Source organism: Streptomyces sp. NPDC056580 (genome assembly GCF_042793175.1).
Taxonomy (GTDB): Bacteria; Actinomycetota; Actinomycetes; order Streptomycetales; family Streptomycetaceae; genus Streptomyces.
Genome location: NZ_JBHTVE010000014.1, coordinates 112,834 through 167,469 on the forward strand (window position 1 = coordinate 112,834; position 54,636 = coordinate 167,469).

Sequence of the window (54,636 nt, forward strand, 5' to 3'; positions counted from 1 at the left end):
GCGCGGCGCCGGCCGCCGACGCGGTCCTGGCCCGGCTGCGCTGGGAGCGGCCGCTGCGCGGTCCCCGGCCGGACGGGGAGGAGGACCTGCGCTCCCGGCTCGCCCGCTGGACCCTGGCGGAGGCGGAACTGCTCGGCGTCACCGGGCGGGGTGCGCTGTCCGCGCACGGCCGGGCGCTGCTGGGCGGGGCCGCGGCCGAACAGACGGCGGGCGGGAGGCAGTCCGCCGGTCCCGGCGACAAGCTGCCCGTGCACCACCGCCCGGCCGCACCGGCCGAGCCGCCGACCGCCGCCGAGCAGGCCGTCGCCGCCGGCGCCGCCGCCCGGCTGCTCGCGCCGCTGCTGCCCGAGCCCCTGGACCACGTACTGCTGCAGGCCGACCTGACGGCGGTGGCCCCGGGCCCGCTGCGGCGGCCGCTCGCCGAGACGCTCGGGGTCCTCGCGGACGTCGAGTCCAAGGGCGGGGCGACCGTCTACCGCTTCACGCCCGCCTCGGTGCGCCGTGCGCTGGACGCCGGGCGGACCGCGGCCGACCTGCACGCCTTCCTCACCGCGCACTCCCGTACGCCGGTCCCGCAGCCACTGGCCTACCTCATCGACGACGTGGCCCGCAGGCACGGCCACCTGCGGGTCGGCGCGGCCTCCGCGTACGTGCGCTGCGACGACGACGCCCTGCTGAACGAGATCCTCGCCGACAAGCGGTCGGCCGCGCTGCGGCTGCGCCGGCTGGCGCCGACCGTCCTCGCCACCCAGGCGGACCCGGCGGCCCTGCTGGAGGGCCTGCGCGCGATGGGCTACGCGCCGGCGGCCGAGTCCGCCGAGGGGGACGTGCTCATCGCCCGCGCCCATGCCCACCGCACTCCGCCGCGCACCGCGCCCGAGCCGGTGCCGGACGGCCCGCCGCCGCCCGACGCCACGCTGCTCTCGGCGGCGATCCGGGCCATCCGGGCCGGTGACCTGGCCGCCACCGCGCCGCGCAAGGCCACCGGCACCGCTCCGGCCCGGGGCGAGCTGCCGCGCACCGGTCCCGCCGAGACCCTGGCCACCGTGCAGGCCGCCGTGCTGACCGGCGAGGCGCTGTGGATCGGCTACGTCAACGCCGAAGGCAGCGCCAGCCAGCGGGTGATCGCCCCGATCCGGGTCGAGGGCGGCTTCGTCACGGCGTACGACCACACGGCCGACGAGGTGCGGACGTATCCGCTGCACCGCATCACGGGGGTCGCCGAGCTGGAGGAGTGACCCGGGGCACGCCCCGCAGTCCGGGGCACGCCCCGCAGTCCGGTCAGCGGTCCTGGACCGCGGGTCCACGGGCGGCCCGGCCGGGAGCGAGACCGGTGCCGACGGCGACGCGGGGCGCGCCGGTCCGCGAGCCGGCCGACGGCCCCGCGCGAGAGCGCTCGCGGGCGGACGGGCCACCGAAACGCCGGAGAGCGTCCGGTCGCCGAAACCGGCGCCTGTGCGCCTGTGCGCCTGCCGAAGCCGACGCCCGACGCGTGTCGGCCCCTGAGCCCCGGCCGGTGACCCCGCACGGAGCGCCCGCGGGCGGGACCTCGGAAACGCTGGGCGTCCGCGGGCAGCCCGGCCCGGAGTGACGCCGGGGCCCGCGCCGGCGCCCGTGTGCGGGGCCAAGCCGGTGGGCGTCGGGCCGGGAGCCGCTCAGCAGCCCCGGACCGGCGCGTTCACGGGCAGGTCGAAGTGGTCGCGGGCGGTGGCCTCAAGGGCGCCGGCCGGCATCGAGTCGCCGGGGTCCGCCCGGTGGCCGAAGTTGGCGTCCACCCACTGCCCGTACCCCGCGCCGTCCGGCGGCCGCAGTGCCGACACCACGCGGTAGCCGCCCGGCGCGCCCGTGTCCCGGCGCAGCCGCAGCACCTGCGGGCCCTGGGCGCCGCCGCACTCCAGCAGCGCGCCCGCCCGCACCCCGTACTCCAGGCACAGCGTGCTCACGCCCGCCCGCACCAGGCCGTCGTGCTCGTCGAGGTCCCGCGCCTGCGCCCGGCAGAACCACCGCGCCCGCAGACCGGGCACCGCCTCCCCGTACCCGCCGCCCCGGGAATCGGCCACCAGCCGGGCCTCGATGACCGGCCGCACCTCGCGCCACAGCCGTCCGTCGGCGCCCGTCCGCCCCTGCATGCCGTCGCCGCCCTGCCCCATCGCCCACACCCCGGTCGCCACCAGTACCCCCGTGGCCGCCAGACCGGTCCCCCACCTGCCCACCGACATAGCCCCGACCTCCCTCACCGGGCCGCGCCCCGCGCCGGACCCGCAGGTGAAGACCGGCGGCGGGCGCCGAGGGTTGCGGTGGCCACGCCGCGATCACCCGTTGGTAGGGCACACTGGACGTTTGGCCGTGCGGAAGGGAAGTGCGTAGGTGAACGGACCGCTTATCGTCCAGTCGGACAAAACCCTGCTCCTGGAAGTCGACCACGAGCGGGCCGACGACTGCCGTCGGGCCATCGCGCCCTTCGCCGAGCTGGAGCGGGCCCCCGAGCACATCCACACCTACCGGGTCACCCCGCTCGGGCTGTGGAACGCGCGCGCGGCGGGGCACGACGCCGAGCAGGTCGTGGACGCGCTGGTGCAGTACAGCCGCTACCCGGTGCCGCACGCGCTGCTCGTGGACATCGCCGAGACGATGGACCGGTACGGCCGTCTCACCCTCTCCAAGCACCCCGCGCACGGACTCGTGCTCACCACCACCGACCGCCCGGTGCTGGAGGAGGTGCTGAAGTCCAAGCGGATCATCCCGCTGGTCGGCGCCCGCATCGATCCGGACACCGTCATCGTGCACCCCTCCGAGCGCGGGCAGATCAAGCAGACGCTGCTGAAGCTGGGCTGGCCGGCCGAGGACCTCGCCGGGTACGTGGACGGCGAGGCGCACCCGATCGACCTGCTGGAGGACGGCTGGGCGCTGCGCCCGTACCAGAAGCAGGCCGTGGAGAACTTCTGGCACGGCGGCAGCGGTGTCGTCGTGCTGCCCTGCGGCGCCGGGAAGACGCTGGTCGGCGCCGGGTCGATGGCCCAGGCGAAGTCCACCACCCTGATCCTGGTGACCAACACCGTCTCCGCCCGGCAGTGGAAGCACGAGCTGGTGAAGCGGACCTCGCTGACCGAGGACGAGATCGGCGAGTACAGCGGGACCAGGAAGGAGATCCGCCCGGTCACCATCGCCACCTACCAGGTGCTGACGACCCGGCGGAAGGGCGTCTACCCGCACCTGGAGCTCTTCGACTCCCGTGACTGGGGGCTCATCGTCTACGACGAGGTGCACCTGCTGCCCGCGCCCGTCTTCAAGTTCACCGCCGATCTCCAGGCGCGGCGGCGGCTGGGGCTCACCGCCACCCTGGTGCGCGAGGACGGGCGCGAGTCGGACGTGTTCTCGCTCATCGGGCCCAAGCGGTTCGACGCGCCCTGGAAGGAGATCGAGGCGCAGGGCTACATCGCACCGGCCGACTGCGTCGAGGTCAGGGTCAACCTGACCGACTCCGAGCGGCTGGCGTACGCGACCGCCGAGACGGAGGAGAAGTACCGCTTCTGCGCCACCACCGCGACCAAGCGGAAGGTCACGGAGGCGATCGTGCGCCGGTTCGCCGGGCAGCAGATCCTCGTCATCGGCCAGTACATCGACCAGCTCGACGAGCTGGGCGAGCACCTGGGCGCCCCGGTCATCAAGGGCGAGACCTCCAACGCCCAGCGCGAGAAGCTCTTCGACGCCTTCCGCGAGGGCGAGATCAGCGTGCTGGTCGTCTCCAAGGTCGCCAACTTCTCCATCGACCTGCCCGAGGCCACGGTCGCCGTCCAGGTGTCCGGCACCTTCGGCTCCCGCCAGGAGGAGGCCCAGCGGCTCGGCCGGGTGCTGCGCCCCAAGGCCGACGGCCACCAGGCCCACTTCTACTCGGTCGTCGCCCGCGACACCATCGACCAGGACTTCTCCGCCCACCGCCAGCGGTTCCTGGCGGAACAGGGCTACTCCTACCGGATCGTGGACGCCGACGAGATCCTGGCCGAGGGCACCGGCTGAGCCACGGTGAACGCCGCGCCCGCCAGCAGCGCGAGCCCCAGCAGCGGGTAGGGCGAGGCCAGCGGCTGCTGCCACCAGGACAGGCGCAGGTCGTCGTCGCCCTGGTGGGGCACCAGCCACAGCGTGCGGGCGGTGAACACGGCCGCCGTCGCGCCCGCGATCAGGGCGTGGCCGTCGGCCAGCAGCACCGCGAGCAGCGGCACGCACCACACCCAGTGGTGGGACCAGCTGATCGGCGAGATCAGCAGGGCCGTGAGCGCGGCCAGCAGGACGCCGTGGCGGTCCTGCCGGGCGCGGGCCGCCAGGTACAGGCCGGCCGCGCCCACGGCCGCCGCCGGGAGGATCCAGCCGGGCCCCGGCGCCGGATCGTGCAGCGCGCGGGCGATCAGCCCCTGCAGGGACTGGTTGTCCACGATCCACGCCTTGCCCACCCGGCCGGTCTCGTACAGCCGCCGCGTCCAGTACTCGGCGCTCGCCGCGGGGAGCAGCAGGACGCCGAGGAGGACGGTGGCGGTGAAGGCCGCCGCCGCCGTGGCCGCCTCGCGCATGCGGCCCCTCAGCAGCAGGTAGGCGATGAAGATCGCCGGGGTGAGTTTGACGCCGGTCGCCAGACCGAGGGCCAGGCCCTTTCCCCGGGCGCCCGGGGGGCGGGTCAGGTCCCACAGGACCAGGCAGGTGACGGCGAGGTTGATCTGGCCGAAGAGGACGGTCTGGAAGACCGGTTCGAGCCAGAGGGCCAGGGCGGTGGCCGTGCAGAGGAGTGGCGGAGGCAGGGGCGGAGGGTGGGAGGCGAGTCGGGCGGAGAGAGTGACCAGCCCGGCGAGCAGGAGCGCGTTGCCCGCGAGGAACGCCGCCTTCAGGACGGGGGCCGCGATCCAGGCCGCAGGGGTGAACAGGGTCGCCGCGAAGGGCGGGTAGGTCGCCGGAAGCCGCCAGTGGGTGACCGTGAAGCCGTACAGGTCGCCGCCGTGCAGGGCCGCGGCGCCCTCGGCCCGGTAGACCAGCACATCGGCCATAGGGGCCCGCTGCAGCAGGCACAGGGCGGCGAAGGAGCAGAGGGAGACCGCCAGGAGAAGCGGCGGGAGGAGTGAGGGGATACCAGGTGGCAGGGCAAGGAGGGGCTTCACCGTCCGTTTCCGCACGGAGGTGACCCTATGCCGTCACTTGCGGCGTATGCCCGCCTCCTCGCCGTACTCGCCGAGGATCACGACTTCGAACGCGGCCTCCGCGAACACCTTCACGGCGCGCAGGACGTTGCCGAGGGGGTGGTGATGGGGGCCGTCCAAGGCCGTGGCGCCGGACGGCGGCCGGATCGGGGCTGGAGAGATGGTCGCTGCACTCATGTCTCCATGGTGGAACGCGGGGCGCGTGTCCGGAATCGGCCTCGGGGTCCAATTCCAGCAAGCCGCGCGTAGCCCTCGGGGTGGAGCGCACCCCTACAACAGGTCGATCTCTTCCCTTAAGGGACCACAGTGCGGAGAGAAAGGCCGAGGCGGGAAGGGGAGAGCATCGGACGGACCTAAATCCATTGGCTCCTGACCCCCTCCCTCACCTAAAATCTCCGCTCTTGCCCGCCTCCTCTCGGAGTGCCGCCGCCCGGCCGGAAACCGGACGGCATCGTCGCCGGCCCGAAGACCGACGGCATACGTCGTAGCCACGCAGCAGGCCCACCCGGAGGCACCCCCTTGTCCACGCCCGCCCACGAACAGCTCGACGGCCCGCTCGACGGCCGGGACGCCCCGCTCGACGACCCGCTGGCCCGGGAGCGTTCGCACCTGGCCTCGTCCCGGTCGGCCCTGCGCGCCATGCGCGAGGACGTCGAGGCGCTGGACATCAGCGACGTCACCGCGAACTGGGTCAACGCCGCGGTGCTCGCCCACCAGATCGACGAGCGCATCAAGGCGCTCGCCGACCTCAGCGACACCCCGCTGTTCTTCGGCCGGCTCGACTACCTGCACGCCCCCGGCGCGTCGCAGGCCGAGGGCGCGGAGGGCGAGCAGTTCTACATCGGGCGGCGGCACGTGCACGACGCCGACGGCGACCCGATGGTCATCGACTGGCGGGCCCCGGTCTCGCAGCCCTTCTACCGCGCGTCCAAGAAGAACCCGATGGACATCGCGCTGCGCCGCCGCTTCGGCTACACCGGCGGCGACCTCACCGCGTACGAGGACGAGCACCTGTCCGACCCGGCGGAGGCGGCCACCACCAGCAAACTGCTCCAGCAGGAGATCGAGCGGCCGCGCGTCGGCCCGATGCGCGACATCGTGGCCACCATCCAGCCCGAGCAGGACGAGATCGTCCGCAGCGGGCTCGGCGGCACCGTCTGCGTGCAGGGAGGTCCCGGCACCGGGAAGACGGCCGTCGGCCTGCACCGGGTCGCCTACCTCCTCTACGCCCACCGGGAGCGGCTCGCGCGCACCGGCACGCTGGTCATCGGCCCGAACCGGTCCTTCCTGCACTACATCGAGCAGGTCCTGCCGGCGCTGGGCGAGCTGACGGTGCAGCAGGCGACCGTGGACGACCTGGTCGCGCAGGTGGAGGTGCGCGGCGCGGACGACGCGGCCGCCGCCGTGGTCAAGGGCGACGCCCGCCTCGCGGAGGTGCTGCGCCGGGCCCTGTACTCCCACGTGAGCATGCCCACCGAGCCGGTCGTGGTGGTGCGCGGCTCGCGGCGCTGGCGCGTCCCGGCGTACGAACTGGAGGAGCTGGTACGCGAGTTGCTGGACCGCAACATCCGCTACGGCGCCGCGCGCGAGGCCCTGCCGCAGCGGATCGCGCACGCGGTGCTGGTGCAGATGGAGCGCTCCGGGGAGGCGCCGGACGACCGGGTGCAGGACGCGGTCGCGCGCAACAGCGCGGTCAAGGCGGCCGTCAAGCAGATCTGGCCGGCCGTGGACCCGGCGAAGCTGGTGCTGCGGCTGCTCACCGACGCCGGCTTCCTCGCCGAGCACGCCGAGGGGCTCCTGGACGAGGACGAGCAGAAGACCATCCTGTGGGCCAGGCCGGTGCGCAGCGTGAAGTCGGCGAAGTGGTCGGCGGCGGACGCGGTGCTGATCGACGAGGCGACCGACCTGATCCAGCGCACGCACTCGCTGGGCCACGTCGTCCTGGACGAGGCGCAGGACCTGTCCCCCATGCAGTACCGGGCCGTGGGGCGCCGCTGCACCACCGGCAGCGCGACCGTCCTCGGCGACCTGGCGCAGGGCACCACGCCGTGGGCGACCCGGAGCTGGGAGGAGGCGCTGGCCCACCTCGGCAAGCGCGAGGGGGTCGTCGAGGAGCTGACGGCCGGTTTCCGCGTCCCGACCGACGTCATCACGTACGCCTCCCGGCTGCTCCCGCACATCGCGCCGGGGCTCACCCCGGTCGCCTCGGTCCGCGAGAACCCGGGCTTCTTCGAGGTCCGCACGATCGACGGGCCGGCCGAAGTGGTCGCCGCCTGCGAGGAGTTGCTGCGCAACGAGGGGTCGACGGGCCTGATCGCCGCGGACGCCCGTGTCCCGGTGCTCGCCGAGGCGCTGGCCGCGGCCGGGATCGCCCACCTGGCCCCGGGAGAGGAGACGACCCGCGAGACCCGGCTCACCCTGGTGCCGGCCTCCCTCGCCAAGGGCCTGGAGTACGACTACGTCGTGCTGGACGAGCCGGGGGCGGTGGTGGACGGCGAGCCGGACGAACGGACCGGACTGCGCCGCCTGTACGTGGCCCTGACCCGTGCGGTGTCCGGGCTGATCGTGACGCACACGGCCCCGCTGCCGGGGCAGCTCGCCGACCAGGCGCGCTGACGTCCCGCTCCGTCCCGCCGCCCCGGATGCGACGGGCGGCGGACGGCGGACGGCGCCCGGCCGGGCACGCCACCACCGGAGCGCCCTGACCCGCGGCAGGCGGCGGAGCCGCGTCCGCCGGGGCCGCTCGGCGGAGCCGCGTCCGCCGGGGCCGGGCAAACCTCCGACTCAGGTCACTAGGACCTGGCCAGGGCCGCGTCCTCGTCGAGCACCGACCGCCACTGCTCGACCGCCGTCGCCGAGACCGGCCCGAGCCAGCCGTCGGGGCGGGCCGCACCGCCGATGTGGAACGCCTCGATCCCGGCGGCGCGCAGCCGCGGCACATGGTCGAGGCGCAGTCCCCCGCCCACCATGATCTGCTGCTCGTAGCCGGGCTCGCCGCAGAGCGCCGCTTCGGCGACCAGGGTCGGCAGGCCGTCGTCCACGCCGGTCGCGGCTCCGGCCGTCAGATACGTGTCCAGACCGGGCAGGCCGGCGATCCGGCGGCGCAGGGCGTCGCGGTCGGCGGTGCGGTCGATGGCCCGGTGGAAGGTCCAGCGGCAGCCGTCCAGCGCGGCCACCAGCCGCTCCACCGCGGCCAGGTCGACCCCGCCCACCGGGTCGAGGAACCCGAGCACGAACTGGTCGGCGCCCGCGTCCCGCATCTCCCGCGCGACTCCGACCAGCCGGTCCACGTCACCGGCCGCGAAGCCGTCCGCCAGCCGCAGCATCACGCGCAGGTCGATGTCGACGGCGGCCCGGACGCCGGCGACGGTGGCGGCCGGCGGGGTGAGTCCGTCGGCCGCCATCTCGGTGACCAGCTCGAGGCGGTCCGCGCCTCCGGCCTGGGCGGCGACCGCGTCCTCGATGTCGAGGGCGATCACCTCCAGGACTGCACGCTTGCTCATGGCACCCCATTCATCGGCGGTATTCGTCGGCGGTTCATCGACGGCTACAGGTCTAGTCCAATCCAAGACTACGCCGATACGGGGACGCCCTTCATCCGAAGATGTTCAGCTCCCCCTCCCGCGCCCCCGCCAGCTCGTACCCCGTTCCGGGCAGCGGCCGCCCGGAGTACAGCCGTACGAGGGTGGGCGCGTCGCCGATGTAGCGGGCGGGCGGGGCGTCCCCGGCCACGGCGCCCAGCCGCAACGGCTCGTCCAGGTCGTCGAGGTCGGCGTGCAGCGACAGGTGCTCCTTCGCACGCGTGACCTGGGCCAGCAGCGCCAGCGCGTCAGGCAGCGCGGCGCCGGCGTAGGCCCCGGGCTCGCCCAGGACCTCCCGCACGTCACCGGCGTGCACCCACTCGCCCAGCGCGACCATGTCCAGCACGCCGCCGGCCTTGGCGATCAACGGCCCCGCCTCGGTCATCCCGCGCTCCAGCTCGTCCAGGACCCGGGCGTTCGTCCACCGGGCGCGTTCGGCGATGTCCCGGTCGTTGGACTCGGGCGAGAACACGCCCTTCTCGAACCGGCTCTCCACCACCCGGCTCAGCGCGGCGGAGCAGTGCGCCAGCACGTCCCGCACGGTCCATCCCGGACACGCGAGGGTGGGCAGCGCGAAGTCCGCGTCCGCTCGCGCCCGCAGCAGCGGTATCAACACGTCCCGCTCGGCGGCCAGCAGCCGGCCGGGCAGCTCGGGGTCTCGTACGTCGTGCACATCCGCAGGAGTCGTCATGGATGTCACGCTAGGGGGCCGACAGGCACACGTCACGGAACAATGGGGGTATGGCCGACCTCGACGCCCTGCGTGCCCGCTTCGCCCGCGCCCTGGAAGGAGCCCGCGGCCCCGGCGGCGGCCCCGATCCCGCCCTGTACGCCGACAACCTCCTGGCCCGCTGGCAGGAGCCGCAGCGGCACTACCACACGCTGACCCACCTCACCGCGGTCCTCGACCACGTCGACACGCTGGAGAAGTACGCCGCCGACCCGGACGTGGTCCGGCTGGCCGCCTGGTTCCACGACGCGGTGTACCTGCCCGACCGCTCCGAGAACGAGGAGCGCTCCGCGGCGCTGGCCGAGCGCGCGCTGCCCGAGGCGGGCGTACCGGCGCCGAAGACGGCCGAGGCCGCCCGTCTGGTCCGCCTCACCGTCACCCACGCCCCGGCCGCCGACGACCCCGACGGGCAGGTCCTGTGCGACGCCGACCTGGCCATCCTGGCCGCACCCCCGTCGGCGTACGCCCACTACACGGCCGAGGTCCGCGAGGAGTACCACTTCATCCCCAGCGACGCCTTCCGCGAGGGCCGGGCCGCCATCCTGCGCCAACTCCTCGGCCTGCCGCGCCTGTTCCACACCCCGCACGGCCGGGAGCACTGGGAACGCACGGCTCGCTACAACCTCACGGGCGAGCTGGAACTGCTGTCGGGCTGAGGAGTCCAGCCGGACAACCGGAAATCTGTCGCCCCCCGCGGACCGCCCCCCTAGGGTTCGCCCATGCGACCTATGAACGGGGAAGACGTGACCAAGGCCGTCGACGGGTGCCTCGCGGTGCTCGGGCCGGTGGCGGGGCGGGACTGGGAGGGGGTGCGGGGCAGCGGTCTGGAGTGGAGCTGCCGGAAGACCGTGGAGCACGTCGCGGGTGCTCTGATCTCCTACGCGGGCCAGTTGGCCGGACGGCCGCAGGACGCCTACACGCCCTTCGGCATCGAGATCGACGAGGGCGCCGACAACGCCGGCCTGCTGGAGGTCGTGCGGACGACGGGTGCGCTGCTCGCCGCCGCCGTGCGCACCACCCCGCCGCACGTGCGCGCGTTCCACCCCTACCCCTTCCGCGCCGCCGACCGCGAGGGCTTCGCCGCGATGGGTGTCGCCGAGGTGGTCCTGCACACGCGTGACGTGGCCCAGGCGCTCGGCGTCGCCTACGAGCCGGCGGACGGTCTCGCCGAGGCCGTGCTCGGCTGGCTGTTCCCGCACGTGCAGCCCGGGCCCGCGGCCTGGCCGACCCTGCTGTGGGCGACCGGCCGGGGCGAACTGCCGGGGCGGGCGCCGGTCACCGAGTGGCGCTGGCGCAACAACCTCGTCCTCCCCGCCGAGCGGCTCGATCTGGTAGGACTGCGGCCGGCCGTCGCCCGCGATCTCCGGCTCGGCGGCGACGGGGGGCTGGACTGGCTCGAGGGCGGGCCGTACGAGGGCACGCGGGAGGCCGCCGGCTTCATGGTGAAGGCGTACGAAGGGGGCGTGCACCGGCCGGAGTTCGGGGTCTTCGCACTGGTGCGGAAGGAGGACGGCCGCGCGGTCGGCGGCATCGGCTTCCACGGCGTGCCGGACGAGGACGGCCGGGTGGAGATCGGCTACGACCTGGTGGAGGGCGCCCGCGGCCAGGGCTACGCCACCGAGGCCGTGCGCGCGCTGGCGGACTGGGCGCTGGCCCGGGACGACGTCGCCTCGCTGTTCGCGACCGTGGAGCGGGAGAACACCGCCTCGCAGGCCGTGCTGGGCCGGGCCGGCTTCGCACGGGTGAGCGAGGACGACGGCAGCGGCGCCGAGTTCGCCTACGAACTGCGGCGCTGAGCGAGCCCCTTGGGCCGGCGCAGCCCCGCCGCGCGCAGCAGCCGCACCACCTCGCGGCTGCTGATCTGCACGGCCCCGGCGGCCACCGCGTCCGCGTACCGGTGCGACGGAAGGTCGTAGTGGTCGCGTTCGAAGGCCCGCCGGGGCACGCCGAGCCCGGCCGCGAACACGTGCAGTTCGTCGTAGGAGGCGTCGCTCACCAGGTGCGACCACATGCGGCCGTGGCCGGGCCAGGCCGGCGGGTCGATGTAGACGGTCACGGGCGCCTCATGAGGTGCGCGTCCCGCCCGTGGCCCGGCCGAGCGACCCCACCGAGGCGACCTTGACGCCGGCCTTGTGGCACACCCAGTGCGGATCGGGGCCCAGATCCGGCTCCACGTCCAGGGCGTGCGGGTCGCCCGCGCCGCACACCGGGCACAGCGGCCAGCGGCCGTAGCGCTCCAGCAGCGCGTCCTGGACGTCCTGGGCGACCAGCCCGGGCAGGAAGGGCAGGCCGTCCGGCCACTGCTCGACCCACCAGCGCCGTTCGGCGACGGAGTCCTCCACCAGTGAGACCACGTCTGCCTCGGCGACCTGGCCCGCGACCAGGTCGGCGAGCACCAGGGCGCGGGCCGTGTGCAGCGCCTGCTCGAGCGGGGTGAATGACTCCATGGTCCCATTGTGCGCACTCTTGACCGCGGGACCGAACCGAAAATATCTTTCATCGGTGACCCAGGACGTGAAGGAAATTTTCGGCAGTCCGCTCGGCTCCCTCGCCGCGAAGGTGCGTACCCTCGCGCCGTCCATGACCCGCTCCATGCAGCGCGTCGCCGAGGCCGTCGCGGGCGATCCGGCCGGCTGCGCCGCCCTCACGGTCACCGGCCTCGCCGAACTGACCGGCACCAGCGAGGCGACGGTCGTCCGCACCGCCCGCCTGCTCGGCTATCCCGGTTACCGCGATCTGCGCCTCGCGCTCGCCGGCCTGGCCGCCCAGCAGCAGTCGGGCCGGGCGCCCGCGATCACGACGGACATCGCGGTGGACGACCCCATCGCCGACGTCGTGACCAAGCTCGCCTACGAGGAGCAGCAGACCCTGGCCGACACCGCCGCCGGGCTCGACACCGCACAGCTCGGCGCGGCCGTCACCGCGCTCGCGGGCGCCCGCCGCACCGATGTGTACGGGATCGGCGCGTCCGGTCTCGTCGCCCAGGACCTGACCCAGAAACTGCTGCGGATAGGGCTCATAGCCCACGCGCACAGCGATCCGCATCTCGCCGTGACCAACGCGGTGCAGCTCCGCTCGGGTGACGTGGCGATCGCCATCACCCACTCGGGTTCCACCGGCGACGTCATCGAGCCGCTCCGGGTCGCGTTCGACCGCGGGGCGACCACCGTCGCCATCACCGGCAGGCCCGACTCGCCGGTGACGCAGTACGCCGACCACGTGCTGACGACGTCCACGTCACGGGAGACGGAGCTGCGGCCCGCCGCGATGTCCTCCCGGACCAGTCAGCTCCTGGTGGTGGACTGCCTGTTCGTCGGGGTGGCACAGCGGACGTACGAGAGTGCGGCGCCCGCTCTGGCCGCGTCCTACGAGGCGCTGGCACACCGGCACCGCTCCACCCCCAGGTGAGTGCTAGCACGCGAATCGGAGAGAGCCACCCCCCATGACCTCCCAAGACCTGCGCAATGAGCTGGAGTCCCTCACCACGGAAGCGTTCCGGCCGGAACTCGCCGAGATCGACCGGCTGCCCACCCTCGACATCGCACGCCTCATGAACGGCGAGGACGCGGGCGTGCCCGCCGCCGTCGCCGCGCGCCTGCCGCAGATCGCGGCGGCCATCGACGCCGTGGCCGAGCGCATGGCCCGCGGCGGGCGCCTGGTCTACGCCGGCGCGGGCACCGCCGGGCGGCTCGGCGTCCTCGACGCCTCCGAGTGCCCGCCGACCTTCAACACCGAGCCCGGCCAGGTGGCCGGCCTGATCGCGGGCGGCCCCGAAGCGATGGTCACCTCGGTGGAGGGCGCCGAGGACTCCGCGGAACTGGCCCGCGAGGACCTCGACGCGCTGAAGATCGGGCCCGAGGACACGGTGGTCGGCGTCTCCGCCTCAGGCCGCACCCCGTACGCCGTAGGCGCCGTCGAACACGCCCGCGCGCTGGGCGCCCTGACCATCGGCCTGTCCTGCAACGAGCACAGCGCGCTCGCGGCCGCCGCCGAGCACGGCATCGAGGTCGTCGTCGGGCCCGAACTGCTCACCGGTTCGACCCGGCTGAAGGCCGGCACGGCACAGAAGCTGGTGCTCAACATGCTGTCGACGATCACCATGATCCGGCTGGGGAAGACGTACGGGAACCTGATGGTCGACGTCCGCGCCTCCAACGCCAAGCTGCGGGCCCGTTCCCGCCGCATCGTCTCACTGGCCACCGGGGCCCCCGACGAGGAGGTCGAGAAGGCGCTCACCGAGGCGGGCGGCGAGGTGAAGAACGCGATCCTGATCGTCCTCGCGGGTGTCGACGGCCCCACGGCCGCCCGCCGCCTGGCGGACTCCGCCGGCCATCTGCGCGCCGCGCTGGGCCCGACGGCCACCTGACCGGGCGCCGGCCGGGGCGTACGGCTGCCGCCGGGGCGTACCACCGGCCGCGGGCGCGTTACCGTCGAACTGCCGGCTCCGGCCGGCGCCATCCTGCACCCGGAGAAGCCGAAGGACTGCGCGGACCGACATGAACCACGCCCAGCTCACCGCCCTCGGACGTGCCCTCAGGCTGCTCGGGGAGCACGGGGATGCCCTGTCCGCCGACACCCCGGACGCCCGGCTGCACGAGGTCAAGGCCGATCTGCGGCGGGCCCTCGACCTGCTGGACGAGACCGTGGGGGCGGGGGCGCCCACCACCCGGTGCCCCGAGCACCCGCACGGGCCCGTCGACAAGAGCGCGCCCGACCTGTGCCTGCTGTGCGAGACCCGGCGCCGGGCCGCCCGGCGCTCGGAGTACCAGAGCGGCGGCCGGGCGCAGGCGGATGCGGCGCCCGCCGCCGGGTCCTCCCGGTACGGCGTGCGCGCCGACCGCCCCCAGCCCCAGCAGCGGTGGCTGCCGGAGGCGTGGAACGGGCGGGAGTGGCAGCTGTGCGGGACGCCCCGGCGGGACCGGCGGGAGGCCGAGGCGTACCTCGCCGCCCAGCGGCGCGGCTCCCGGCCGGCGATGGCCTACCGGCTGGTGCACGAGTTCACCGACTACGAGGTGCTGCGGGTGTGGGGGACGCCCGTCCAGGTCGACATCGAGCCGATGGGCAACCTGTAGGCGTCCCCGGGACCACGCCTCAGCTCAGGGACTGCAGCGCGGCCGCGTCGTACGGCTTCAGCTCGTCGAAGCGGTCGCCGAGCACCTTGGCCGCCCACTCGGGGTCCTGCAGCAGGGCGCGGCCGACGGCCACCATGTCGAACTCCTCGGCCTCCAGGCGGTCGAGGAGGTTGTCGATGCCCTTGACCGGGGAGCCCTCGCCCTGGAAGGCGTTGATGAAGTCGCCGTCGAGGCCGACCGAGCCGACGGTGATGACCGGCTTGCCGGTGAGCTTCTTCGTCCAGCCCGCGAGGTTCAGGTCGGAGCCCTCGAACTCGGGGAGCCAGTAGCGGCGGGTGGAGGCGTGGAAGACGTCGACGCCCGCGGCGGCCAGCGGGGCGAGGATCGCCTCCAGCTCCTCGGGGGTCTCGGCGAGGCGGGCGTCGTAGGCCTCCTGCTTCCACTGGGAGAAGCGGAAGATGACCGGGAAGTCCGGGGAGACCGCTGCGCGGACGGCCGCCACGATCTGCGCGGCGAAGGTGGTGCGGGCGACCGGGTCGCCGCCGTAGGCGTCGGTGCGGCGGTTGGTGCCCTCCCACAGGAACTGGTCGAGCAGGTAGCCGTGGGCGCCGTGGATCTCCACGCCGTCGAAGCCGATGCGCTCGGCGTCGGCCGCCGCCTGGGCGAAGGCGCCGATGACGGCGTCGATGTCGTCCTGGGTCATGGGCGTGGCGTCCTCGGTGCCGTCCACGCGCAGCCCGGAGGGGCCGTGGGAAGGGGCGTCCGGGTGGGGGTTCTGGCCCTGCTTGCGGACGGTGCCGATGTGCCAGAGCTGCGGCACGATGGTGCCGCCCGCCTGGTGCACGGCCTCGGCGACCTTCGCCCAGCCGGCGAGCTGCTCCTCGCCGTGGAACCGGGGCACCCGGCTGCTGCCGCCTGCGGACTCGTGGCCGACGTAGGTGCCCTCGGTGACGATCAGGCCGACGCCGGCGGCGGCGCGCCGGGCGTAGTAGGAGACCACGTCCTCGCCGGGGACGCCGCCGGGGGAGAACATCCGGGTCATCGGCGCCATCACGATGCGGTTGGGGACGGTCAGACCGCCCAGGGTGATGGGGCGGGAGAGGATCTGGGCCGCGCGGGAGGCGGGGGGCGGCGTGACGGTCACGTGGGGACTCCTCGGTGACGACTCGGTTGACCGATTGGTATGTGCGCACGCATTGTTGCAGCTCCTTAAGGAACCTCCCAGAGGCGGTGGCGCATTCCGCCGGCGGCCGAGCGGAGCTGTGATCCAGGACACGCCCGAGGGCGGCATCCCCTGCCTGTGGCAGGGGATGCCGCCCTCGGAAAGGACAGGCCGATCCGCGCGGGATCAGAAGTCCATGTCACCGCCCGGCATGCCGCCCGGAGCGGCCGCGGCGGCCTTCTCCGGCTTGTCGGCGATGACGGCCTCGGTGGTGAGGAACAGCGCGGCGATGGAGGCGGCGTTCTGCAGCGCGGAACGCGTCACCTTCGCCGGGTCGATGATGCCCTCGGCGATCATGTCGACGTACTCACCGGTCGCGGCGTTCAGGCCGTGGCCGACGGTCAGGTTGCGGACCTTCTCCACGACGACGCCGCCCTCGAGACCACCGTTGACGGCGATCTGCTTGAGCGGGGCCTCCAGGGCGAGCTTCACGGCGTTGGCGCCGGTCGCCTCGTCACCCTCGAGCTCCAGCTTCTCGAAGACCTGGGAGGCCTGCAGCAGGGCCACGCCACCACCGGCGACGATGCCCTCCTCGACGGCCGCCTTGGCGTTGCGCACGGCGTCCTCGATGCGGTGCTTGCGCTCCTTGAGCTCCACCTCGGTGGCGGCGCCGGCCTTGATGACCGCGACACCGCCGGCGAGCTTCGCCAGGCGCTCCTGCAGCTTCTCGCGGTCGTAGTCCGAGTCGCTGTTCTCGATCTCGGCGCGGATCTGGTTCACGCGGCCCTGCACCTGCTCCGAGGAGCCGGCACCGTCCACGATGGTGGTCTCGTCCTTGGTGACGACGACCTTGCGGGCGCGGCCCAGGAGGTCCAGGGTCGCGTTCTCCAGCTTGAGGCCGACCTCCTCGGAGATGACCTCGCCGCCCGTGAGGATGGCGATGTCGCCGAGCATGGCCTTGCGGCGGTCGCCGAAGCCCGGGGCCTTGACGGCGACGGACTTGAAGGTGCCGCGGATCTTGTTGACCACCAGGGTCGACAGGGCCTCGCCCTCGACGTCCTCGGCGATGATCAGCAGCGGCTTGCCCGACTGCATGACCTTCTCCAGGAGCGGGAGCAGGTCCTTGACCGAGGAGATCTTGGAGTTGGCGATGAGGATGTACGGGTCCTCGAGCACCGCCTCCATGCGCTCCATGTCGGTCGCGAAGTAGGCGGAGATGTAGCCCTTGTCGAAGCGCATGCCCTCGGTGAGCTCGAGCTCCAGGCCGAAGGTGTTGCTCTCCTCGACGGTGATGACGCCTTCCTTGCCGACCTTGTCCATGGCCTCGGCGATGAGCTCGCCGATCTGGGTGTCGGCGGCGGAGATGGACGCGGTGGAGGCGATCTGCTCCTTGGTCTCGACGTCCTTCGCCTGCTCCAGCAGGGCGGCGGAGACGGCCTCGACGGCCTTCTCGATACCGCGCTTCAGAGCCATCGGGTTGGCGCCGGCGGCCACGTTGCGCAGGCCCTCGCGGACCAGCGCCTGGGCGAGCACGGTCGCGGTGGTCGTACCGTCGCCGGCGACGTCGTCCGTCTTCTTGGCGACTTCCTTGACCAGCTCGGCGCCGATCTTCTCGTACGGGTCCTCGAGCTCGATCTCCTTGGCGATGGAGACACCATCGTTGGTGATCGTGGGGGCGCCCCACTTCTTCTCGAGGACGACGTTGCGGCCCTTGGGGCCGAGCGTCACCTTGACGGCGTCCGCGAGCTGGTTCATGCCGCGCTCGAGGCCGCGCCGCGCCTCCTCGTCGAACGCGATGATCTTGGCCATGTGAAGTGGTCCCTCCAGGACTGGGGGTGATTCCTTCGGACCGCGCCCGCGCCCGCGACGGACGGCTCGCCGGCCGCGTGGTTCCTTGCCCCACTTGGCCTGCGGGCCTCACCGACCCGGTCCTCACTGTCACTCTCACCTTCAGAGTGCTAACGCCAATGATTAGCACTCGGCATGGTCGAGTGCAAGCGCCTTCGGGGTTGCGGGGCACTGTCGGCCCCCGCGAACAAGGGGGCGCGCGCGGCCCGGACGCGCGGGCGCCCCCCGCCCCGGCGCGCGCGAGGGCGCGCCGGGCACGGCGAAGGGCCCGCACCCTGTGCGAGGTGCGGGCCCTTCGTGCAAGAAACGTTCAGGCGCTGAGGCGAACCATGTCGGCCTGCGGGCCCTTCTGGCCCTGCGAGATCTCGAACTCCACCCGCTGGCCCTCTTCCAGGGTGCGGTAGCCGTCCATCTGAATGGCGCTGTAGTGGACGAATACGTCCGCACCACCGTCGACCGCGATGAAGCCGTACCCCTTCTCCGCGTTGAACCACTTGACGGTGCCCTGAGCCATGCCTAACTCCCCTATTACTGGCCCTTGCACAGATCCGCACTTCGCGGACCCGGGTCAGACCTCACCCCCCATTGGCCGGGGGCGTGCGCCGGAACGCGTCGACCGCCGCTGAATGTATCTGCCCAACTGCCGTCTGCAACAGGTCAATCGGACGAGAAATATGGACGCGAACGGTCCGGAATGTAGCGTGAATTCGCCCGAATTCAGGGCAAGTCGGGCCCCATAAAATACGCAAAAGCCGCAGAGAGAGCCCGCACTTTGGCTGCTTCTTGTCGGGTGCACCGCGGCGAATCCAAGGTTCCCGGCCCACGATCCGGGGGCAGGTTCCCCAACTCTACCGTGCTCAATCACACTGAATGGCCCCCTCCGTTTCTCTCACGGTGGAGGCCATTCAATGAACGATCGGCAACTGGGGTTACCGAAGGTAATGATCGGGCATTCGGTCAGCCGCCGGCGACGGCCGGAATGATCGAGACGCCGGCGCCGTCCGGCGTGGCGGTCTGCAGGCCCTGCTCGAAACGGACATCGTCGTCGTTGACGTACACGTTGACGAAGCGGCGCAGCTTGCCCTGGTCGTCCAGCACCCGGGCGGCGATCCCGGTGTGGTTCTCCTCCAGGCTCTCGATGACCTCGGCGAGGGTCGCGCCCTCGGCCGCGACCTCGGCCTGCCCGCCGGTGTAGGTGCGCAGGATGGTGGGGATGCGAACGGTCACGCTCATGCGAGGCCAGCCTCTCGGAAGGAGTCCAGGTTCGGGCGGATGGTGGCGGTGAGGCCGGTGCCGGCCACCGCGTCCAGGGTCTTGAGGCCGTCGCCGGTGTTGAGGACGACGGTGGTCTTCGCCGGGTCCAGGAGCCCGTCCTTGAGCAGCTTGCGGGTGACGCCGACGGTCACGCCGCCCGCCGTCTCCGCGAAGATGCCCTCGGTGCGGGCCAGCAGCTTGATGGCGTCCACGACCTCCTCGTCCGTCACGTCCTCCACCGCTCCGCCGGTGCGGCGCGCGATGTCCAGGACGTACGGCCCGTCGGCCGGGTTGCCGATGGCCAGGGACTTGGCGATGGTGTTCGGCTTCTGCGGCCGCACGACGTCGTGGCCCGCCTTGTACGCGGTCGACACCGGCGAGCAGCCCTCGGCCTGGGCGCCGAAGATCTTGTACGGACGGTCCTCGACCAGGCCCAGCTCGATCAGCTCCCGCAGACCCTTGTCGATCTTGGTGAGCTGGGAGCCGGAGGCGATCGGGACCACGATCTGGTCCGGCAGCCGCCAGCCGAGCTGCTCGCAGATCTCGTACGCCAGCGTCTTGGAGCCCTCGGCGTAGTACGGCCGCAGGTTGACGTTGACGAAGCCCCAGCCCTCGCCGGCCGGGTCGCCGATCAGCTCGGAGCAGAAGCGGTTCACGTCGTCGTAGTTGCCCTCGATGCCGACGAGTTCGCCGCCGTAGACCGCGGCCATGACGACCTTGCCCTGCTCCAGGTCGTGCGGGATGAACACGCAGGAGCGGAAGCCGGCCCGGGCGGCGGCGGCGCCGACGGCGCCGGCCAGGTTGCCGGTGGAGGAGCAGGACAGGGTGGTGAAGCCGAAGGCGCGCGCGGCCTCCAGGGCCTGGGCGACGACACGGTCCTTGAAGGAGTGCGTCGGGTTGCCGGAGTCGTCCTTCACGTACAGGCCGCCGCTGACGCCCAGCTCGCGGGCCAGGTTGTCGGCCTTGACGAGCTTGGTCCAGCCCGGGTTGATGTTGGGCTTGTCGGCCACGTCGGCGGGGACGGGCAGCAGGGGCGCGTAGCGCCAGATGTTCGCGGGGCCCGCTTCGATGCGCCGGCGCAGCTCTTCGGCGTCGTAGCCGGAGAAGTCGTATGCGATCTCCAGCGGGCCGAAACACTCCTCGCACGCGAAGACAGGTCCGAGGGGTACCCGGTGGCCGCACTCGCGACAGCTCAGGGCAGCGGCGGGGCCGAGGTCGACGGCGGGATTGCTGGTGCTTGCAACTGTCTGCACAGCCATGGAGGCGAGGCCCTTTCTCCTCATCTTCCTCACGACGCATCTCGCCGTGAGACGGATTTGGCACCTTCCCTGGCCGGGAGCCTCGCGATGACGAGTGCGGCTCAGGGGGGTTGCCGGGGCTTCATCGGGCCGTGTCCCTCTGCCCCTCTGGATGAGCGGTATTCGGTTGTGAACGCCGGGCGACCCCCGACATGCGATGGTCATCGGCGTTGTTCAAGACTGTAACCGACGGCCGGGACAGTTGAGATAGTCGTCCGAACCGCGAGATGCATCACTCCCGTCAGGTGTGATCACGAAAGTGAGGAGCCGCAGACCGTGCTGGAAGAAGTCGAGCGCTGGCTGGCCACCCGCTCCTGGTCCGTGGCCGACCGTCCGCTGCACGGAGTCCTGGCCGCCAAGCAGCGCACCGGACTGTCCGTCTCCGTCGTCCTGCCCGCGCTCAACGAGGAGGAGACGGTCGGCGAGATAGTCGCCGCCGTCCGCCGGGACCTCATGCGCCGGGCCCCGCTGGTCGACGAACTGGTCGTCGTCGACTCCGGCTCCACCGACCGCACCGCCCAGGTCGCCTCCGCGGCCGGCGCCCGGGTGGTGCACCGCGACGCCCTCCTGCCGCGCATACCGGCCGTCCCCGGCAAGGGCGAGGTGCTGTGGCGCTCGCTGCTGGCGACGAGCGGGGACATCGTCTGCTTCGTCGACGCCGACCTGCGGGAGTTCTCCTCGGACTTCGTGCTCGGCATCGTCGGCCCGCTGCTCACCGACCCGGACGTCGACCTGGTCAAGGCGATGTACGACCGCCCGCTCGGGGGCGCCGCCGGGCAGGGCGGCCGGGTCACCGAGCTGATGGCCCGCCCGCTGCTGAACATGCACTGGCCGCAGCTCGCCGGTTTCGTGCAGCCGCTGGGCGGGGAGTACGCGGCCCGCCGCTCGCTGCTGGAGCAGCTTCCGTTCCCGGTGGGCTACGGGGTGGAGCTCGGCATGCTGGTGGACGCGCTGCACCTGGTGGGCCTGGACGCGCTGGCCCAGGTGGACGTGGGCGTGCGCAGGCACCGGCACCAGGACGGGCAGGCGCTCGGCCGGATGGCCGCGGCGATCTACCGCACCGCCCAGCTCCGGCTGGCCCGCGGCCACCTGGTGCGACCCTCGCTCACCCAGTTCGAGCGGGGCGAGGACGGGTTCGAGCCGCGCACCTACCCGGTGGACACCGAGGAGCGGCCGCCGATGGCGGAGATCGCGGAGTACGCGCACCGCAGGGTGGCCTGAGCGGCCGCGCGGGCGGTGCGCCGGGCGGCGCGGCGGACGCGGAAGAACGGCTGTATACAGCCCCCTTCCCGGGCGGAGCGTACGTTTGAGCGTTTCCGGGCCGGGCTAGGTTGAGAGTCATGTCTTCCACGCACGCTGCTGAGGTGCTGGTCGCGTCCAACCGCGGCCCGGTTTCGTACGAGGTGCTCGAGGACGGCTCGCTGCGCGCCAGACGGGGCGGGGGCGGGCTGGTCTCGGGGCTGTCGGCCATCGGGCCGGACACCAACGCGGTGTGGGTCTGCGCCGCGCTCGGCGACGGCGACCGGGAGGCGGTACGGCGGGCGGGCGGCGGCCTGCTGCCCGCCGAGGACACCGCCGGGCAGCGGGTGCGGATGCTGGACATCGACGCGGCCGTGCACCACGACGCCTACAACGGCATCGCCAACTCGGTCCTCTGGTTCGTCCACCACATGCTCTACCAGACCCCGCTGGAGCCGGTCCTCGACGCGGAGTTCCGCCGCCAGTGGGCCTCCTACCAGGCGTACAACCGGGCGTTCGCCGAGGCGCTGGCGCAGGAGGCGGCCGAGGGCGCCGCGGTGCTCATCCAGGACTACCACCTGGCCCTCGCCCCGCGCATGCTCCGCCAGCTCCGCCCCGATCTGCGCATCGGCCACTTCTCGCACACCCCCTGGGCCCCGCCGGACTACTTCCGGCTGCTGCCCGACGACATCGCCGCCGAGCTGCTGACCGGCATCCTCGGCGCGGACCGGGCGGCGTTCCTGACGCAGCGCTGGGCGGACGCGTTCACGGACTGCTGCCACGCGGTGCTCGGACCCGGCATCCCGTCCGGGACCAGGATCGGGGTGCACGGGCTCGGAGCGGACGCCGACTTCCTGCGCGAGCGGGCGCACCGGCCGGACGTGGACGAGCGGATGGCGGCCCTGCGCGCGGAGGTCGGCGAGGGGCGCCGGACCATCGTCCGGGTGGACCGCACCGAGCTGTCCAAGAACATCGTGCGCGGGCTGCTGGCGTACCGGCAGCTGCTGGAGGCCCGTCCCGAGTGGCGCGAGCGGGTGGTGCACATCGCGTTCGCCTATCCCTCGCGGCAGGACCTCGAGATCTACCGCGACTACACCGCCGAGGTGCGGCGGGTCGCGGAGGAGATCAACTCCCGCTACGGGACGCCCGGCTGGACGCCGGTGGTGCTGCACGTCAGGGACGACTTCGCCCGTTCCCTGGCCGCGTACCGGCTCGCGGACGTGGCGCTGGTCAACCCGATCCGGGACGGCATGAACCTGGTCGCCAAGGAGGTGCCGGTCGTCTCCGACGAGGGGTGCGCGCTGGTGCTCTCGCGGGAGGCCGGGGCGTACGAGGAGCTGGGCGAGGACGCGATCGTGGTGAACCCGTACGACGTCGTGGGGACGGCGGAGGCGCTGCACGCCGCGCTGGGCCTGTCCCCGGGCGAGCGGGCCGAGCGGTCGAAGAAGCTGGCGGCCGCGGCGACCGCGCTGCCGCCGCAGCGCTGGTTCCTTGACCAGCTCGACGCGCTGACCGGCTGAGGAGTCCGGCGGCGCGGCCGCGTCAGCCGAGCCTCGCCGCCAGTGCGCCCAGGAGCGCGACCACGCCCTGCGGGCCGTCGACCACCAGGTCGGCCCGTTCGGCCAGTTCCGTGACCTCGCTGCTGCCGCTGCAGACCAGCAGGCCGGGGACGCCCTCGGAACGCAGCTCGCTCACGGCCGCGAAGGCGGGGAGGTCGCCGAGGTCGTCGCCCGCGTAGAGGACGGACCCGGCGGCGGTGCGGCGGACGTGGTCGAGGAGGGCGACGCCCTTGTCCATGCCGGGCGGGCGCAGCTCGAGGACCAGCCGGCCGGGTTCGACGATCAGGCCGTGCCGGGCGGCCAGTTCGGCGAGGGGCGCGCGCAGCGCCTCGAAGGCGGCCTGAGGGTCGTCGGCGCGGCGGGTGTGCACGGCGACGGCCCGGCCCTTGTCCTCGATCCAGGTGCCGCGCCCGGCGCCGGACCGCTCCAGCAGCCCGGGCAGCTCGGCGCGGACCGCGGCCACACCGGGGTGCGGCGGGGGCGCGGTGACCTCGCCGGTCGCGGCGTCCCAGCGCTCGGCGCCGTAGTGGCCGAGGACGGTGAGGTGCTCCAGTCCCGGCACGTCAGCGAAGCCGCCGTAGCGCACCGCGACCTCGGCGGGCCGGCCGGTGACCACGGCGACGGAGGCCACCTCGGGGGCGAGCGCGGCGAGCGCGGGGACGGTGCCGGGGTGGGCGCGGGCCTGTTCGGGGTCGGCGACGATCGGGGCGAGCGTGCCGTCGAAGTCGAGGCCGATCACCGCCGCGCGGGGTTTGGCCAGCAGCGCGTGCAGTCCGTCGCGGCCGGCCTGGGTCGCCGGGGTCGGCAGGAGGTCCATACAGGGACCCTATCCGGCGGGGGCCCGGGTCACTCCTGGAGCTTCTCCCCCGCTCCGCGCCGGGGTGTCAGCGCTCCGCGCGGCGGGCGTCGCGCACCCGGCGCAGGCGATTGACCGTCACCGGGTCCAGGGCGAGCGCCCGTGCGTCGTCCAGGAGGGCGTTGAGGAGCTGGTAGTAGCGCACCGGGGCGAGACCCAGTTCCTCGCGGATCGCGCGCTCCTTGGCGCCGGGGCCGGAAAAGCCCCGGCGTTCCAGCGCGAGGATGGCCTGTTCGCGGCTGCCCAGTTCCTCCATGGGGGCAACCGTAGCGCCGGGCACCGACAGCCGGCTCAGTTGACGTCGGCGCTGTCCGCCGCGGAGGCCGTCGACTGCAGCCGGGCCAGGACGTCGGCGGGGCTGCCGCCGGGGGCGACCGCCTGGCCGATGTCCTTCTTCACGGCGGCGCTGACCGAGGCCCACGAGGTCTTGCCGACCGGGTAGAGCTGGGAGACCGGCAGTTCGTCGAGGAAGGGGCGCAGCACCTTGTCGGCGGCCGCGTCCGATTCGGACATGGCGCTGGACGCGGAGTCGGTGACCGGCAGCAGCCCGTACTCGCGGGAGAAGGCGAGGACGTTCTTCTTCTCGTAGACGAAGTCGAGGAAGTCGCCGATCTCGCGGGCGTGCCCGTTCTGCCTGAAGCCCATCATCCAGTCGGCGACGCCCATGGAGGCCTTGGTCCGGCCGGTGCGCCCCGGCATCGGGACGGTGCCGAACTTCACGCCCTTCCTGGCCGCCTGCTGGATCAGCGTGGGGTGGCCGTTGAGCATGCCCACCTGGCCGTCGGCGAAGGCGGCGAAGGCGTCCGCGCGGTTCAGTCTGCCGGGGGCGACGGGGCCGGTCAGGCCCTTGCCGACCAGGTCGTCCCGGAGCCAGGTGAAGGTCTCCACGTTCTTCGCGGAGTCGATGCTGTAGGCGCCGGCGTCGTCGGTGTAGCCGTCGCCGCCGCCCAGCAGCCACTGCATGGTCTCGGCCTGCGCCTCCTCCGGGCCGAGCGGCAGCGCGTAGGGGTACTTCACGCCCTTGTCCTTGAGCGCGCGGGCGTCGGCGGCCAGTTCGTCCCAGGTGGCGGGCGGGGTGATGCCGGCCTCGTCGAAGAGGGTCTTGTTGTAGAAGAGCACCCGGGTGGAGGCCGCGAACGGGATGCCGTACTGCACGTGCTTCCACTGGCCGGCGTCGGAGAGCGCGGAGGGGAAGTCGGCCTGGGTGCGGATGGAGAGCAGGTCGGAGGCCTGGTAGAGCTTGCCCGCGGCCGCGTAGTCGGCGTAGGCGCCGATCTGGGCCAGGTCGGGGGCGTGCCCGGCGTCGACCATCTCCTTGACCTTGCGGTCGACGTCGTTCCAGGAGTAGACGCTGACCTCGACCTTCACCCCGTGCGCGGCCTCGTACTCCTTGGCCAGCCCGTCCCAGTACTTCTCGGAGCCGTTCGCCGCCGAGTCGCCGTAGTCGGCCGCGACGAGTCTGAGGGTCACGTCGGAACCCGTGCTCCCGCAGCCGCCGAGGACCGCCGTCATGCCCAGTGCGGACATCACCGCGATCGTTCCTGCCGTACGCCGACGCACCCTCAAAGCCCCAACCCTGCCGTCTGACCGTTCAACATGTGGACACATAAGGTCTACACCACGTGAGTGGACTAGACCTCTTGCGGGTCAGGGGGCCACACTGTCCCCCGTGAGACATGTCATCGCCCTGGACGTGGGCGGTACCGGGATGAAGGCCGCCCTCGTCGGTGACGACGGTGCGCTGCTGCACCGCGCCCGCCGGGCGACGGGACGCGAGCGCGGGCCGGACGCGGTGGTCGGGTCGATCCTCGGCTTCGCCGCCGAGCTGCGCGCTTACGGCCTGGAGACCTACGGCGAGCCGGCCGCAGCGGCCGGCATCGCGGTCCCCGGCATCGTCGACGACGAGCACGGCGTCGCCGTTTACGCCGCCAACCTCGGCTGGCGGGACGTCCCGCTGCGCGCTCTGCTCGCCGAGCGGCTCGGCGTCCCGGTGGCGCTCGGCCACGACGTGCGCACCGGCGGCCTCGCGGAGGGCCGGATCGGCGCGGGCAAGGGCGCCGACCGGTTCCTGTTCGTGCCGCTGGGCACCGGGATCGCCGGCGCGATCGGCGTCGACGGCCGGGTGGAGGCGGGCGCGCACGGCTTCGCCGGCGAGATCGGGCACATCGTCGTACGGCCCGCCGGCGCCCCGTGCCCCTGCGGGCAGCGCGGCTGCCTGGAGCGGTACGCCTCCGCCTCCGCCGTCAGCGAGGCATGGGCGGCGGCCTGCGGGGACCCGGAGGCGGACGCGGCCGACTGCGCCAAGGCCGTCGCGTCCGGCGACCCGAACGCCGTCCGGGTGTGGCAGGAGGCGGTGGACGCGCTCGCCGACGGGCTGGTCACCGCGCTCACCCTGCTGGACCCGCGCACGTTGATCATCGGTGGCGGCCTGGCCGAGGCGGGGGAAGTGCTGTTCCAGCCGCTGCGGGACGCCGTCCGGCGCCGGGTCACCTTCCAGAAACTGCCGTCCATCGTCCCCGCCGCCCTCGGCGACACCGCCGGCTGCCTGGGCGCGGGACTTCTCGCCCGGGATCTCCTCGACTCCACCGACCCCACGACCGACCCCACGGAGGTAACCGCCTGATGGCTCCCAGCTTGGTACTCGCAGGTGCTCGGGTGGTACTGCCCACCGCAGTGGTGGACGACGGGCGCGTGGTCGTGGAGGGCACGAGGATCACCGCGGCCGGCGCGGCGGACGCCGGGAGCGCCCCGGCCCCGGCCGGCGCCGAGGTGATCGACGTGAGCGGTCACTGGCTGGTCCCGGGTTTCGTGGACATCCACAACCACGGCGGCGGCGGGGCGTCCTTCTCCGGCACGGCCGAGGAGATCCTCACCGCCGTCCGCACCCACCGGCGGCACGGCACCACCACACTGGTCGCCTCCACGGTCACCGAAGAGATGGACCTGCTGGTCCGGCAGGCCGGGCTGCTGAGCGAGCTGGCCGAGCAGGGGGACATCGCGGGCATCCACTTCGAGGGGCCGTTCATCTCGCCGTGCCGCAAGGGCGCGCACTCCGAGGAACTGCTGCGCGACCCGGACCCGGCCGAGGTGCGCAAGCTGATCGACGCCGGGCGCGGCCGGGCGCGGATGGTCACACTGGCGACCGAGCTGCCGGGCGGCATCGACTCCGTGCGGCTGCTCGCCGAGCACGGGGTGATCGCGGCGGTCGGGCACACGGACGCCACCTACGAGCAGACCGTCGCGGCCGTCGACGCGGGCGCCACGGTCGCCACCCACCTCTTCAACGCGATGCCTCCGCTGGGCCACCGCGCCCCCGGCCCGATCGCCGCCCTGCTGGAGGACGAACGGGTCACCGTCGAGCTGATCAACGACGGCACCCATCTGCACCCGGCCGCGCTGGAGCTGGCGTTCCGTCACGCGGGCGCCGGGCGGGTCGCGTTCATCACCGACGCGATGGACGCGGCCGGCATCGGCGACGGCCGCTACATGCTCGGCCCGTTGGAGGTCGAGGTCAGCGAGGGCGTGGCCCGGCTGGTGCACGGCGGCTCGATCGCCGGTTCCACGCTGACCCTGGACCGCGCGTTCAAGCGGGCGGTGACGGTCGACGGGCTGCCGGTGCGGGACGCCGTCACCGCGCTGTCCGCCAACCCGGCCCGGCTGCTGGGGATGTCCGACCGCATCGGCTCCCTGGAGCCCGGCAAGGACGCCGACCTGGTGCTGCTGGACGCGGACTTCGACCTCAAGGGCGTGCTGCGCCGGGGAGAATGGGTCGTCGCGCCCCGACTGCCCTGATCCGTCCAGGCGTCCGGAGACGGCGGCCGGCCCGCGCACTGGGCCGGCCGCCGTCTCTTTGGCATGATCAGGTCCCCGCAGACCGATGACGCGACGGACTTCGAGGGAGGTCGGACCGGGTGCTCCTCACGGTCACGCTGAACACCGCTCTCGACATCACCTACCGCGTGGGGTCGCTGCGGCCGCACGCCTCGCACCGGGTCTCCCAGGTCATCGAACGGCCCGGCGGCAAGGGCGTGAACGTGGCCCGCGTGCTGGCCGCCCTCGGCCACGAGGTGACGGCCACCGGCTTCGCCGGCGGCGCCACCGGCCGGGTGCTGCGCGAACTCCTCGCGGAGGCGACCGGGGTGACGGACGCACTGGTGCCGATCGGCGGGGCCACCCGGCGCACGGTCGCCGTGGTGGACGAGCGGACCGGCGACACCACCCAGCTCAACGAACCCGGCCCGCAGATCTCCCCGGCCGAGTGGGCCGCCTTCCAGGACCGGTACGCCGAACTGCTCGGCCGCGCCTCCGCGGTGGCGCTGTCCGGCAGCCTCCCGCCCGGCCTGCCGGTGGGCGCGTACGCGGGTCTGATACGCGCGGCCCGCGCCCGCGGTGTCCCGGTGCTGCTGGACACCAGCGGGGAGCCGCTGCGCCGCGGGGTCGCGGCCCGGCCCGACATCATCAAGCCGAACTCCGACGAGCTGGCCGAACTCACCGGCTCGCACGAGCCGTTGCGCGCCACCCAGGACGCCCGGCGGCGCGGCGCCCGCGCGGTGGTCGCCTCCCTCGGCCCGGACGGCCTGCTCGCCGCCACCCCCGAGGGCCGCTGGCGCGCCGCCCCGCCCGCCCGCGTCCACGGCAACCCGACGGGCGCCGGCGACTCCGCGGTCGCGGGTCTGCTGTCGGGACTCGTGGAACAACTCCCCTGGCCGGACCGGCTGACCCGGGCGGCGGCCCTGTCTGCGGCGACCGTACGGGCGCCCGGGGCGGGGGAGTTCGACCCCGGGACCTACGCGGAACTGCTGGGGCGGGTCGCGGTGACCGGAGTGGCCAGCGCGGCGTGAGGGCCCGCGGGCCCTCGCCCTCGGCGCCCCAAGGGCCGTCCCGTAATCCCCGGCGGGCACGCGACGACAGCTACGGCGCCTCGCCGCGTTGTCGGATCGCCCGAATACGCCCAGTATGAGGAAGACCCTCCGCCTTGCGATGCACCGCATCTGACGCCGCGCGCTGATCCACCGGGGATTACGGGACAGCCCTTAGCTCTTGACCTGGCCCTTCTTGATCCAGAGCTGGTCCAGCAGGGCGTCGCACTTGTCGCCGGGCTGGCAGGAGATGGAGACCGTGTTGTGGCCCTTCTCGAGCGTGGGCCAGACGAACGTCGTGGTCCAGCCCTTGGAGAAGTCACCGTCGTTGGTGTGGGTGTAGTTCTTCAGCGGCAGCTTGGTCGCGAACGGCTTGCCGTTGACGGTGACCGTCATCGCCTGGTCCTCGCCGACGACGCTGAAGTGCGCGAAGAGGGTGTAGGGGCCCTGCTCGGGAACGTCGTCGAACGTCCAGGTGACCGAGGACCCCACGCTGTTCAGGCCGCCCACGTAGGTGCCGCCCGCGGCCTGGGCGCCCTTGACGTCCGAGGCCTTGGCGGCGTTGCCGGCGAGCTGCAGGTCGGCGGCGTCGGCCTTCGGCAGTTCGCCGGACGGCGCGGAGGCGCTGTTCGACGGGCTGGGCTCGCTGCTCTGGGACTGGGCCGGGGAGGCGTCCGCCTGGTTGCCGGACTTGTCGTCGGTGTTGCCGTTGATCATCGCCACGCCGATGCCGATGACGACCGCGGCGACCACCGCGATCGCGCCGATCAGCAGGCCCTTGGTGTTCGGGCCGCGCCGCCCGCCGCCACCGCCCGCCGGCGCCATGGACTGCCGTCCCGCCGGGGCGCCGCCGGGCAGCGTCTCCGGGGCCTGGTAGTGGGCGTTCGGCTGGCCGTAGGCACCCTGCTGCTGCGGGACCGCGGTCTGCTGCGGGACCGCGGTCTGCTGCTGGCCGTAGCCGGCCTGCGGCTGGGCGTACTGGCGCTCGCCGACCGCACGCACTCTGCTGACCGAGTTCGGATAGCCGTAGCCACCCGTCGGCGGCTGGGCCCCTCGGGCCTGGCCGTCGGCGTACAGGTAGCCGAACGGGTCGTCGTCCTCGGGCGTGCTCGCGCCGTTGTCGCCGGGCGTCATCCCTTGGTACTCCTCAACAGGTGCGGGTGGATGCGATACGGGTGTGGAATGGCGAGCCTACCCGCTCCGACTGGGCCAAACGGGTGACTCGCATCGCATCAGCTCACTGACCTGCGATTCATCCGGCACGCCGGTGCTGTTTGGGACGAGATCGTTTCTCTATGTACATCCGCTCGTCGGCGGACTTCAGCACTTCGTCCGCGGTCATCCCGCAGTGCGCCCAGCCGATGCCGAAGCTCGCGCCCACCCGGACCGCCCGGCCCTCGGCGCGGATGGGCTGGATGATCTCGTTGCGCAGGCGCACGGCGAGGTCCTGGGCGTCGGCCTTGCCGAGACCGTCGGCGAGGATCACGAACTCGTCGCCGCCGAGCCGGGCGACCGTGTCCCCGTCGCGCACCCCGTGGGTCAGCCGCCGGGCGACCTCGATGAGCACCGCGTCGCCCGCGTTGTGGCCGAACCTGTCGTTGATCGACTTGAAGCCGTCCAGGTCGCAGAAGAGGACCGCGAGCCCCTTGGCGCCGTCGTCGTGGCCGCCCTCCGGGGCGACGGTGTGGACGTGGTGGTCGTAGCCCTCGAACGCCTCGGCGCCCTGCGCGAAGTCGAATCCGTGCCCGGGCGGGGCGTCGAAGGCGGGGTGGCCGTAGGCCGCGTCCAGGGACTCCAGCGCGCCGGCGTGGGCCGGCCGGTGACACAGGCGCGCGGAGAGCCTGGAGCGCAGCTCGGCGGAGTTCGGCAGGCCGGTCAGGGAGTCGTGGGAGGCGCGGTGGGCGAGCTGCAGCTCCCGGCGCTTGCGCTCCTCGATGTCCTCGACGTGGGTCAGCAGGAAGCGGGGCCCGTCGGCGGCGTCGGCGACGACGCTGTTGCGCAGGCTCACCCAGACGTAGCTGCCGTCGCGGCGACCCAGGCGCAGCTCGGCCCGGCCGCCCTCGGCGGACGTCCGCAGCAGGGTGCCGATGTCCTCGGGGTGGACCAGGTCGGAGAAGGAGTACCGGCGCATCGCGGAGGCGGGACGGCCGAGCAGACGGCACAGGGCGTCGTTGGTGCGCAGGATGCGGCCGTGCTGATCGCCGCCCATCTCGGCGATGGCCATGCCGGAGGGCGCGTACTCGAAGGCCTGCCGGAAGCTCTCCTCGCTGGCCCTGAGCGCCTGCTGCTCGCGCTCCAGGCGGACCAGGGCGCGCTGCATGTTGGACCGCAGGCGCGCGTTGCTGATCGCGATGGCGGCCTGGAAGGCGTACATCTGCAGGGCCTCGCGGCCCCAGGCGCCGGGGTGCCGGCCGTTGCGCGGCCGGTCGACGGATATGACGCCGAGCAGCTCGCCGGAGGAGTTGCCCTGTGCCCCGGGCGTGTACATCGGGGCGAAGAGGCGGTCGGCGGGGTGCCACTCGTCCTCGAAGCGGGGGGCGGGGCCGTCGGTGTACCACTGCGGGACGTCGTCGTCGTCCAGCACCCAGCCCTCGGTGTGGGGTATGAACACCAGGTCGCCCCACTGCTCGCCCATGGCAAGGCGCCGTTCCCAGGAGTCCCGGGAGCCGACCCGGCCGGTGATCAGGGACTCGGCGGCGGAGTTGCCGGAGAAGGCGGCGACGACGAGGTCCCCGTCGGGCCGCACCAGGTTCACGCACGCCAGCTCGTACCCGAGAGCGCCCACGGCGCCGTCGGCGACGGTCTGCAGGGTGTCCGCCAGGCTGCGCGCCGTGTTCATGTCGGCCATGACCTGGTGAAGCTGCCGCAGGGACGCAAGGCGGACATACGGCTCCGACTCGGTCTCCATGCTCGCCCTCCCCCCGAGACCTCGCAGCGCGTCAAGGGCTGTCTCTGGCGCTTCCCTACCGTGCGTCCCGTCGTCTCTCAGTGGTCTTCAGCCACTGAATCACAGCGCGCTGCCCACTCGGTACACAGGGTCAACAATATCTGCCCCATGTGACTCAAGTCACAGGGGAACGTGAACAATTGAGTGGAGTTTCTGCGTTTTCCCTGTGCGTTTCCTGAACGCAAACTTTGTCTTCGTGTGCACATGATGCACGAACCGTCACGTCGTGGTCCCCCGGTCCTAGGACCCGGCTCGGGCCAGGGCCCGATGCGGCGCGTCCGGCGCGGCGATTAGCGTGCAGGGTGTGCTGAACACCTCCTCCACCACCGCCACAGCCGCTTCCGGGCATGCTGAGGGGGTGAGCAACGACGAGTTCCGGGCCGCCATGTCCCGGCTGGCCGCGGCCGTGGTCCTGGTGACCGCACAGGAACCGCCGCTGGACCCCGACGACCCGGACGCGCCGGGCGGCGAGGACGTCGGCATGACCGCAACCGCCTTCATGTCCGTCTCGCTGGACCCGCCGCTGGTGATGGTCAGCCTGCGCGAGGGCTCGCGCATGGACGACCTGCTGGACGAACAGCCGCTGTGGGCGGTCTCGGTGCTCGCCGAGAGCCAGCGCCACATCGCGGGGCGCTTCGCAATGAAGGGCCGCATCAGCGACCGGCTGCTCTTCCAGGACCTGCCCCGGGTGCGCGGCGAGATCACCGGCGCCCCGCTGATGGGCGGCGCGCTGGCCACCCTGGAGTGCCGCACCGAGCAGCGAGTGGCGGCGGGCGACCACACCCTCGTCATCGGCCGCGTGCTGTCCGCGCGGGTGCCGGGCGCCGAGGGCGGCCCGCTGATGTACTTCCGCGGCCGCTACCGCCAGTTGGGCTGACCGGCCGCCGCGGCCGGGCTCCCGGCTAACCCCAGTCCCGCCCGGAGCGGCCGCGCTTCCTCTCCGAGCGCTGCTTCTTCTCGCGCAGCCTGCGCTCGTTGATGCCGCGGGGGACGCGGGTGGGGCGGCGGGGCCTGGGCGGGGGTGCGGTGGCCTCGGCGAGCAGGGCGGCGAGGCGCACGGCGGCGGCCTCGCGGTTGCGCCACTGGGAGCGGTGCTCGGAGGACCGGACGACGACCACCCCGTCGACCAGCCGCCCGGCCAGCCGGTGCAGCGCCCGCTCCTTCCACACCGCCGGCAGTGCCTCGGTGCGCGCGAGGTCGAAGCGCAGCTCGACCTGCGAGTCGCTGGTGTTGACGTGCTGCCCGCCCGGCCCCGAGGACCTGGAGAAACGCCACATCAGCTCGGCCTCGGGCAGCGAGACCGAACCGCGGATGACATGGGGACCGGACATGCCTCCCATGTTCCCGGCCCGGCCCGTCCCACGTCACCCGGTTTTCACCGGCTGACGGCCACATGGGTAAAAAAGGTAAAGGGATCCGGAACCACCGGGACACCCCTCGACGTTCTCCCGGGTGACGGTAGCTTCGTCGGCACAGATGCGCACGAATAACTAGGGAAGGGACTCCCAATCATGGCTGTAAGCCTGTCCAAGGGTGGCAACGTCTCGCTCACCAAGGAGGCTCCGGGCCTGACCGCCGTCACCGTGGGCCTCGGCTGGGACGTCCGCACCACCACCGGCACGGACTTCGACCTGGACGCCTCCGCCATCGCGGTCAACGCGCAGGGCAAGGTCTACTCGGACGCCCACTTCGTCTTCTTCAACAACAAGCAGACGCCGGACAGCTCGATCGTCCACACCGGTGACAACCGCACCGGCGAGGGCGAGGGCGACGACGAGGCGATCAACGTCAACCTGGCCGCCCTCCCGGCCGACGTCGACAAGATCGTCTTCCCGGTCTCCATCTACGACGCCGAGAACCGCGGCCAGAACTTCGGCCAGGTCCGCAACGCCTACATCCGCATCGTCAACCAGGCCGGCGGCGCCGAGATCGCCCGCTACGACCTCTCCGAGGACGCCGCCACCGAGACGGCCATGGTCTTCGGCGAGCTGTACCGCAACGGCGCGGAGTGGAAGTTCCGCGCGGTGGGCCAGGGTTACGCCTCGGGCCTGGTGGGCATCGCCCAGGACTTCGGTGTGAACGTCTGACGCGCACCGCGTGGAGCGGGAGCCCCCGGCCCCTCGGGGCGGGGGCCTTCCCGGGCTCCCCCGGGGGCGCGCGGAAATCCGGCCGAGGCGCCGGCACGCCGCGCGATACGTTGCCCGCGTGATCTTCGAACCTCTCGTCATCGGCGCCGACCGTGACCTCCCGGCTCCGCTGCTCACCGAACTGACGGCGCTTCACGCCTCCAACCGCGAGTTCCACGCGCTCAGCGGCGAGTTCCCCGACCCGGACGACATCCGGGCCGAGCAGGTGGCGGCGGCCCTGGCCGACGAGCTGGCCCAGCCGGGCGCCGAGGTGCTGCTGGCCCGGTCCGAGGGGCGCCTGGTCGCGGTCGTTATCACGCTGGCCCGCCATCCCGACCCGGCCGAACCCGATCCGTGGATCGGGCTGCTGATGGTGAGCGGGGCCGAGCAGGGCAAGGGGTACGGCCGCCGGGCCGTCGCGGAGGTCGAGGAGCGCTTCCGGACCGCCGGCCGCCGGGCCGTGCGCCTGGCCGTCCTGGAGGGCAACACCCGCGCGCTGGCCTTCTGGACCGCACTCGGCTACGAGATCGTCGACCACCGCACCGACCACGCCCTCAACCGCCCCTGCGCCGTACTGCGCAAGGTGCTGCGGACCCCGCGGTAGGCGCCCGGGTCGCCGTGGTGGACCCGGACGGCGCGGTGCTGCTCTTCCGGTACGACGACGTCGAGGTCGGCGTCCGCTGGGCGCCGCCCGGAGGCGGCCTGGAGCCGGGCGAGACCCCCCGCGAGGGCGCCGTGCGGGAACTGGCCGAGGAGACCGACTGGACCGACCTGTCGCCGGGCCCGCTGCTGTGCACCTGGGAACACGACTTCCCGCTCCCCCACTCTCGACTTCGCCCCAGCGGGGGGACCCCCATGGGCGTGCCCGTCCACCAGCACGAGCGCGTCTACGTCACCCACGGCCCGCACCGCGAACCGGCCGGCCCCGGCCTCGCCGCCGCGCACGCCGCCGACGGCATCCTCACCTGGCGCTGGTGGAGCCGGCGGGAACTGGCCGAGGAGCCGGAGCCGGTCCGGCCGCCCGGCCTCGCCCGGCTGCTCGACGAGTGGGAGGGCTGAGGGCGCGGCGGTCCGGACGCCCCCGGCCGCCACGGGGCTCGGCGCCGCGGCCGGCGTGGGCTCGGCACGGCTCGCCGACCGGGTCCGCCGGCGGCGCGAGGACGCCGACCGGATCCGGTGGGGGCGCCGGGAAGCCAGGTGTGACGCCGGGGGCCTCAAATCCGCTGTGCGAGTGACCAGTTGAGTACTCGGCAGATGTCCGGATAACGGTTTCCGGGGCACGGCATTCGGAAATGAACACGTAAAGTTTTGTCGGTGCTCTGTCAAACAGAGCGTTAACGGTGTCACTCTCTCCGCACCCGCCGCAGCTTGTGCATCCCCTGTGCCCCAACTGTGTCTCCGGCCCCGCCGGAGGCCAGCCAGAAGGAGATCGAGTGACACAGCACCCCCGCGCCCCCCGCAGGACCGCCGTGCGCGCCGTCGCACTGGCCGGCTCGGCGGCGATGGTCGTCCTCGCGCTGCAGAACGGCTCCGCCACCGCCGCCCCCACGCACACCCCCGGCGCCCTGGCCGTCCCGCTCAGCGCACCGGCCCGCGCCGCCGCCATCGGCACGGCCCAGCGGCACGCCGGCGCCACGGCCCGGGAACTCGGGCTGGGAGCCAAGGAGAAGCTGATCGTCCGGGACGTCGTCAAGGACGCGGACGGCACCGTCCACACCCGCTACGAGCGCACCTACGCGGGTCTTCCCGTGCTCGGCGGCGACCTGGTCACCCACGTGGCGAAGAACGGCTCCCTGAAGGGCGTCAGCAAGGCGGCGAAGGCCCGCATATCCGTGCCGACCACCACGGCCGCCGTCTCCGCCACCAGCGCGAAGAGGACCGCCCTCAAGGCCGCGGGCACCGCGAAGGCCACCGCCTCGTCCTCCCGCAAGGTGGTCTGGGCCGCCGGCGCCAAGCCGGTACTCGCCTACGAGTCCGTGGTCAAGGGCGTCCAGCACGACGGCACCCCGAGCGAGCTGCACGTCGTCACCGACGCGCGGACCGGCAAGAAGATCTACTCCTACGAGGCGATCGAGACCGGCACGGGCACCAGCCAGTACAGCGGCACGGTCACCATCGGCACCACCGCCTCCGCCTCCGGCGGCTACGACCTGATCGACGGCGGCCGCGGCGGCCACAAGACCTACGACCTGAACGGCGGCACCACCGGCACCGGCACCCTGTTCCACGACGCCGACGACGTCTGGGGCAACGGCACCGTCTCCAACCGCCAGACCGCCGCCGTGGACGCCGCCTACGGCGCCGCCGCCACGTGGGACTTCTACAAGTCCGCCTTCAACCGCAACGGCATCGCGGGCGACGGCAAGGCCGCCTACTCCCGCGTCCACTACGGCAACGCCTACGCCAACGCCTTCTGGGACGACAGCTGCTTCTGCATGACGTACGGCGACGGCTCCGGCAACGCGGACCCGCTGACCTCGCTGGACGTGGCCGGCCACGAGATGAGCCACGGGCTGACCGCGGCCACCGCGAAGCTCAACTACCGGGGCGAGTCCGGCGGTCTGAACGAGGCCACCAGCGACATCATGGGCACCGCGGTGGAGTTCTTCGCGAACAACTCCTCCGACCCCGGTGACTACCTCATCGGCGAGAAGATCGACATCAACGGCAACGGCACCCCGCTGCGCTACATGGACAAGCCCAGCAAGGACGGCGGCTCCGCCGACTACTGGTCGAAGTCCGTCGGCCGTCTGGACGTGCACTACTCGTCCGGTGTCGCCAACCACTTCTTCTACCTGCTGTCCGAGGGCAGCGGCGCGAAGACGGTCAACGGGGTGTCCTACAACTCCCCGACGTACGACGGCTCCACGGTCACCGGCATCGGCCGCGACAAGGCGATCCAGATCTGGTACAAGGCCCTGAGCACGTACTTCACCTCGACCACCAACTACGCGGGCGCCCGCACCGGCACCCTGCAGGCCGCGGCCGCCCTGTACGGCTCGGGCAGCGCGGAGTACAACGCGGTGGCGGCGGCCTGGAAGGCGGTCAACGTCAACTAGTCCCGCCGGTCCCGCTTGAGCGCGTTCCCGGCAGGCCGGGCCGTCCGTCACGGGCGGTCCGGCCTGCCGTCTCCGTAGAGCCAGTCCTTCCAGATCTCGCCGAAGTCCTTGTCCGGGGCCCTCTTCTCCACGAACGCGGTGAACTGCGCGGTGTCGGCGGTGCCGTGGCGGTGGGCGGCGGCCCAGCCCCGCAGGATGTCGTGGAAGGCGGCGTCGCCGACCTTCCGGCGGATCTTCTGCAGGACCATCGCGCCGCGCTCGTAGACCGGTCTGCCGGAGATGTGCGCGGCGTCGGCCGGCCTCGCCGGCGGGAAGGCCCACAGGGAGTCGTCGTGGCTCTCGTACAGGTCGGCGAAGGCCTGCTGGGCGCTCTTGCCGCCGTGGTCCTCCTGGTACAGCCACTCCGCGTACGTCGCGAAACCCTCGTTGAGCCACATGTCCCGCCAGCTCAGCGGGGTGACCGAGTCGCCGTACCACTGGTGGGCGAGTTCGTGGACGAGCGTGCCGGTGTCGGGGGCGCCGGGGAAGACGGGGCGGGTCTGGGTCTCCAGGGCGTACTGGACGTCCCCCGGGCGGTTGACGATCGCGCCGGCGGAGGAGAAGGGGTACGGCCCGAAGTTGGGCTCCTCCCAGCCGAGGATCTCCGGGATCTTCGCCAGGACGCCCTTGCTCGCCTTCGCCTGCTGCGGGTCGACGGCGGTGAGGACGGGCAGGCCGTGCGGCCCGGTGGTGCGGCCGATGTCGTAGCGGCCGACGGCGACGACGGCCACATAGCTCGCCATCGGCTGGGCGGTGTGCCAGGAGTACGTCGTCCGGCCGCCCTTGCCGGTCCGGCCGGCGAGCTCCCCGTTGGAGACGGCCTGCAGCCCCACGGGGACGGTGACGGCGATGTCGTAGGCCGCCTTGTCCGAGGGGTGGTGGTTGCCGGGGAACCAGGCCATCGAGCCGACCGGCTCGCCGAGGCCGAGCGCGCCCTCGGCGGTGCGCAGCCAGCCCTCCCTGGAGCCGTCGGAGTCGGTGAGGGTCCGCGGGACGCCGGAGTAGCGGACGGCGGCGGTGAAGGTCCGGCCCGCGCGGAGGTCGTCGTGGGGGCGGACGGTCAGTTCCTGGCCGGCGCGGTTCCAGCGGGCGTCCCTGCCGTCGACGGTGACCGAGCCGACGTCCAGCCCGTCGAGGTCGAGGTCGAAGGCCGTCAGGTCCTGGATGGCGCGGGCGGTGATCACGGCCGTGCCGGTGAGCCTGCGGGTGGCCGGCGCGTAGTCGAGGGTGAGGGCGTAGTGGGTGACGTCGTAACCGCCGTTGCCCGCACTCGGGAAGTACGGGTCGTGCACGCCCGAGCCGCCCGGGGCGCCGCGGACGCCCGCGTCGCAGGCGGTGCCGGTGAGGGCGAGCGCCAGAAGGGCCGCGACGGCCGGGACAAGGCGTGCGGATCTGGACATGTCAGTGATCCTATGGCGGCGGCGCGCACCGGAGCGGGGACGCGGCGGCGGGGCGTGACACCATCTCCTGCGTGCTCGACATCGGCTACGCCCTCTCCAACCGCTTCCCCGACCCGCCGCAGACCGACTACCGCCGCGCGGACGTCCGCGCGCTGCGGCACGACCTGTTCTGCGGGGACGTCTACCTGGCGGACACCAAGTCGGACCGGGAGCTGTCCACGGCCTGGGGGTGGGTGCCGGTGCTGGACTTCGCGTGGGCGCTGTGCGACATCGTGGAGCGGCTGGACCGGGACCCGATGGGCTCGCGTGCCTCCCGGCCGCAGCGGGCGGAGCTGGACTTCACCGAGTCCACCGACCGGATGCTGTTCGAGCGCCGGTTCGGCTGGGTGGACATCGACGCCGACTGGATGCCGGCCGAGGAGGCCCCGCTGTCCTTCTCCCATGCCGAACTGCGCCGGGAGTCCCGCGACTTCCTGCACGACCTGATCGCCGACCTGAGCGATCTCCACGAGGACCTGTCGGAGAACCCGGCGATCTGGACCCTGCAGGCCCGCTTCCCCCGCGTGTCCTGAGCCCTCAGTCCGCCACCCTGATGCCCAGCGCCCCGGCCAGCAGCGGGGCCAGGTCCAGCAGCTGACCGGTGCTGATCACCGCCCCCGCCAGCCGGTCCAGGCCCCGGACGACCTCCAGCGGGGCGGCCCCGCGCAGGTCGACGTCCTTCAGCGTGGCGCCGCCGAAGTCGGCCTCCTTCAGAGCGCAGCCGGTGAACTCCACCCGCTCCAGGCGGGCCCCGGCGAAGTCCGGCTCGACCAGGACGCAGTTCTCGAAGACGACGTCCCTGAGCCGGGCCTCGCGGAGGTTGAGGAAGTCGATCTTGCCGCCGCGGATCACGACCCGCTCCAGCACGGCGCCGTGCATCTGGGTGCCGCCCAGCCGGGGGTCGAGCAGCTCGACGTCCCGGAAGGTGGCCTCGGCGAGGTCCGTGCCGACGCCCCGCAGGCCGCTCAGGACCGAGTCCAGCACACGCGCGCGGCGCAGCACCGCCTCGTCCACCGCGCAGGCGGTGAGCGCGCAGTCCATGAAGCGGGCGCCCGCGCCGTCATGCCCGCTCAGGTCGGCCGCCCGGAACTCGAGGCCGTCGTAGTCGCCGTCCGGCGCCAGCGCGCCGTCGCTCCAGGGCTCCAGGGGCGGCAGCCGCACCTCCGGCCGCCGCGCGCCCTTCACCCGTGTCCCGTCCGCGCCCGTCGCTCTGCTCGCCATGCCCCCATGCTGCACCGCGCCACTGACAACCGGTCCCCGGGCGAACCGCCCCGCCGGCGCGGCTCCTGTCGCACCCGGATGCGACACCCACCGATTCATGGTGTTCTGACCAGATGGATACCCGCCGAAAGGGTGAGGGCCCGCCGGCGCCCGCCGTCGCCGGACATGCCGATCCCCACCGCTGGTGGGGCCTGGTCGTCATCGCCCTCGCCCAGCTCATGGTGGTCCTGGACGCGACGATCGTGAACATCGCACTGCCCTCGGCCCAGCGCGAACTGCACATGTCCGACGGCGACCGGCAGTGGGTGATCACCGCCTACACGCTGGCCTTCGGCGGGCTCCTGCTGCTCGGCGGCCGGATCGCCGACCTCGTGGGCCGCAAGCACACCTTCGTGATCGGGCTCGTCGGCTTCGCGGCCGCCTCGGCGCTGGGCGGCGCGGCCGACAGCTCCGGCATGCTCTTCGGCGCCCGCGCCCTGCAGGGCGTCTTCGCCGCCCTGCTCGCACCCTCCGCGCTGAGCCTGCTGACCACGACGTTCACCGACCCGCGCGAGCGCGGCAAGGCCTTCGGCATCTACGGCGCCCTGGCCGGCAGCGGCTCGGCGATCGGGTTCATCGTCGGCGGCCTGCTCACCGAGTACCTGGACTGGCGCTGGTGCCTGTACGTCAACGTGCCCATCGCCGCCGTCGCGGTGCTCGGCGCCTTCGCCCTGCTGCACGACCGCCCCGGCCGGCGCGAGGCCCGTCTCGACCTGCCCGGTGCGGTGCTCGGCTGCGGCGGGCTCGTCGCGATCGTCTACGGCTTCGCCGAGGCGGAGCCGCGCGGCTGGACCGACCCGCTGGTGCTCGCCCTGTTCGCGTCCGGCGCGGTGCTGCTCGCGGTGTTCGTCTGGTGGCAGACCCGGGCGCCGAGCCCGCTGCTCCCCCTGCACATCGTCAGGGACCGCAACCGCGCGGGCTGCTTCCTGACCATGATGCTCGCGGTCATCGGCATGTTCGGGCTGTTCCTGTTCATGACCTACTACCTGCAGGTCATCCTCGGCTACTCGCCGGTCCGGGCGGGCCTGGCCTTCCTGCCGCTGACCGCCGCGATCATCGTCGGCTCCACCCAGATATCGGCCCGGCTGCTGCAGCGGGTGGCCCCGCGCATGCTCATGGTGCCCGGCATGCTGCTGGCCGCCTCCGGACTGCTGCTGCTGACCCGGATGACCGTCGGCTCCTCCTACACCGGCGAGATCCTGCCCGCGCTGCTCCTGATGGGCCTCGGCATGGGCCTGACCTTCATGCCGGTGTTCGCCACCGCCACCGCCGGAGTGGCCCCGCGCGACGCCGGGGTCACCTCGGCGACCGTCAACACCTCCCAGCAGGTGGGCGGGTCGATCGGCACGGCCCTGCTCAACACCGTCGCCACCACCAGCAGCGCCGCCTACATCACCGCCCGTCTGCGCGGCCCGGCCACCAGGGCCGCGGTCGTCCCGGCGGGCGTGGTGCACGGCTACACGGTCGCGATCGCCTGGGCGGCGGGCGTGATGCTGCTGGCCGGCCTGGTGGCGGGCCTGATGGTGACAGCCCGGGCCCCGGGTCGCGGGGCCCGGTCCGAGACGCCGGTGCCGGAGTCAGTCGGCTGAGCGGCCCAGCTCGGCCAGCGCCCCGTCGGTGAGCCGGTACACCGTCCACTCGTCCTGCGGGCGGGCGCCCAGGGCCTCGTAGAAGCCGATCGCGGAGCTGTTCCAGTTGAGCACCGACCACTCCAGGCGCTCGTAGCCGCGCTGCACGCAGATGCGCGCCAGCTCGGTCAGCAGCGCCCGGCCGTAGCCGCCGCCCCGGGCGGACGGGCGGACGAACAGGTCCTCCAGGTAGACGCCGTGCACACCGCGCCAGGTGGAGAAGTTCAGGAACCACAGCGCGAAGCCGACGCACTCCCCGCTCCCGTCGTCCACGGCCAGGTGCGCGAACGCCGCCGGCCGCTCTCCGAAGAGCGCCTCGTGGAGCTGCTCCTCGGTCGCCCGTGCCTCCTGCGGGGCCTTCTCGTACTCGGCCAGTTCACGGATCAGGGCGTGGATGACGGGCACGTCGGCGGGGGTCGCGGTGCGAATCATGGGGCTGAGGCTAACCGGGTGCGTCCGGCCCGGTCACCCCCTCAGCTCCGCCCCGCCACCCGGTCGGCCACCCGGGCCAGCCGGGAGGAACCGGTGCCGGGGTGCAGCAGTTCGCGCCGGTCGGCGGCGCGGTAGGTGGCGTACATGCCGTGCACGCCGAGCCAGCGCAAGGGTTCCGGTTCCCACTTGCGGACCTTGTGGTTCACCCAGGGCAGCTCCGTCAGTTCGGTCCGGCCGCACTGCCCCGAGTCCTGCCGCACGAGGTCGCGCAGGGTGCGGGCGGCCAGATTGGCGGTGGCGACGCCCGAGCCGACGTACCCGCCCGCCCAGCCGAGCCCGGTGGCCCGGTCCAGGGTGACGGTGGCGCACCAGTCGCGCGGGACGCCGAGCACCCCGGACCAGGCGTGCGCGACCCGCACGCCCGCGAGGGCCGGGAAGAAGCGGGTCAGGATCTCCCGCAGGGCCTCGACCGTCGCGTCCTGGGTGCGGCCGTCGTTGTCGGTCCGCGAGCCGAAGCGGTACGGCACCCCGCGGCCGCCCAGCGCGATCCGGCCGTCGGCGGTGCGCTGGGCGTACATGTAGGCGTGCGCCATGTCGCCGAGCGTCTCCCGGCCGTCCCAGCCGATCGCCGCCCACTGCTCGTCGGTGAGCGGCTCGGTGGCGATCATCGAGGAGTTCATCGGCAGCCAGGTCCGCCGCTGGCCCTTCAGGGAGGCGGTGAAGCCCTCCGTGCAGCGCAGCACGTAGGGCGCGCGGACCGTGCCGTACGGGGTCACGGCGTGCTTCGGGCGGATCTCCGTCACCGGCGTCGACTCGTGGACGGTCACGCCCAGCGCCTCCACGGCCGCCGCGAGCCCCTTGACCAGCCTCACCGGGTGCAGCCGGGCGCCGTGCGGGGTCCAGCTCGAGCCCACCGCGCCGGCCACCCTGATCCGCTCGGCGGTCTGCCGGGCCCCGTACAGCTCGCGGTCCTTCTCGCCGTACGTCAGCTCGTGCTCGTGGAACGCCCGCAGCCGCGCCAACTGGGCCGGGGTGGTCGCCACTTCCAGCACTCCGCCCTGGTGCACGTCGGCGTCGATGCCCTCCGCCCCGGCGACGGCGACCACCTCGGCCACGGTGTCGTTCATGGCCCGCTGCAGGCGTACGGCGGCCTCGTGGCCGTGCAGCCTCGCGTACCGGTCGCGGCCCGCGATCCCGTTGTAGAGCCAGCCGCCGTTGCGGCCGGAGGCGCCGTACCCGCAGAACTTCTGCTCCAGGACGGTGATCCGCAGGAAGGGTGCGGCCTTCTTCAGGTAGTAGGCGGTCCACAGTCCCGTGAAGCCGCCGCCGACGATGACGACGTCGGCCGAGGCGTCCCCGGGCAGCGGCTCCCGCACCGCGGGGAGGCCGTCGTCCGCGTACCAGAAGGAGATCCCACCGTTGACGACACTGGTTGCCGAGCTGCTCATGGCCGGGACGTTAACCCCTCGGAGCGGCCAGTGTCTCCTTCGGATTCCGTGCTTTTCCGCGGCCCCCGACCAGCGGCCGGCACGCGAGACCGACCAGGACGGACAGGAAGTGCCCGAAGTCGGTGAAGGTGCGGCCCGCTACCAGCGGCACGCCGTAGAAGACGAGCACGCAGGCGAGATACAGGTGACGCCAGGGCGCCGCGAGCCGGTAGGTCAGCACCGCCATCACCCCGGCGAGCGCGTAACTCACCCCGATGTCCAGGGTGTTGACGGCGGAGGGCGGGGCGTGGCCGTCGTGGATAGCCCGGAGCAGGGCCAGCTCGCTGATCAGCGTGGCGAGCACGTGCGCGGCGACGCACACCGCGAGCCAGCGCAGGGTGCCGAGCCAGCGCTCGGCCTGGGCGTGGAAGACGGTGTACAGCACGGCGTACGGCAGCCAGCGTCCGCTGTCGATCCACATCGCGCTGGTGATCAGCACCCGTACGGGGTTCCGCGACAGCTCGTGGATGTTGGTCGAGCGCTGCCGCAGGAAGTCCTGCTCGAACGCCGGTGACATGTGGTGCAGGGCCACGGTGGTGAAGAACAGGATCGTCAGCCAGATGTAGGTGCCCGGGGCGCTGCGCACGTAGGCCGCGGCCGCCCGGAGCCCTCGCGGTGCGCGGATGACCCGGTTCACAACCGCCAGTATGGTCGCCGGGGCTTCCCGGGCGCCCGGCGAGTCCGGCCGACGGCACCCCGGCGGCCGGGCACGGTGCCGTACCCGTCCCGGACTGCGCCGTCCGGGTGACGGTGCGGGCGGCGCCCGGCGCGGAACGGGTCGCCGCCGGCCGCGGGCCACCGGCCGGCGCTCCAGGTTCCGGTCCGCCGGCCGTCCCTCGCCTGACACCCCTCGCCGGACACGCCGCCGGACGGCCTATTCGGCCATTAAAGGATAAACCGGCCATACCGTACCCGGTATGAAGAGATGTCACATCGCATATCTCGCGTGCACCGCCGCCCTCGTCGGCACCGCCTTCAGCGCGGCCCCCGCGGTGGCCGCCCACTCGACCCTGGTGGTCCGCCCCGGCGAGTCGATCCAGAAGGCGGTCGACGCGGCCAAGGCCGGCGACACCGTTCTCGTGCTCGCCGGCACTTACCACGAGAGCGTGACGATCCACACCCCCTACGTGACCCTGCGGGGCGTGGGTTCCGGGACGGTCGTCGAGCCCGCCGCCAAGAAGGGCGGGAAGAAGCCCGCCGGGGCGAGCACCGGGAAGGCCGCGAAGAAGACCTCGAAGACCTCGAAGAAGGCCACGGGGAAGGCCTCTGAGAAGACTTCCGGGAAGTCCGTCAAGAAGGTCGCGAAGAGCTGCGCCGAGGGCGGCAACGGCATCTGTGTCCTGGGCACCAAGACCAAGGACGTCGTGGGCGTCACGGTCGCCGACCTGAAGGTGACCAAGTTCAGCCGCACCGGGGTGTTCGGCATGGCGACCGACGGCCTGACCGTGCGCGGGGTGGACGCCGCGGACAACGGCATGTGGGGCATCGCCGAGGAACGGTCGGTGCGCAGCCTGCTGCGGGACAACTACGCGCACGGCAACGGTGACGCCGGCGTGTTCCTCGCCAACACCATCCAGGAGGAGGCCGGCGCCTACGACGCCAGGCAGACCCTGGTGGCGCACAACCGGCTGGAGGGCAACCGGATCGGCGTCACCGTGCGCCGGCTGCGGAACCTGACCGTCGGGCGCAACTACGTCTCCGGCAACTGCGCCGGGGTGTTCGTCGTCGGCGACGAGAACAAGCCCAAGGCCGGTCACCTGGACGTCACCGCCAACCGGGTCGTCGCGAACAACAGGTCCTGCGCGAAGACCGAGCGGCTGCCCGCCCTGAAGGGCTCCGGCATCGTCCTCACCGGCACCGAGCAGACCCGGGTGTCCCGCAACTGGGTCACCGGCAACTCGGGCAAGTCCTCGATGTCCGGCGGCATCGTGCTGTTCAAGAGCTTGGTGGGCGTCGCCGGCACCGGCAACCGCGTCGACGGCAACGTGCTCTCGGACAACTCCCCCGCCGACCTGGTGAACACCGAGACCGGCAGGACCAACGCCTTCGAGCGCAACTCCTGCCGGGCCTCGAAGCCCGCGGGCCTGTGCTGACCGCACGGGCGCTGCCACTGCTGGACCGACGAAGGCCAAGGAAAGAGAGAGGGCGGCAGATGACGTCCGCTGAAACAGCACCACCGCCTCCCATGCGGCTGCGCGAGCTCGTGTTCGGCGCGGCCTGTGCCGCCGCCGTCCGGGCCGCCGCCCGGCTGGGTGTCGCCGACGCCCTCGACGACACCCCGATGACCGCCGAGGAGCTAGCCGCCGCGGTCAAGACCGAACCCAAGCCCCTGCGCCGGCTGCTGCGGGCGCTGTCCTGCTACGGCGTCTTCGACGAGCGGCCGGACGGCGCCTTCGCGCACACCGACATGTCCCGGCTGCTGCGCGAGGACGACCCCAACAGCCTGCGCGCCATCGCCCTGTGGTGCACCGAACCCTGGACCTGGGACGCCTGGCCCAGGCTGGACGAGGCCGTGCGCACCGGCGACAACGTCGTGGAGGGCCTGTACGGCAAGGAGTTCTTCACCTACCTCAACGAGGACGCCCCGGAGTCCGCGGACGTCTTCAACCGCGCCATGACCCGCTCCAGCGAGCAGTCCGCGCGCGAGGTCGCGGCCCTGCTGGACCTGTCCGGGGCCAAGTCGGTCGCGGACGTCGGCGGCGGCCAGGGACACGTGGTGGCCTGCCTGCTGGACAAGTACCCGGCGATGCGCGGCACCCTGCTCGACCTGCCCCGGGTGGTCGAGAACGCCCTGCCCCGGCTGCGCGAGGGCGGCGACCTCGCCGACCGCGCGCGGATCGTGCCCGGCGACGTCCGGGACGCGATCCCGGTCCAGGCCGACGTCTACGTGATCAAGAACATCCTGGAGTGGGACGACGAGAGCACGGCCCGCACGCTGCGCAACGTCGTCGAGGCGGGCGGCCCGGGCACCCGGGTCGTCGTCATCGAGAACCTGGTGGACGACACCCCCTCGATGCGCTTCAGCACCGCCATGGACCTGCTGCTGCTCCTCAACGTCGGCGGGGCCAAGCACACCACCGACTCCATGGTGAGCAGGCTGACCTCGGCGGGCCTGAAGGTGGGCGACATCCGTCCGGTCAACCCCTACCTGCACGCCTTCGACTGCCTCGTGCCCGCGTGACACGGACGCGCCGGCACAGGCCACCGGCCGCCGGGCCCGCGACGCTGCGGGCCCGGCGGCCGGTGGCCGTCCGGAGGTGCCGTACGGCTCAGTCGCGCTCCCAGACGTAGAAGCGCTGCGCCATCGCGTCCTTCGGGGACCGCCAGGTCTCCGGGTCGTACGCGCTGACGTACGCCGTCAGGCGCTCGCTGATGTCGCGGAACTCGGGGTGGCCGGTCACCTTGGCGATGGCGTGCCCGGGGTCGCGCTCGGACTCGACGAGGTGCATGTACACGTCGCCGAACTGGAAGAGGCTGCGGCGCACCACGCCGACGAGGTGGGGCAGCTCTCCCCGGTCGGACTCCTCGAACACCTTGGCGATGTCCGGGGCGGAGCCCGGGGCCATGCGGGCGACGATCAGTGCCTGGTGCATGGGCTCGGTCCTTCCTCGGCTCAGTCGGCCAGGGCCGGCGCGGGACGGCGTCCGGCGGCCGCCTTCTCGATCTTGTCCCGGATGAGCGCCATCTGGACCTTGGAGTTCTTGTTGATGTTGTCGGTCATCCAGTCGTCGTCGACCGGGGCGTCCGGCTTCATCGCGAAGTCCTGCGTCCAGACCATCCGGGTGCCGGCCGGGACCTCCTCGTACTCCCAGAGGATGTCCATGTGGGCGAAGGGGCCGGTCTCGACCCGGCGCGCCTTCACGGTGCGGGCCCTGCGGTCGGGCTCGCGCTCGGAGACCCAGCTCCAGACGGTGCCGTTGTCGTCCGGGTGCATGGTCAGCCGGAACGTCGTCTTCCTCCCCTCCTGGGAGAGGATCTCGACGGACGCGTACTCGCTGAACAGCTGCGGCCACTTCTCCAGGTCGTTGGTCATGTCCCAGACCAGGTCGAACGGCGCGGCGATGGTGATCTCGTTCTGGGTGTGTCCGGCCATCTCAGGCTCCTGCCATCAGGGTGCTGTTGACGAGGTTGAGGAACTGCTGGGGCGTCTTGCAGCGCTCCGCGTCGACCGGCATCGGGGTGCCGTGCGTGTTCTCCAGCTCGCCGACGATGCCGAGCAGGCCGAGCGAGTCGATGCCGAGGACGTCGAAGCCGGTGTCCGGCATGTCCTGGAGCTGCTGCGGGCTGACGGTGACCCCGGCAGCCTTCTTCATCAGCGCGGCGAGTTCTTCCACGGTGATCTGAGGCATTGCTCTCCTCCTTTGCTGTCCTCACGGCTCTTTTCGGTCGTTCGCCTACGCGGCGCCGTGCCGCAGCACGAGTGCCGAGTTGGACCCCATGAGTCCGCGGCTGAGCACCAGCGCCGTCCGCAGCTCGGCGACGCGGGCGCGGCCGGTCACGAGGTCGAGGTCGTGGCAGACGTCGGTGACGTTGGGGGTGGGTGGGATCAGGCCGTGCTCCATCGCGAGCACCGCCGCCGCGGTGTCCAGCACCGGGGCCGCGCAGTAGCCGCGGCCGGTGCCGGTCTTCGGCGCGGTGACCGGTACCCGGGTGCCGTGCGCGCCGAGGGCGTCGGCGAGCGCGAGGGCCTCGGCGCGGTCCGCCTCCGGCACCCCGAGGGCGTCGGCGAAGACCACGTCGACCTCCTCGGGAGCACAGCCGGCCTCGTCCAGCGCCTGCCTGACGGCCTGCGCGAGACCCTCCCGGGACCGGTCCCAGCGGGAGGCGCCGGTGAAGGTCGCCGCGTGGCCCGCGACGAAGGCCCGCACGTCCGCGCCGCGCTCCCGGGCCGACGCCTCGGCCTCGATCACGAGCATCGCGCCGCCCTCGGCCGGCACGAAGCCGCGGGCGGCGTCCGTGAACGGGCGGTAGGCGCGGGACGGGTCGGACTCGGTGCTCAGCTCCTCGTAACCGAGCTGGCAGACCACCGAGTACGGCGCCAGCGGCGCCTCGGTGGAACCGGCCACCATCACGTCGGTGCCGCGCCGCACCGCCCGGGCGGCGTGCGCGAGGGCGTCCAGGCCGCCCGCCTCGTCGGAGGCGACGACCGAGCAGGGGCCCTTGAACTTCCGGCGGATGGAGATCTGGCCGGTGCTCGCGGCGTAGAACCAGGCGATGGACTGGTACGGGCCGACGAAGCGGCTGCCCTTGCCCCACAGCTGCTGCAGCTCGCGCTGGCCGAACTCGCCGCCGCCGGAACCGGCCGCGGTGACCACCCCGATGGAGTACGGCTCCCCGGAGGTGTCGGCCTGCCCGAGCCGGGCGTCCTCCAGCGCGAAGTCGGCGGCGGCCAGGGCGAAGTGGGTGAACCGGTCGGTCTGGACGAGGAAGCGCTCGTCGATGGTGGCTGCCGGCTCGAAGCCGCGGACCTCGCCGGCCACCTTCAGCGGAAGGTGCTCACAGCCCTCGCGGGTGACCCGGTCGAGGACGCTGAGGCCTTCCTGGGTGGCCTTCCAGAAGGTCTCGGTGCTGGTGCCGTTGGGCGCGACGACCCCGATGCCGGTGACGGCCGCGCGCCGGTCGTGCGGTTCGCTCATCGTGTCCTCTCCCTCGTCCGGGTCAGGACCACCGCGGACTGGAAGCCGCCGAACCCGCTGCCCACGGACAGGACGCTGTTCAGCTTCCGTTCGCGGGCGACACGCGGGACGTAGTCCAGGTCGCACTCGGGGTCGGGGATCTCGTAGTTCGCGGTCGGTGGTACGACCTGCTTGGCGAGGGCCAGCACGCACGCGACCACCTCGATCGCGCCGATCGCCCCGAGGGAGTGCCCCACCATCGACTTGATGGAGCTCATGGGGGTGTCGTAGGCGTGGTGGCCGAGCGCCCGCTTCACGGCCGCCGTCTCGTGGCGGTCGTTCTGCCGGGTGCCGGAGCCGTGCGCGTTGACGTAGTCGATCGCCGTGGGGTCCAGCCGGGCGTGCCCGATAGCCATGTCGATCGCCCGGGCCATCTCCAGGCCATCGCTGGTCAGGCCGGTCATGTGGTAGGCGTTGCCGAAGGTGGCGTAGCCGCCCAGCTCGCAGTAGACGTGCGCGCCGCGGGCCCGGGCGTGCTCCAGCTCCTCCAGGACGAGCACCGCTCCGCCCTCGCCCATGACGAACCCGTCACGGTTGTTGTCGAAGGGCCGGGAGGCGTGCGCGGGGTCGTCGTTGTTGGGGGAGGTGGCTTTGATCGCGTCGAAGCAGGCCATGGTGATCGGGGAGATCGGCGAGTCCGACGCCCCGGCTATGCAGATGTCGGCCCGGCCCTCCTCCACGGTGTGGAAGGCGTATCCGACGGCGTCCAGGCCCGAGGTGCAGCCGGTGGAGACGGTCTGCACCGGACCCTGGGCGCCGAAACGTTCCGCCACCGCCGAGGCGACCGTGCTCGGCGAGAACGCCCGGTGCAGATGCGGCTCCGCCTCCCGGTGGTCCACGTCCCAGCGCTCACCGCGGTGGCTGACCAGGACGTAGTCGTGCTCCAGCCGGGTCGTGCCGCCGACCGCGGTGCCCACCGACACACCCACCCGCCACGGGTCCTCCGCGGACAGGTCGAGACCCGAGTCCCGGACCGCCTCCTCCCCGGCGACCAGGGCGAACTGGATGTAGCGGTCCGCCCGCGCGGCCTCGTCCTCGCCCAGGCCGTGCGCCGCCGGGTCGAAGTCGCACTCGGCCGCTATCCGCGACCGCAGCCCGGAGGGGTCGAAGAAGGTGATGCCCCGCGTCGCGGTCCGGCCGTTGGCAAGCAGATCCCAGAAAGCCGGTACGCCGATACCACCCGGAGCCACGATGCCTATGCCAGTGACCGCCACGCGCCGGGTCATGACCGGACCTGACCCCGGTCGGGGGCGGCGCCCGCCGCGACCGGCTCCGTGACCACCGCGGCGGCCCCGATGACCTCCGTCTCCTCGGTGTCGACGTGACCGAGCTGGGGACGCGGGGCCAGCGGGCCCAGGTGGAAGACGATCCGCGCCTCCGCCTTCCCGACGTTGCGGAACCGGTGCCGCATGTGCGCCGGGATCATCAGGCCCTGTTCGGGCCGCAGCGGGTGCGGCTCGCCGTCCAGGTCGACCTCCAGCTCGCCGCAGACGACGTAGACGAACTCCTCCGAGTAAGGGTGGTAGTGCTCACCGATGCGGTCACCGGGCTGCACGATGGCCACGCCCATGAAGCCGCTGGTGGAGCCGACCGTGGCAGGGGTGAGCATGGCGCGCAGATCGCCGCCTCGCCGGACGTTGGGCTCGACCTCACTGAGGTCCACGATTTTCGGACGGGGTTTGATGGACAACGTTTCCTCCGGTGTCTGGGCCGTGTACGGCGCTCGGGTACTGGGGAAGCCGCGGCGCGGGATCAGGCGTCCGGCGAGCGGCGGTCGGTGATCAGGTCCATGCGCGCGGCCTCGCCGTCCAGCAGCTCCCGGACCTCGGCCGCCACCCGCGCCGGCAGCGGCACCGCCTTCGCGTCCAGGTCGGCACGCACGTCGACCAGCCGCACCACGACGTCGTCGCGCTGGAAGAGCGTGCTGCGCAGCACCGGGCTCGCCGGATCGTCCGCGAACTGGGAGTCGGCCTGCGCGAGCAGCTCCGCCAGCCGCATCCCCAGGCCCGGCCGGGCCGCGTAGTACAGGGCCTGGCGCAGACCCTCCTGGGCTTCGCCGGCGCTCACGTGGTGCACGGCCGGCAGCGCCGCACGGGTGAAGAACATCCGGGCCGACTCCTGGTCGTCGAGGTCCCGGTCCTGCTCCAGGTACGGGTTGATCGCCTCCTCCACGGCCCGCACCTCGGGCTGCCGGGCCACGTGCCGCAGCGCCGCGAGCAGGTCGCCCCGCACCTCGATGGCCCGCACCACCCGGTTGCCGTGCATGAACAGCGACGTCCGCAGCAGCCGCGTGGCGTCGTCCACCCGCGCTTCGGGCGAGGCGTAGTCCGAGAGGATCCGGGCGACCTCCCGCTCGCTGCCGGGCTTCACGGTGAAAGTCAGCGCGTGGCGGATCACGCCGTCACCGATCCGCGGGTGGGCCTGCAGCCGCCGCTGCCCCGGCTCGGCCTGCTGCGCGGCGCCGCCGGTCTCGCGCACCACGTGGAAACGCAGCGACCGGGTGTCCCGGACACAGCTGTGCAGCGGCTCCACCATCCGCACGTGATCCTCGCTGTTCACCCAGGTGAGGAACGGCGGAGCACTCTCCCACTCGCTCGTGATGAGCCACTGCGACGGGTTCTCGATGGACTGGCAGAGCTGGTCGCTCACGTGTCCCGGGACCGACGCGACCTGGTTGCACAGCTGCTCGTACGCCTCCAGGAACTGCTGCTGCGCACCGTCGTGGACATCGACCAGCAGCACCACCCGGAGCCGCGAGCCGTCGAAGACGGACTGCGAGACGCGCTTCGACATCTCACGGGCCGGTGTTGCTGAAGGACGTTCAGACGTCGTGGTCATCCTGTACACATCTCCTTCGCGGGGCAGGATCGATGCCGCGCGACTGACGCGACGGCAGCGTTCCTTGATCCTGTGCCGGACCCATCACGCCCGCGACTCGTATGAACCACGTGGGTGATTGGGCACGCGGAGCCACCGCCACCGGGCAAGAAGACACACAGGCCCCCCACTCGCGCCCCCTGCCCCTGGAGGCTTCGATGCATCAGAAAGCGGACCACCGGGTCCCCGTCCTCATCGTGGGCGGCTCCCTGGTGGGCCTGTCCACGTCCGTCTTCCTGGGCCGTCTCGGTGTCCGGCACCTGCTCGTGGAGCGGCACTCCGGCACCTCCATCCACCCACGCGGACGCGGCAACAACGTCCGCACGATGGAACTCCTCCGCGTGGCCGGCATCGAACCGGACGTCAAGGCGGCGGCCTCGCCCCTCGCCGACAACCACGGCATCCTCCAGACCCCCACCCTCGTGGGCGACGCCGGCGAATGGCTCTTCAAGCACATCGACCCCGGCGGCGGGCTCGCCCGGTTCAGCCCCACCGGCTGGTGCCTGTGCAGCCAGAACGACCTCGAACCCGTCCTCCTCGACAGCGCCCGCGAACTCGGCGGCGACCTGCGCTACTTCCACCAGATGGAGTCCTTCGAACAGGACGCCGACGGAGTGACGGCCGTGATCCTCGACCGCGCCACCGAGAAGCGCTACACCGTACGGGCGGACTACCTGGTCGCCGCCGACGGCCCGCGCAGCCCCGTGCGGAACGCCCTCGGCATCGGCCAGAGCGGCCCCGGCGACCTCTTCGCCAACGTCAGCGTCACCTTCCGCTCCACCCGGCTGGCCGACACCGTCGGCGACCGCCGCTTCATCTGCTGCTACCTCACCAACCCCGGGGCCGACGGCGCCCTGCTCCCCGTCGACAACAAGGAGCACTGGGTCTTCCACGCCCCCTGGCACCCCGAGCAGGGTGAGACCCTCGAGGAGTTCACCGAGGAACGCCTCCAGCGCCACATCCGCCAGGCCGTCGGCGTCCCCGACCTGGACGTGGAGATCACCGGAAAGGCGTCCTGGCGCGCCGCCGAAAGAGTGGCCGACCGCTACTCCCGCGGGCGTGTCTTCCTCGCCGGCGACTCCGCCCACGAGATGTCACCCACCGGCGCCTTCGGCTCCAACACCGGCATCCAGGACGCGCACAACCTCGCCTGGAAGCTGGCCGCCGTCCTCGACGGCTGGGCGGGCCCCGCCCTCCTCGCCACCTACGACACCGAGCGCCGCCCGGTGGCGGTCGCCACCAGCGCCCGCGCCTCCGCCCGCTCCGTGGAGCACAGCCACCCGGGCTTCGCCCCCGCCCCCGGCGTCGGCGCCGGCAGGCGCGGCGGCATCCTCGACGCCGTCCTCGGCTACCACTACCCGCACGGCGCCGTCCTCGGCGCCGACCCCGACCGGCCGGTCGTCCCCGACACCCTCGACCTCACCGGCCGGCCCGGCACCCGCGCCCCGCACCTCTGGCTGCGCCGCGCCAACCGCCGGCTGTCCACCCTGGACCTGTACGAGCGCTCCCTCGTCCTCCTCAGCGACGCCCCGGACGACGCGGGCTGGCACACCGCCGCCCGCGGGATCGCCGAGGCCGGCGGCGTACGCCTGGACGCCTACCGCATCGGCCCGGGCGCGGACGCGGACCTGACCTACGAGGACGACGCCACCGACTGGGCCGAGCTGCACGGCGTCACCGCCGACGGCGCGGTCCTCGTCCGCCCGGACGGCTTCGTGGCCTGGCGCGCCACGGGCGCCGTACCGGACCCGGAGGGCGTGCTGCGCGAGGTGCTCGGGACCCTGCTGGGAACCGGCTGACCTGCGACGGCACAAAAGAGCCACCCGCACCGGTGAGTGCGGGTGGCCCTGTCGTACGGAGCCCCCTGTCGGATTCGAACCGACGACCTTCGCTTTACAAGAGCGGCGCTCTGACCAGCTGAGCTAAGGAGGCCCGCACGCGCGTGGCGCGTGCGTGTTTGTGCAGTGTACCCAGGTCCCGGCCGGGGCCCGGAGGAAATTTCCGCGAAGTTCACAGGGGTCCGGGTGCTGACAGACGGTGTGCCGGCAGGTAGCGTCCTGAGCCGGTTCACTTCGGTGGACTACACCAACCACCTTCCTACAACGGATCGTCCGGCACGTTCCTGCCGGTAGAAGGGGGCCCATTCACCATGGCCACTGTCACGTTCGACAAGGCGACCCGGATCTACCCGGGTTCCACCAAGCCCGCCGTCGACGGTCTCGACATCGCGATCGAGGACGGCGAGTTCCTCGTCCTGGTCGGCCCGTCGGGCTGCGGCAAGTCCACCTCCCTGCGCATGCTCGCGGGCCTGGAGGACGTCAACGGCGGCGCGATCCGCATCGGCGACCGCGACGTCACGCACCTGCCGCCCAAGGACCGGGACATCGCCATGGTGTTCCAGAACTACGCCCTCTACCCGCACATGACGGTCGCCGACAACATGGGCTTCGCGCTCAAGATCGCCGGCGTCAACAAGGCGGAGATCCGGCAGAAGGTCGAGGAGGCCGCCAAGATCCTCGACCTCACGGAGTACCTGGACCGCAAGCCCAAGGCGCTCTCCGGCGGTCAGCGCCAGCGTGTCGCCATGGGCCGCGCGATCGTGCGCGAGCCGCAGGTCTTCCTCATGGACGAGCCGCTGTCCAACCTGGACGCCAAGCTGCGCGTCTCCACCCGTACCCAGATCGCCGGCCTCCAGCGCCGGCTCGGGATCACCACCGTCTACGTCACCCACGACCAGGTCGAGGCCATGACGATGGGCGACCGGGTGGCCGTGCTCAAGGACGGTCTGCTCCAGCAGGTCGACTCGCCGCGCAACATGTACGACAAGCCCGCGAACCTCTTCGTCGCCGGCTTCATCGGCTCCCCCGCCATGAACCTGATCGAGGTGCCGATCACCGACGGCGGTGTGAAGTTCGGCAACAGCGTGGTGCCGGTCAACCGGGACGCGCTGAAGGCCGCCGCCGACAAGGGCGACCGCACGGTCACCGTGGGCGTCCGCCCCGAGCACTTCGACGTCGTCGAGCTGG

Annotated in this window: 52 protein-coding genes, 1 tRNA gene, 1 pseudogene and 1 riboswitch (2 of these 55 cut by a window edge); of the genes and pseudogenes, 23 read left to right on the forward strand and 31 right to left on the reverse strand. The window is 72.7% G+C overall.

Translation table 11 applies throughout. From position 1 onward, the window contains the following. Nucleotides 1-1,238, forward strand: the final stretch of a protein-coding gene (locus tag ACFQ9Z_RS28955) for a helicase-associated domain-containing protein (protein WP_383025198.1). The gene continues 1,294 nt to the left of window position 1, outside the view; only the last 1,238 of its 2,532 coding nucleotides appear in the window; the start codon falls outside the window, past its left edge; the stop codon is at nt 1,236-1,238. A 417-nt stretch (nt 1,239-1,655) separates the two neighbouring features. Here the strand turns inward: ACFQ9Z_RS28955 and ACFQ9Z_RS28960 are convergent, their stop codons facing one another. Beyond that, complete coding sequence (locus ACFQ9Z_RS28960; RefSeq protein ID WP_383025202.1) at nt 1,656-2,219, reverse strand: hypothetical protein; 564 nt, start codon at nt 2,217-2,219, stop codon at nt 1,656-1,658. Between the two features lie 148 nt (nt 2,220-2,367). Here ACFQ9Z_RS28960 and ACFQ9Z_RS28965 point away from each other — a divergent pair, with 148 nt between their 5' ends. Beyond that, entirely contained in the window at nt 2,368-4,017 is a 1,650-nt protein-coding gene (locus ACFQ9Z_RS28965; RefSeq protein ID WP_383025209.1) for a DNA repair helicase XPB, read from the forward strand. Here the strand turns inward: ACFQ9Z_RS28965 and ACFQ9Z_RS28970 are convergent. Then, nucleotides 3,969-5,033 carry a glycosyltransferase 87 family protein gene (locus tag ACFQ9Z_RS28970; RefSeq protein ID WP_383025214.1) on the reverse strand — a complete coding sequence of 355 codons (1,065 nt, stop codon included), beginning with the start codon at nt 5,031-5,033 and terminating at the stop codon, nt 3,969-3,971. The two genes, ACFQ9Z_RS28965 and ACFQ9Z_RS28970, sit on opposite strands and share 49 nt — an antisense overlap. Before the next feature lie 144 nt (nt 5,034-5,177). Then, a complete protein-coding gene (locus ACFQ9Z_RS28975) occupies nt 5,178-5,360 on the reverse strand; it encodes a hypothetical protein (protein ID WP_383025217.1) in 183 nt (60 codons plus the stop codon). A gap of 342 nt (nt 5,361-5,702) precedes the next feature. Here ACFQ9Z_RS28975 and ACFQ9Z_RS28980 point away from each other — a divergent pair, with 342 nt between their 5' ends. Further along, nucleotides 5,703-7,799 carry a HelD family protein gene (locus tag ACFQ9Z_RS28980; RefSeq protein ID WP_383025220.1) on the forward strand — a complete coding sequence of 699 codons (2,097 nt, stop codon included), beginning with the start codon at nt 5,703-5,705 and terminating at the stop codon, nt 7,797-7,799. A 176-nt stretch (nt 7,800-7,975) separates the two neighbouring features. On the opposite strand, the gene ACFQ9Z_RS28985 is transcribed toward ACFQ9Z_RS28980, so the two are convergent. Together ACFQ9Z_RS28985 and ACFQ9Z_RS28990 are read right to left on the reverse strand one after the other, a co-directional pair. Then, complete coding sequence (locus tag ACFQ9Z_RS28985; RefSeq protein WP_383025223.1) at nt 7,976-8,686, reverse strand: copper homeostasis protein CutC; 711 nt, start codon at nt 8,684-8,686, stop codon at nt 7,976-7,978. A 91-nt stretch (nt 8,687-8,777) separates the two neighbouring features. Further along, nucleotides 8,778-9,455, reverse strand: a complete 678-nt coding sequence (locus ACFQ9Z_RS28990; RefSeq protein WP_383025228.1) for a maleylpyruvate isomerase family mycothiol-dependent enzyme — start codon at nt 9,453-9,455, stop codon at nt 8,778-8,780. Between the two features lie 50 nt (nt 9,456-9,505). Here ACFQ9Z_RS28990 and ACFQ9Z_RS28995 point away from each other — a divergent pair, with 50 nt between their 5' ends. Next, the gene (locus ACFQ9Z_RS28995; protein ID WP_383025231.1) at nt 9,506-10,150 is read left to right on the forward strand and encodes a hypothetical protein; all 645 of its coding nucleotides are present in this window, start codon (nt 9,506-9,508) and stop codon (nt 10,148-10,150) included. A gap of 63 nt (nt 10,151-10,213) precedes the next feature. Then, nucleotides 10,214-11,290: a GNAT family N-acetyltransferase gene (locus ACFQ9Z_RS29000; protein ID WP_383025234.1), complete on the forward strand. Its 1,077-nt coding sequence runs from the start codon at nt 10,214-10,216 to the stop codon at nt 11,288-11,290. Here the strand turns inward: ACFQ9Z_RS29000 and ACFQ9Z_RS29005 are convergent. Both ACFQ9Z_RS29005 and ACFQ9Z_RS29010 read right to left on the reverse strand, forming a co-directional pair. Next, nucleotides 11,272-11,550, reverse strand: a complete 279-nt coding sequence (locus ACFQ9Z_RS29005; RefSeq protein WP_143630981.1) for a DUF4031 domain-containing protein — start codon at nt 11,548-11,550, stop codon at nt 11,272-11,274. The genes ACFQ9Z_RS29000 and ACFQ9Z_RS29005 overlap by 19 nt on opposite strands. A 7-nt stretch (nt 11,551-11,557) precedes the next feature. Further along, complete coding sequence (locus tag ACFQ9Z_RS29010) at nt 11,558-11,941, reverse strand: hypothetical protein (protein WP_383025238.1); 384 nt, start codon at nt 11,939-11,941, stop codon at nt 11,558-11,560. A 55-nt stretch (nt 11,942-11,996) separates the two neighbouring features. On the opposite strand from ACFQ9Z_RS29010, the gene ACFQ9Z_RS29015 reads away from it, so the two are divergent. The 3 genes from ACFQ9Z_RS29015 to ACFQ9Z_RS29025 all read left to right on the forward strand — a co-directional run bounded on the left by ACFQ9Z_RS29015 (nt 11,997) and on the right by ACFQ9Z_RS29025 (nt 14,566). Beyond that, complete coding sequence (locus ACFQ9Z_RS29015) at nt 11,997-12,902, forward strand: MurR/RpiR family transcriptional regulator (protein WP_383025241.1); 906 nt, start codon at nt 11,997-11,999, stop codon at nt 12,900-12,902. A gap of 34 nt (nt 12,903-12,936) precedes the next feature. Further along, nucleotides 12,937-13,860 (forward strand): N-acetylmuramic acid 6-phosphate etherase, encoded by a 924-nt coding sequence (gene murQ, locus ACFQ9Z_RS29020; RefSeq protein WP_383025245.1) that lies wholly within the window; start codon nt 12,937-12,939, stop codon nt 13,858-13,860. A gap of 130 nt (nt 13,861-13,990) precedes the next feature. Then, the gene (locus tag ACFQ9Z_RS29025) at nt 13,991-14,566 is read left to right on the forward strand and encodes a hypothetical protein (protein ID WP_383025248.1); all 576 of its coding nucleotides are present in this window, start codon (nt 13,991-13,993) and stop codon (nt 14,564-14,566) included. 19 nt (nt 14,567-14,585) lie between these two features. On the opposite strand, the gene ACFQ9Z_RS29030 is transcribed toward ACFQ9Z_RS29025, so the two are convergent. The 5 genes from ACFQ9Z_RS29030 to thrC form a co-directional block, all read right to left on the reverse strand. Then, a complete protein-coding gene (locus ACFQ9Z_RS29030; protein ID WP_143630976.1) occupies nt 14,586-15,710 on the reverse strand; it encodes an NADH:flavin oxidoreductase in 1,125 nt (374 codons plus the stop codon). A 204-nt stretch (nt 15,711-15,914) separates the two neighbouring features. After that, the gene (gene groL, locus ACFQ9Z_RS29035; RefSeq protein WP_383025253.1) at nt 15,915-17,537 is read right to left on the reverse strand and encodes a chaperonin GroEL; all 1,623 of its coding nucleotides are present in this window, start codon (nt 17,535-17,537) and stop codon (nt 15,915-15,917) included. 349 nt (nt 17,538-17,886) lie between these two features. Further along, on the reverse strand, nt 17,887-18,090 hold the full coding sequence (locus ACFQ9Z_RS29040; protein ID WP_004929928.1) for a cold-shock protein: 204 nt from the start codon (nt 18,088-18,090) through the stop codon (nt 17,887-17,889). Nucleotides 18,091-18,533: 443 nt separating this feature from the next. Further along, a complete protein-coding gene (locus ACFQ9Z_RS29045; RefSeq protein ID WP_383025260.1) occupies nt 18,534-18,809 on the reverse strand; it encodes a ubiquitin-like small modifier protein 1 in 276 nt (91 codons plus the stop codon). After that, nucleotides 18,806-20,089, reverse strand: a complete 1,284-nt coding sequence (thrC, locus tag ACFQ9Z_RS29050) for a threonine synthase (protein WP_383025264.1) — start codon at nt 20,087-20,089, stop codon at nt 18,806-18,808. The genes ACFQ9Z_RS29045 and thrC overlap by 4 nt, the downstream gene beginning before the upstream one ends. Nucleotides 20,090-20,106: 17 nt before the next feature. Then, nucleotides 20,107-20,247: riboswitch (SAM riboswitch) on the reverse strand. A gap of 157 nt (nt 20,248-20,404) precedes the next feature. On the opposite strand from thrC, the gene ACFQ9Z_RS29055 reads away from it, so the two are divergent. Next, complete coding sequence (locus tag ACFQ9Z_RS29055) at nt 20,405-21,349, forward strand: glucosyl-3-phosphoglycerate synthase (RefSeq protein WP_383025267.1); 945 nt, start codon at nt 20,405-20,407, stop codon at nt 21,347-21,349. Nucleotides 21,350-21,468: 119 nt separating this feature from the next. Further along, the gene (locus ACFQ9Z_RS29060; RefSeq protein WP_383025270.1) at nt 21,469-22,887 is read left to right on the forward strand and encodes a trehalose-6-phosphate synthase; all 1,419 of its coding nucleotides are present in this window, start codon (nt 21,469-21,471) and stop codon (nt 22,885-22,887) included. A gap of 22 nt (nt 22,888-22,909) precedes the next feature. Here ACFQ9Z_RS29060 and otsB read toward each other — a convergent pair whose 3' ends face one another. The 3 genes from otsB to ACFQ9Z_RS29075 form a co-directional block, all read right to left on the reverse strand. Then, a complete protein-coding gene (gene otsB / locus ACFQ9Z_RS29065; protein WP_383025275.1) occupies nt 22,910-23,743 on the reverse strand; it encodes a trehalose-phosphatase in 834 nt (277 codons plus the stop codon). 67 nt (nt 23,744-23,810) lie between these two features. Further along, nucleotides 23,811-24,038, reverse strand: a complete 228-nt coding sequence (locus ACFQ9Z_RS29070) for a DUF3263 domain-containing protein (protein WP_143630971.1) — start codon at nt 24,036-24,038, stop codon at nt 23,811-23,813. A gap of 35 nt (nt 24,039-24,073) precedes the next feature. Beyond that, nucleotides 24,074-25,309: an extracellular solute-binding protein gene (locus ACFQ9Z_RS29075; RefSeq protein WP_383025280.1), complete on the reverse strand. Its 1,236-nt coding sequence runs from the start codon at nt 25,307-25,309 to the stop codon at nt 24,074-24,076. 142 nt (nt 25,310-25,451) lie between these two features. Here ACFQ9Z_RS29075 and ACFQ9Z_RS29080 point away from each other — a divergent pair, with 142 nt between their 5' ends. From ACFQ9Z_RS29080 to ACFQ9Z_RS29090, 3 genes are all read left to right on the forward strand, one after another. Next, nucleotides 25,452-26,405: an ROK family protein gene (locus tag ACFQ9Z_RS29080; RefSeq protein WP_383025283.1), complete on the forward strand. Its 954-nt coding sequence runs from the start codon at nt 25,452-25,454 to the stop codon at nt 26,403-26,405. Next, nucleotides 26,405-27,574: an N-acetylglucosamine-6-phosphate deacetylase gene (nagA, locus tag ACFQ9Z_RS29085; RefSeq protein ID WP_383025286.1), complete on the forward strand. Its 1,170-nt coding sequence runs from the start codon at nt 26,405-26,407 to the stop codon at nt 27,572-27,574. Before ACFQ9Z_RS29080 ends, nagA begins: the two co-directional genes overlap by 1 nt. 119 nt (nt 27,575-27,693) lie before the next feature. After that, nucleotides 27,694-28,623: a 1-phosphofructokinase family hexose kinase gene (locus tag ACFQ9Z_RS29090; protein WP_383025289.1), complete on the forward strand. Its 930-nt coding sequence runs from the start codon at nt 27,694-27,696 to the stop codon at nt 28,621-28,623. Nucleotides 28,624-28,815: 192 nt separating this feature from the next. On the opposite strand, the gene ACFQ9Z_RS29095 is transcribed toward ACFQ9Z_RS29090, so the two are convergent. Together ACFQ9Z_RS29095 and cdgB are read right to left on the reverse strand one after the other, a co-directional pair. Beyond that, nucleotides 28,816-29,775, reverse strand: a complete 960-nt coding sequence (locus tag ACFQ9Z_RS29095; protein ID WP_383025293.1) for a carbohydrate-binding protein — start codon at nt 29,773-29,775, stop codon at nt 28,816-28,818. A gap of 118 nt (nt 29,776-29,893) precedes the next feature. Beyond that, nucleotides 29,894-31,549, reverse strand: coding sequence for a diguanylate cyclase CdgB (gene cdgB, locus ACFQ9Z_RS29100; protein ID WP_383025296.1), 1,656 nt, complete (start codon nt 31,547-31,549; stop codon nt 29,894-29,896). A 334-nt stretch (nt 31,550-31,883) separates the two neighbouring features. Here cdgB and ACFQ9Z_RS29105 point away from each other — a divergent pair, with 334 nt between their 5' ends. Then, a complete protein-coding gene (locus tag ACFQ9Z_RS29105; RefSeq protein WP_383025299.1) occupies nt 31,884-32,465 on the forward strand; it encodes a flavin reductase family protein in 582 nt (193 codons plus the stop codon). A 25-nt stretch (nt 32,466-32,490) separates the two neighbouring features. On the opposite strand, the gene arfB is transcribed toward ACFQ9Z_RS29105, so the two are convergent. Next, on the reverse strand, nt 32,491-32,928 hold the full coding sequence (gene arfB, locus ACFQ9Z_RS29110; RefSeq protein ID WP_383025302.1) for an alternative ribosome rescue aminoacyl-tRNA hydrolase ArfB: 438 nt from the start codon (nt 32,926-32,928) through the stop codon (nt 32,491-32,493). A 171-nt stretch (nt 32,929-33,099) separates the two neighbouring features. On the opposite strand from arfB, the gene ACFQ9Z_RS29115 reads away from it, so the two are divergent. From ACFQ9Z_RS29115 to ACFQ9Z_RS29125, 3 genes and pseudogenes are all read left to right on the forward strand, one after another. Further along, the gene (locus ACFQ9Z_RS29115) at nt 33,100-33,675 is read left to right on the forward strand and encodes a TerD family protein (RefSeq protein WP_143630963.1); all 576 of its coding nucleotides are present in this window, start codon (nt 33,100-33,102) and stop codon (nt 33,673-33,675) included. 118 nt (nt 33,676-33,793) lie between these two features. Then, nucleotides 33,794-34,773 (forward strand): annotated as a pseudogene (locus ACFQ9Z_RS29120) (GNAT family N-acetyltransferase). 443 nt (nt 34,774-35,216) lie between these two features. After that, the gene (locus tag ACFQ9Z_RS29125; protein WP_383025684.1) at nt 35,217-36,773 is read left to right on the forward strand and encodes a M4 family metallopeptidase; all 1,557 of its coding nucleotides are present in this window, start codon (nt 35,217-35,219) and stop codon (nt 36,771-36,773) included. 47 nt (nt 36,774-36,820) lie between these two features. Here the strand turns inward: ACFQ9Z_RS29125 and ACFQ9Z_RS29130 are convergent, their stop codons facing one another. Next, nucleotides 36,821-38,212: a M1 family metallopeptidase gene (locus ACFQ9Z_RS29130; RefSeq protein ID WP_383025306.1), complete on the reverse strand. Its 1,392-nt coding sequence runs from the start codon at nt 38,210-38,212 to the stop codon at nt 36,821-36,823. A 71-nt stretch (nt 38,213-38,283) separates the two neighbouring features. Here ACFQ9Z_RS29130 and ACFQ9Z_RS29135 point away from each other — a divergent pair, with 71 nt between their 5' ends. Next, entirely contained in the window at nt 38,284-38,784 is a 501-nt protein-coding gene (locus ACFQ9Z_RS29135; protein ID WP_383025308.1) for a hypothetical protein, read from the forward strand. A 4-nt stretch (nt 38,785-38,788) separates the two neighbouring features. On the opposite strand, the gene ACFQ9Z_RS29140 is transcribed toward ACFQ9Z_RS29135, so the two are convergent. Next, a complete protein-coding gene (locus tag ACFQ9Z_RS29140; RefSeq protein ID WP_383025311.1) occupies nt 38,789-39,472 on the reverse strand; it encodes a pentapeptide repeat-containing protein in 684 nt (227 codons plus the stop codon). A gap of 113 nt (nt 39,473-39,585) precedes the next feature. On the opposite strand from ACFQ9Z_RS29140, the gene ACFQ9Z_RS29145 reads away from it, so the two are divergent. Then, nucleotides 39,586-41,100 carry a DHA2 family efflux MFS transporter permease subunit gene (locus ACFQ9Z_RS29145; RefSeq protein WP_383025315.1) on the forward strand — a complete coding sequence of 505 codons (1,515 nt, stop codon included), beginning with the start codon at nt 39,586-39,588 and terminating at the stop codon, nt 41,098-41,100. On the opposite strand, the gene ACFQ9Z_RS29150 is transcribed toward ACFQ9Z_RS29145, so the two are convergent. Genes ACFQ9Z_RS29150 through ACFQ9Z_RS29160 form a run of 3 tightly spaced genes read right to left on the reverse strand, consistent with a single transcriptional unit; the run spans nt 41,089 to nt 43,695 of the window. Beyond that, on the reverse strand, nt 41,089-41,571 hold the full coding sequence (locus ACFQ9Z_RS29150) for a GNAT family N-acetyltransferase (protein ID WP_383025318.1): 483 nt from the start codon (nt 41,569-41,571) through the stop codon (nt 41,089-41,091). The genes ACFQ9Z_RS29145 and ACFQ9Z_RS29150 overlap by 12 nt on opposite strands. Before the next feature lie 41 nt (nt 41,572-41,612). Continuing rightward, nucleotides 41,613-43,019, reverse strand: a complete 1,407-nt coding sequence (locus tag ACFQ9Z_RS29155) for an NAD(P)/FAD-dependent oxidoreductase (protein WP_383025322.1) — start codon at nt 43,017-43,019, stop codon at nt 41,613-41,615. Between the two features lie 10 nt (nt 43,020-43,029). Beyond that, nucleotides 43,030-43,695, reverse strand: a complete 666-nt coding sequence (locus tag ACFQ9Z_RS29160; RefSeq protein WP_383025325.1) for a rhomboid-like protein — start codon at nt 43,693-43,695, stop codon at nt 43,030-43,032. Nucleotides 43,696-43,975: 280 nt separating this feature from the next. Between ACFQ9Z_RS29160 and ACFQ9Z_RS29165 the strand changes: the two genes are divergently transcribed. Further along, nucleotides 43,976-45,151, forward strand: a complete 1,176-nt coding sequence (locus tag ACFQ9Z_RS29165; protein WP_383025328.1) for a nitrous oxide reductase family maturation protein NosD — start codon at nt 43,976-43,978, stop codon at nt 45,149-45,151. Nucleotides 45,152-45,210: 59 nt separating this feature from the next. After that, on the forward strand, nt 45,211-46,239 hold the full coding sequence (locus tag ACFQ9Z_RS29170) for a methyltransferase (protein WP_383025331.1): 1,029 nt from the start codon (nt 45,211-45,213) through the stop codon (nt 46,237-46,239). An 88-nt stretch (nt 46,240-46,327) separates the two neighbouring features. Here ACFQ9Z_RS29170 and ACFQ9Z_RS29175 read toward each other — a convergent pair whose 3' ends face one another. The 7 genes from ACFQ9Z_RS29175 to ACFQ9Z_RS29205 all read right to left on the reverse strand — a co-directional run bounded on the left by ACFQ9Z_RS29175 (nt 46,328) and on the right by ACFQ9Z_RS29205 (nt 51,571). After that, nucleotides 46,328-46,651, reverse strand: coding sequence for a TcmI family type II polyketide cyclase (locus tag ACFQ9Z_RS29175; protein ID WP_383025334.1), 324 nt, complete (start codon nt 46,649-46,651; stop codon nt 46,328-46,330). A 20-nt stretch (nt 46,652-46,671) separates the two neighbouring features. Then, a complete protein-coding gene (locus tag ACFQ9Z_RS29180; protein WP_383025337.1) occupies nt 46,672-47,151 on the reverse strand; it encodes an SRPBCC family protein in 480 nt (159 codons plus the stop codon). A gap of 1 nt (nt 47,152) precedes the next feature. Then, nucleotides 47,153-47,407 (reverse strand): acyl carrier protein, encoded by a 255-nt coding sequence (locus ACFQ9Z_RS29185; protein WP_358930661.1) that lies wholly within the window; start codon nt 47,405-47,407, stop codon nt 47,153-47,155. Between the two features lie 45 nt (nt 47,408-47,452). Continuing rightward, nucleotides 47,453-48,694: a ketosynthase chain-length factor gene (locus ACFQ9Z_RS29190; RefSeq protein WP_383025341.1), complete on the reverse strand. Its 1,242-nt coding sequence runs from the start codon at nt 48,692-48,694 to the stop codon at nt 47,453-47,455. After that, nucleotides 48,691-49,959: a beta-ketoacyl-[acyl-carrier-protein] synthase family protein gene (locus ACFQ9Z_RS29195; protein WP_383025344.1), complete on the reverse strand. Its 1,269-nt coding sequence runs from the start codon at nt 49,957-49,959 to the stop codon at nt 48,691-48,693. The genes ACFQ9Z_RS29190 and ACFQ9Z_RS29195 overlap by 4 nt, the downstream gene beginning before the upstream one ends. Beyond that, entirely contained in the window at nt 49,956-50,396 is a 441-nt protein-coding gene (locus ACFQ9Z_RS29200) for a cupin domain-containing protein (protein WP_383025347.1), read from the reverse strand. Before ACFQ9Z_RS29200 ends, ACFQ9Z_RS29195 begins: the two co-directional genes overlap by 4 nt. An 89-nt stretch (nt 50,397-50,485) precedes the next feature. Next, a complete protein-coding gene (locus ACFQ9Z_RS29205; protein ID WP_383025354.1) occupies nt 50,486-51,571 on the reverse strand; it encodes a SchA/CurD-like domain-containing protein in 1,086 nt (361 codons plus the stop codon). A 197-nt stretch (nt 51,572-51,768) separates the two neighbouring features. Here ACFQ9Z_RS29205 and ACFQ9Z_RS29210 point away from each other — a divergent pair, with 197 nt between their 5' ends. After that, nucleotides 51,769-53,409, forward strand: a complete 1,641-nt coding sequence (locus tag ACFQ9Z_RS29210) for an FAD-dependent oxidoreductase (RefSeq protein WP_383025357.1) — start codon at nt 51,769-51,771, stop codon at nt 53,407-53,409. 59 nt (nt 53,410-53,468) lie between these two features. On the opposite strand, the gene ACFQ9Z_RS29215 is transcribed toward ACFQ9Z_RS29210, so the two are convergent. Further along, nucleotides 53,469-53,542: transfer RNA gene (locus ACFQ9Z_RS29215), tRNA-Thr, on the reverse strand. Nucleotides 53,543-53,759: 217 nt separating this feature from the next. Between ACFQ9Z_RS29215 and msiK the strand changes: the two genes are divergently transcribed. Continuing rightward, on the forward strand, nt 53,760-54,636 hold the 5' portion of the coding sequence (gene msiK / locus ACFQ9Z_RS29220) for a diacetylchitobiose ABC transporter ATP-binding protein MsiK (RefSeq protein WP_383025360.1). Its footprint extends 263 nt past the window's final position; 877 of the gene's 1,140 nt are visible here — the first part of the coding sequence; its start codon is at nt 53,760-53,762; the stop codon falls past the right edge of the window.

Excerpts from the sequence above, each read along its gene's own strand:
- ACFQ9Z_RS28960 (WP_383025202.1), bottom strand. The coding sequence starts at position 2,219 with ATGTCGGTGGGCAGGTGGGGGACCGGTCTGGCGGCCACGGGGGTACTG.
- ACFQ9Z_RS28970 (WP_383025214.1), bottom strand. The coding sequence starts at position 5,033 with ATGGCCGATGTGCTGGTCTACCGGGCCGAGGGCGCCGCGGCCCTGCAC.
- ACFQ9Z_RS28975 (WP_383025217.1), bottom strand. The coding sequence starts at position 5,360 with ATGAGTGCAGCGACCATCTCTCCAGCCCCGATCCGGCCGCCGTCCGGC.
- ACFQ9Z_RS28985 (WP_383025223.1), bottom strand. The coding sequence starts at position 8,686 with ATGAGCAAGCGTGCAGTCCTGGAGGTGATCGCCCTCGACATCGAGGAC.
- ACFQ9Z_RS28990 (WP_383025228.1), bottom strand. The coding sequence starts at position 9,455 with ATGACGACTCCTGCGGATGTGCACGACGTACGAGACCCCGAGCTGCCC.
- ACFQ9Z_RS28995 (WP_383025231.1), top strand. The coding sequence starts at position 9,506 with ATGGCCGACCTCGACGCCCTGCGTGCCCGCTTCGCCCGCGCCCTGGAA.
- ACFQ9Z_RS29000 (WP_383025234.1), top strand. The coding sequence starts at position 10,214 with ATGCGACCTATGAACGGGGAAGACGTGACCAAGGCCGTCGACGGGTGC.
- ACFQ9Z_RS29010 (WP_383025238.1), bottom strand. The coding sequence starts at position 11,941 with ATGGAGTCATTCACCCCGCTCGAGCAGGCGCTGCACACGGCCCGCGCC.
- murQ (WP_383025245.1), top strand. The coding sequence starts at position 12,937 with ATGACCTCCCAAGACCTGCGCAATGAGCTGGAGTCCCTCACCACGGAA.
- ACFQ9Z_RS29025 (WP_383025248.1), top strand. The coding sequence starts at position 13,991 with ATGAACCACGCCCAGCTCACCGCCCTCGGACGTGCCCTCAGGCTGCTC.
- groL (WP_383025253.1), bottom strand. The coding sequence starts at position 17,537 with ATGGCCAAGATCATCGCGTTCGACGAGGAGGCGCGGCGCGGCCTCGAG.
- ACFQ9Z_RS29040 (WP_004929928.1), bottom strand. The coding sequence starts at position 18,090 with ATGGCTCAGGGCACCGTCAAGTGGTTCAACGCGGAGAAGGGGTACGGC.
- ACFQ9Z_RS29045 (WP_383025260.1), bottom strand. The coding sequence starts at position 18,809 with ATGAGCGTGACCGTTCGCATCCCCACCATCCTGCGCACCTACACCGGC.
- thrC (WP_383025264.1), bottom strand. The coding sequence starts at position 20,089 with ATGGCTGTGCAGACAGTTGCAAGCACCAGCAATCCCGCCGTCGACCTC.
- ACFQ9Z_RS29060 (WP_383025270.1), top strand. The coding sequence starts at position 21,469 with ATGTCTTCCACGCACGCTGCTGAGGTGCTGGTCGCGTCCAACCGCGGC.
- otsB (WP_383025275.1), bottom strand. The coding sequence starts at position 23,743 with ATGGACCTCCTGCCGACCCCGGCGACCCAGGCCGGCCGCGACGGACTG.
- ACFQ9Z_RS29070 (WP_143630971.1), bottom strand. The coding sequence starts at position 24,038 with ATGGAGGAACTGGGCAGCCGCGAACAGGCCATCCTCGCGCTGGAACGC.
- ACFQ9Z_RS29075 (WP_383025280.1), bottom strand. The coding sequence starts at position 25,309 with ATGTCCGCACTGGGCATGACGGCGGTCCTCGGCGGCTGCGGGAGCACG.
- nagA (WP_383025286.1), top strand. The coding sequence starts at position 26,405 with ATGGCTCCCAGCTTGGTACTCGCAGGTGCTCGGGTGGTACTGCCCACC.
- ACFQ9Z_RS29095 (WP_383025293.1), bottom strand. The coding sequence starts at position 29,775 with ATGACGCCCGGCGACAACGGCGCGAGCACGCCCGAGGACGACGACCCG.
- cdgB (WP_383025296.1), bottom strand. The coding sequence starts at position 31,549 with ATGGAGACCGAGTCGGAGCCGTATGTCCGCCTTGCGTCCCTGCGGCAG.
- arfB (WP_383025302.1), bottom strand. The coding sequence starts at position 32,928 with ATGGGAGGCATGTCCGGTCCCCATGTCATCCGCGGTTCGGTCTCGCTG.
- ACFQ9Z_RS29115 (WP_143630963.1), top strand. The coding sequence starts at position 33,100 with ATGGCTGTAAGCCTGTCCAAGGGTGGCAACGTCTCGCTCACCAAGGAG.
- ACFQ9Z_RS29125 (WP_383025684.1), top strand. The coding sequence starts at position 35,217 with ATGGTCGTCCTCGCGCTGCAGAACGGCTCCGCCACCGCCGCCCCCACG.
- ACFQ9Z_RS29130 (WP_383025306.1), bottom strand. The coding sequence starts at position 38,212 with ATGTCCAGATCCGCACGCCTTGTCCCGGCCGTCGCGGCCCTTCTGGCG.
- ACFQ9Z_RS29140 (WP_383025311.1), bottom strand. The coding sequence starts at position 39,472 with ATGGCGAGCAGAGCGACGGGCGCGGACGGGACACGGGTGAAGGGCGCG.
- ACFQ9Z_RS29145 (WP_383025315.1), top strand. The coding sequence starts at position 39,586 with ATGGATACCCGCCGAAAGGGTGAGGGCCCGCCGGCGCCCGCCGTCGCC.
- ACFQ9Z_RS29150 (WP_383025318.1), bottom strand. The coding sequence starts at position 41,571 with ATGATTCGCACCGCGACCCCCGCCGACGTGCCCGTCATCCACGCCCTG.
- ACFQ9Z_RS29155 (WP_383025322.1), bottom strand. The coding sequence starts at position 43,019 with ATGAGCAGCTCGGCAACCAGTGTCGTCAACGGTGGGATCTCCTTCTGG.
- ACFQ9Z_RS29165 (WP_383025328.1), top strand. The coding sequence starts at position 43,976 with ATGAAGAGATGTCACATCGCATATCTCGCGTGCACCGCCGCCCTCGTC.
- ACFQ9Z_RS29170 (WP_383025331.1), top strand. The coding sequence starts at position 45,211 with ATGACGTCCGCTGAAACAGCACCACCGCCTCCCATGCGGCTGCGCGAG.
- ACFQ9Z_RS29175 (WP_383025334.1), bottom strand. The coding sequence starts at position 46,651 with ATGCACCAGGCACTGATCGTCGCCCGCATGGCCCCGGGCTCCGCCCCG.
- ACFQ9Z_RS29180 (WP_383025337.1), bottom strand. The coding sequence starts at position 47,151 with ATGGCCGGACACACCCAGAACGAGATCACCATCGCCGCGCCGTTCGAC.
- ACFQ9Z_RS29185 (WP_358930661.1), bottom strand. The coding sequence starts at position 47,407 with ATGCCTCAGATCACCGTGGAAGAACTCGCCGCGCTGATGAAGAAGGCT.
- ACFQ9Z_RS29190 (WP_383025341.1), bottom strand. The coding sequence starts at position 48,694 with ATGAGCGAACCGCACGACCGGCGCGCGGCCGTCACCGGCATCGGGGTC.
- ACFQ9Z_RS29195 (WP_383025344.1), bottom strand. The coding sequence starts at position 49,959 with ATGACCCGGCGCGTGGCGGTCACTGGCATAGGCATCGTGGCTCCGGGT.
- ACFQ9Z_RS29205 (WP_383025354.1), bottom strand. The coding sequence starts at position 51,571 with ATGACCACGACGTCTGAACGTCCTTCAGCAACACCGGCCCGTGAGATG.
- ACFQ9Z_RS29210 (WP_383025357.1), top strand. The coding sequence starts at position 51,769 with ATGCATCAGAAAGCGGACCACCGGGTCCCCGTCCTCATCGTGGGCGGC.